Genomic DNA, 56,124 nt, shown 5'->3' on the forward strand with positions numbered 1-56,124 from the left:
TGTACAGCTTGATGTTTTACTTCTCGTGTAAATTTAGTCAACTGAAGTACACCTCCTATTGTTAGGTGTGTGTCCAACAAAAGGGGTGCACTTCTGAAGCCGAGGAGGCTCCACAACCGCCCCGCGGAAAGCGTAGCCTAGTGCGGAAATCAACAGCGGTGTTCAATGGAGGCAAAAAAGTTAAAGACTCCCCAACATATAATGTTGAATGGGGAGTCTTTTATTTTCTGAATCCTCGAAACCGGTCCTTATTATTAATCAAGATCATCAACAGGAATACAGAAAAAAATAATAGAGGAGAAGTAAAATAGATAGGATATATTTTCATCAGTCCTAAAATGTTGATATAAAAGCAAAATGCGATAAACAGCAAAGCAAGAATAAAAGGCAGTTTATTCATGGAAATAGTCACCTTCCCGCAGTTTTGTCCACTCTTATTAATATGTATGTGACAAGTCCGAAATCATTTCCTAAAAAATGAATTGCTGATGTTTGTGACAATGTTGTGAAATAAAAGGCAAAGGACTTGTCAAAAGTCGACAAAATTTGTTATATTAATATCGTGAAACGATTCACAAACAAACATATACCCCTTTGTTTGACCGTGAAAAATTTCTCCCATCCCCTTTGTTGTCTATATGACAAGAAGAAAGCCTTGGTCCCAGACCAAGGCTTTTCTTTATATCAGGAAAATAGTTTAAGCAAGATATCTCCAAAAAGTTCCGTATTTGACAGGAACCTGCTCCACCTTCTGTGCAAGCTGAAGTTTTTTGAGTTCCCGTTCCACTTCGACAATGGGAAGATTATAAACGACCGAAATTTCCTTTGTAGCAACAAATTGGAACTGCTGCAAAAAGTCCTCTAAAGGGGGCAGCATGGTCGGAAAAGGATACTCTCCAAGCATGTCCTGTAAAATATGGACATACACATCATAGGAATGATATCCGGAAACCTTTATTCCTTCCTCTTCAATATTTTCATTGAAGAAAACGAGTGTCGGTATTTCACTGACTTCCATTTCATTTGTAACTTTCAAGTCGCATTGAAGAGCTTTAGCTGCAGATTCCCCATTAATATCACTGATGAATTCTTCTTTATCCAAGCCAACCGATTCTGCACAGTCTATGAGTACTGGAAGCTCGGATATATTCTGTTTTTCAAGGAACAGAACCTCCTGCAATTTCCTCAAAAACTTTATCCCTGCTTTTTTCCCTTGCAATTCCGCCGCTTTGATCGCCATGGAAGCGGCATGTGGGGTTGCGATAGGATTTTCGAGCCAGAGTGAACCGTCACAGGACATACCGGAGCGGGTAGCCGTCCTCTCCCACACTTGGGCCATCGAAGCGGCATAATGCTTTTTTGACAAATTAAGCGAGGTCAGCCTCCCGCTAAGTACGTGCTTGATAGTAAAATACTGACCGTACTGCATCTGCAATTTTTTCAAGATCGGCTCCAATGCCCAGCATTCCGGGCAAAGGGGATCGATGAAAAAGTATACTTCAATCGGCTTGTTGGTTGTATGTCGGATATTATTCAAATAGAAAAGTTGCTTATCGTTACAGGTCACATGAATCTTCCTTTTCTTCAGGTTTGTCTGGGGTATTAACCATATGATGAGCCGTTAAAACTAAACGCTGAAAAAATTCTTTTCGATATGAACCCTCAAGTCCAATTTCATCCATTGCTTCTTCCATACAGGCGAGCCAAGCATTTGCACGTCTCGGAGTTATATCAAAAGGCAGATGTCGTGCACGCAGCATCGGATGTCCATGCTCACTTGTGTAAAGGGAAGGACCACCGAGATACTGGGTTAAAAACTGCTTTTGCTTTCTTGCTGTTTCCGTCAAATCATCAGGGAATATTGGAGCTAAATCAGGATGGCGACTTACACGCGAGTAAAATGCATCTACAAGTTCATGAATAACCTGCTCTCCGCCGATAAGTTCAAAGGGTGATTGTATGTTATTCATATTCTTTAACTCCTTATTCAGTTCATTGTGTGGATTGTATGTATATTTTAGCAATGTGCTTATTATATCTCAAATATTTCGATTCCAATCTTACAAAAAATAGGTGGGAATATCAGAAAAAACGAGCAGGCGCAATATGCACCTGCTCGTTTTAGACTTTTTTTCTGCTACCCGATCAAGCTGCCCGTCACTTTGTGGACATAATTGAGTGTTTCCTTAAAAGGCGGGATTCCATTATACTTATCGACATTTCCCGGGCCGGCATTATAAGCTGCCAGTGCAAGGGATACATTACCATCATAACGGTCGAGCATCTGGCGGATGTACTTAGTCCCACCCATGATGTTCTGCCTTGAATCTGTTGCGTCATGTACACCGAGTCCTTTGGCGGTTTGTGGCATGAGCTGCATCAATCCGACGGCTCCTGCATGACTTTTGGCATTTGGATTGAAATTCGACTCGTGCTTGATGATGGATTTAATCAAGACGGGATCGACTCCGTACTTATCCGATGCCTCCTTGATTAGGTCATCAAAATCGGATCGTACGACAACACTGGATACATTGCTTGTCCGATTATCGGTGAAAGTCAGTTCCGGAACATGGGATGACAGGCTGGAAAGGTGCGCCAGGTTCAATGGATGGGAAGAGGCAAAACGGCCCTCATTCTTGGCTCCTATACCCGGTTGTTTCAACAACCCCTCCAACATATCAGCAAAGGATTGGTAACCAACACTCTGAGAAGCTGTTGTTTTATTGCCTTGCAGATTCTGCAGGGCTTGCAATTGCATCATGGAACGGACTTGATCAATATTCATCGCTAATCACCTATTCATTCAGCCTGCACACTTTAACATCATAAAAGCGGGCAATTTTATTTTTTGTTTCACGGATAGGGATGTGATGTTCCCTTAACAAATCATAAAAAAATTGTTGTCCTTCTTGGTAATTACTGACCTCGTACTCCATTTCGAAATCGCTTGTCTGCAGGTAGTGGCTTTCATCCAATACAAGAAGTCCGCCTTTATACGGAATCTCTACACGATTGGTTTTAAGCGAACCGAAATATCGGATGTTTGATGCTTCGATTCCAAGTTCATCCTTCAAGATATCAGCGATGACCCCGGGAATGAGTCCGAGCCCTTCATCAAACATTCCGGCCTTTTCATCTTCCGTTATGGATTGGTGGGTCTCAAGCAAGCCTTCATTTGCAGGCTGTTTTAGGGTAAGGGTGTAGGTGTTGCCTTTTTTCCGGATGCGGAGCGCACAGCCACATTCCTTCAATTCAAATTTTTCTGTATCAAAATAATGGTTTTCCTGAGAAAAGAAATCTTCCGAATGTACCTGAAAGCTAGAACAAAGTGCCGTAAATTCCTCAAAGGTAAGGATATTTTTAAATTCTATTTCGATTTCCTGATGGCTCATATAATTACCTCTCATAATTGGTATACTTCCATTATCACTTGCTTTTATTTAGATAGCAACGATAAACTGTTATTCCTGTAAGAATGAAAAAATCAAAAAGTAGCGTTTCCATTTAGATGATAACTGGGAATTATGATAAAATGAATGTAGGATTTAGGTTGGAAGGAGATTATTATGCAAAAAAGAATTGAAATCACACAAACATCATGGAATGAAGAACAACTTTTACTTCAAGCGGATCCTGTTTCGTTTTCATTGGAGGAAGTGGCAGCGGGCAACAGAATGCTGGTGGACTCCGATAATTTATCCTTTATTTATATCTTGGAAACACCTTCGGAATTCATCTATGTAAGCGTGAAGGATACATATTGGCAAGATTTGAAAAAAGCGCTGGAAGAAAAGAAGGCGATTGTCCTTGTCGTGGACAAAGTGGCATTGCTTTTGACGAACATAGAAGAAGAGCTTGGTTATTTGATAGAAAACATAAAAGATAACGCCAATTATGGCGAAGAGATGGAGAAGCGAGTAAACGATATTTTCTAAGGGGTTTGGCCAATTATGATACAGCATTGGGATTTGTTTTTAGCACCTTATAAACAGGCAATAGACGAAATGAAAGTGAAATTGAAGGGGATGCGCAGCCAGTTTACCATGCAGTCTGAGCATTCTCCAATCGAGTTTGTGACAGGCAGGGTAAAACCGATAGCAAGCATCCTGGATAAGGCAGCAAGAAAAGGTTTTTCCCTTGAGAAGCTGGAAGAGGAAATGCAGGATATAGCCGGTGTCAGGATGATGTGTCAGTTTGTGGATGACATCTATCGCGTCGTGGAATTGCTGCGTATCCGGAACGATTTCGAGATTGTCGAGGAAAGAGATTATATTTCTACAAAAAAAAGCAGCGGTTATCGTTCCTATCATGTTGTGATCAGATATCCGGTACAGACCATCGACGGGGAAAAGAAAATACTTGTCGAGATACAGATCCGTACGCTTGCGATGAATTTTTGGGCAACCATCGAGCACTCCTTGAATTATAAATATAGTGGGCAATTTCCAAAGGATATCCAAGAGCGTCTGGTTCGTGCCGCAGAAGCGGCCTATCTGCTTGACGCGGAAATGTCCCAGATCCGTGGAGAGATCCAGGAAGCACAGGCCATCTTCTCGAGGAAGAAGGAAAATAAGGATACAGATTAAGTTTCACCGAAAATTATGGAACATTATTTTATTTCAGGGGTGGGAGTATGAAGTTTGCAATTACCTCCAAAGGGGATTCCGTGTCAAATACGCTCATGCATAAAATGCGGACGTACTTGCAGGATTTTGAATTGATCTATGACGAAGACCAGCCAGACATCGTCGTGTCAGTTGGTGGCGATGGAACATTATTATATGCTTTTCATCGATACCGTAGCAGGCTCGATAAAACGGCATTTATCGGGGTGCATACGGGACATCTGGGTTTTTATGCCGATTGGGTACCCGAAGAAATAGAAAAGCTTGTCATAGCGATTGCCAAAACGCCATATCAGATCGTCGAGTATCCTTTACTAGAAGTAATCATCCGGTATATCGATGGTGGTCGGGAGGCAAGATATCTTGCGTTGAATGAGTGTACCGTAAAGAGTGTGGAGGGTACGCTCGTGATGGATGTGGAGATAAAAGGACAGTTGTTCGAGACGTTCAGGGGCGATGGACTTTGCATTTCCACCCCATCAGGCAGTACAGCTTACAATAAAGCGCTTGGAGGAGCCATCCTCCATCCTTCTTTGCCGGCGATCCAATTGGCTGAGATGGCCTCCATCAATAATCGGGTTTTCCGTACGATCGGTTCGCCTCTTGTCTTGCCTGACCACCATACCTGTCTGTTAAAGCCGGTCAATGATGTCGATTATCAGATAACAATCGACCATTTGACTTTGCTTCATAAGGATGTAAAATCCATACAGTGCAGGGTGGCCAAAGAGAAAATCAGGTTTGCGAGATTCCGTCCATTTCCGTTCTGGAAACGGGTCAGCGATTCATTTATCACGGACAAGTAAGAAAGTAAGAAAGAGGGCATAAAGTGACCGTGTTTACTTTAAAATATGTAGTTGATGAAGTTGATTCCGGTAAGCTTCTTCGTGAATTTTTAAAAGAAAAGCAGATTAGCAAAACGGCTCTCACCGAGATTAAATTTTTCGGTGGGGGCTTGTTTGCGAATAACGAGAGAGTGACTGTCAGATATCCGTTAAAAGCGGGAGACGTGATAATGGTGCAGTTCCCCAGGGAAATCCCAAGCGATGATGTGGTGCCAGAGGCGATTCCGCTGAATATTGTCTATGAAGATGATTATTTATTGGTGATCGATAAACCTGCAAATATGGCTTCCATTCCGTCACGGGAGCATAGGCGTGGCACGTTGGCCAATGCGCTGCTGCATTACTACCAGTCTTCCGGGTATGAGGCAACGATTCATATCGTGACAAGGCTTGACCGCGATACAACCGGTTTGATGCTGGTGGCAAAGCACCGTCATGCCCATCATCTCTTTTCCCTTCAACAGAAGAAATATGCCATCAATAGAAGATATGAAGCGATCGCCCATGGGATGTTGGAGATTGGAAAGGGGCGGATAGAGGCTCCTATAGGCAGGAAGGATACGAGTATCATTGAACGGGAAGTCAGGTCGGATGGTCAGCAGGCAATTACAAACTATGAGGTGCTTGGAAGTTATCGTGATTTATCTCATGTTTCGTTAAAACTGGAGACAGGGAGGACACATCAGATCAGGGTACATATGGCGCATCTTGGTCATCCCTTGGCAGGTGATACTCTTTATGGCGGAAAAAAAAATCAAATTGCCAGGCAGGCCCTTCATAGCTGTGAGCTGTCTTTTTATCATCCAGTCAGGGAAATGCAACTGACATTCCATTCAAATCTGCCTGAGGACATGGCAAACCTGGTGAAGAAATAAGAAGGCCAGGCCTTCTTGTTTCTGACTGCTAGTCCCATAATTCCCGGAATTTTTCTTTCACGAATGGCATGCTGGATGGAACCGATTCGACTGTCATTTCCGGATATCTCAATGCTGATAGCTTGCCTCCAAAAACGGCGCCTGTATCAATATTGACCGTCCTATTCACCACCCTTACTTCTCTTACCGGAGTATGACCATATACAATCCATGCTTCCCCATCATAATGAAGAGCCCAATCTTTCCTGACAGGCATGCCATTTTCATGAAACTCCCCTGTTATATCCCCGTACAGAACAAATGACTTCACTTTGTTGCCGCTTTGACCGATGTACTCCTTTTTGATTCCAGCATGTGCAATCACAAGCTTTTTATCATCCAGGACATAATAAAGTGGTGCATTTTCATATAGATCGATGAATCGCTTTTTTATTTTTTTCTGATCGCTTTTAGAAAGAGATTCATATTCGGCAACCGTCGTTTCAAGACCATGTGTCTGCTGCACTTTATTCCCAAGGAAGAAACGGTAGAGCTTATTGCAATGGTTCCCGGGGACATAGTAGGCCAGGTTGTTCGCAACAAGGTCACTTACAATGGTCACCACTTTTAAAGAATCTGGCCCCCTGTCGGTAAGGTCGCCGACGAAGCCAAGCTTTCTGCCGTCTGGATGTATGAAGAGATTGTCACGTTTCTCATAACCCAACACTTCCAATAACCGTATGAATTCCTCATAACAACCATGAATATCACCTATCATATCTATTTTCATTAACAATCACACCTTTTAAAGTTTCTGAATGAGTGAATAAAAAAACCTGGAGAATACTAATTATAAAAACCAATTCGTTAAGAGTTTGTTACATCCTTTAATATTTCTGTTAATTTTTTGTTTATTTATACTCCGGATTGGTAAAGCGTGGTATAATTTCTGCTTATTACATAGAAGAATGATTGGAGATGAGATGGATGTTTGAACTGCCAATCAAAGAGCCTGTTCTTGTATTTACGATAGCCATGATCACATTTTTCATATTTCCCTATTTTATGAAATTATTGCGGATTCCCGGACTGATCGGACCGATACTTGCTGGTGTGATCATCGGGCCAAACGGGCTTGGCCTACTGGAAAGAAGTTCGACCATAGAGCTTTTAGGTACAGTGGGGCTTGTTTTCATCATCTTTATTGCAGGACTGGAAATGGACCTGGACGGCTTTAAGAAATATAAAAACCGGAGTATTGTTTTTGGGATGCTATCCTATTGGATACCTCAAACTGTAGGGATTGTCATAAGCCTACTCCTGGGATACAATTTGGCAGCAGCCATACTGATCGGCTCGATCCTTGGTTCACATACTTTATTGGGCTATCCCATTGCAAGCCGCTTGGGGATAGGAAAAAGCAAAGCAATCACGACGGCCGTGGGCGGAAGTATCCTAACTGATACGTTTGCCTTGTTGGTATTGGCTGTCATAACAGGTGCAGCAGCAGGGCAGCTTGATATTTATTTTGGGGTCAAGTTGACGATTTCACTCATCGTGTTTGTTGCGATCATTTTCCTTGGTACACCTTTCATTTCTCGCTGGTTTTTCCGCAACGTGTCAACAGAAGGACCGACTGAATTCATTTATGTCATGGTTTTGCTTTTCACTGCCGGGTCGCTGGCATTAATTGCAGGATTACAGCCAATCATCGGAGCATTCTTGGTAGGATTGGCATTGAATCGCTTCATCTTTGAACAAGGACCATTGATGAATCGGATCCGGTTTACTGCCAATGCGATTTTCATTCCATTTTTCCTCTTGTCGGTCGGGATGCTCATGGATCTCAGTGTGCTTGTCGCTAACCCGAGAGCCTGGCTTTTGACAGTGGCGATAGTGTTTGGATTATTGTTCAGTAAATATATGGCATCTTTCATCACAAGCAAGTTTTATCGTTATTCAAAAGATGAGCGCATTGTCATCTTTGGATTGACGACTCCACAGGCTGCAGCCACACTTGCAGCAACGTTGGTAGGATTTAATGTCGGGCTGCTCGATCAGGCGACAGTGAATGGTGTCATTATCATGATTTTGATTACTTGTATCTTCGGACCTTATCTTGTAGAGAAATATGGCCGGAAGCTTGCCTTGATCGAGGAGCAGCGCCCCATCAAGAAAGGGGATGCACCGGAAAGGATCCTGATTCCCATTGCCAACCCAAATACGATGGAATCCCTTCTAGACCTGGCGTTTGTCATAAGGCAGTCCTTATCAAAAGAACATCCGCTATATGCACTGAGCGTCGTTCAAAGGGATATTTGGGCTTCTGAAGGGGATGTTGCAAAGGCGGAGAAGATGCTAGGTCAGGCTGTATCATATTCGAGCGGTGCCGATGTCCCGATCCGGGTCACGACAAGGGTGGATCGAAATATTGCCATCGGGATCAACAGGGCGATTGCGGAAGAAAGAATTACCACACTTGTCGCCGGATGGAATGGGGAGAGACGTGCCCCTCAAAAGATTTTCGGCGGCGTTATCGATCAGGTGTTGGATCAATCCAATGTAACGGTCCTCATCTCAAAGCTAGGCCACCCATTGAATACGACAAAGCGCATTATCCTCGTTCTTCCGAATGGAATTGACCATAAGCCTGGCTACTGGGATGCGCTTGCCACAATCAAACAGATTGCAAGTAATCTGGGCGCGACGATTCATTGTTACGCCATCAAAGGATTCCCTGACACCTATAAAGCACATATGAGGGAAATCAAACCTAACCCTCCAACAGAAGTGGAGTGGGTGGAAGGATGGACATCCCTGTATGAGGACCATTTACCACGGCTGATGGAAGATGACCTGGTAGTGGTCATCAGTGCCAGAAAAGGTACGACAGCATGGCATCCCCAGCTTGAAAAGATACCTGGCAAGCTAGCAAAGATCAATCCAGAAAGCTTCATCATCTACTATCCTGCCGAAGCGAAAGAAGATCTCCGCGGAACGCGTGGAACAGAATTGCCGAAGGAAGTACTCCTTGAACGGGATTATGACAAATAAAAACATAGCCGCCGATTCTTCTTGTAGAGGAATCGGCTTTTTAAATAAAAAAGAAAAGTTCGCATTTCGACAGGATTATGCTATAATTATGACTAGGTACTAATAACTTATATAAATAGGAGGATATAAAGATGACTTTATCCTTGAATGGTCGTACATACGTTGTAATGGGTGTGGCGAATAAAAGAAGTATTGCATGGGGAATTGCCCGTTCCTTGCATGATGCAGGAGCGAGACTTGTATTTACTTATGCAGGTGAACGTTTAGAGAAAAGTGTCCGTGACCTGGCAGAAAGCCTCGATAGGAATGACTCTTTGGTGCTTCCATGTGACATAACAAAAGATGAAGAAATCCATACTTGCTTCCAACAGATCAAAGAAGAAGTTGGAACTATACATGGAATTGCACATTGCATCGCTTTTGCCAACAAGGAAGAGCTGCAGGGCGATTACATGAATACGACAAGAGAAGGCTTTCTGCTTGCCCACAATATCAGTTCGTACTCTTTGACTGCAGTGGCAAAGGAAGCAAAGGACCTTATGACTGAAGGAGGCAGCATTGTAACCCTGACTTATCTTGGCGGTGAAAAAGTGGTTGCCAACTACAATGTCATGGGTGTTGCAAAAGCAAGCCTTGATGCAAGCGTGAAATACTTGGCGAACGACCTAGGCAAGGCTGGCATCCGAGTCAACTCCATTTCCGCAGGTCCAATCCGCACTTTATCAGCTAAAGGAGTCAGTGACTTCAATTCCATTTTAAAAGAAATTGAAGAAAAAGCTCCGCTTCGACGAGTAACCACACAAGAAGAAGTGGGAGATGCTGCATTATTCCTCTTCAGCGACCTTGCACGAGGAATTACAGGAGAGAACCTACATGTGGATTCCGGATACCACATACTCTAATATGAACGATAGCACCACCGAGGACTTACCGGTCTTCGGTGGTTTTTATTTGTGTCGGAACTTTCATTATATAGAGGTAAGCTTTATATTTCTGAAGCCATGCTGCAAAAATATATGTTGAATAACGCAATTATTTCATTTTATCAACTGATTCAATGCGCCGGATTTGATTCTTTCATATTCAAAAGCCTCTGCCAATTCCGATTCCAATAGGGGAGTTTTTCGGACATATCGCTCGCGAATCACGTCATAAAGTTCGTATGGGAAAAGCATGTCGATGAACATGATTTCCTTCTGCTTTTCTGTTAATGGAGAAACGGATTCATAGGCATTGATCATGACATGGAATTGTTCCTCATTCCAGACTCCGGTTGTGTCAAGCAGAGGGATGATCATTTTGCGTAGGTCGCGAATGGGAAGGTCAAAGGAAACAGTGTCCAGATCGATAACCCAGATTTGACCGTCATCGCCAAGAAGGGAATTTCCCGTTCCGTAGTCCTGGTGACAGAGAGTCGGGGAAGCTTTCAGTCTTGATACCCACGCAGGGTATTCGGATTCCAGCAGGCGTTTGAGTGTGCTTCTGCCTTCATGGATAAATGGATCGATCTCAGCCAAATAGAGCTGGGAGAATGGATCCTCTGGCATTGATTTGGCCGTTAGTTTCCAGGTTTCCATCTGCTGGCAGCGCTTGATATAATGGTTCGGCCAGCGACCGAGTTTGGTGAATATCGGTATTCCATCTGGTGGCCGATAGCCCATGGAAGCCGTATGGAATTCCGCTAATCCTTTCATGATGAATTCAAGGTCTTCCTGGACGGTCAATTCAAAAGGTCGCCCTTCGATCCATTCATATACAACAAATAGGAAGGGGCCATGCTTTGTATAGAGCACGCCGTGTTTATTTGGAATGATGCCAGGTACTCGTGTCCCTTTCAATGCCAAATAGTTTTGTGCATTGATGGAAAATAACGCCTTCTTTTCAGGACGATGAATTCTTTTGAGACAAATCGGTCCTTCGCTCGTATGTATTTTCCATACAAGCGCCATTTGCCCACCTTGTACTACATCGATTTGATTAACGGTGACCTCCCAGTTCTTCAGTATTGTTTCTGCCAAGGTAATCAGTCGTTGTTCTTCTTCTGGTGATAATACATATTCCTCTTCTACTGATTCATTAGGAACTTGCTTGTTTTCTTCTGACAAACGATCCACCATCCTCTAATTAGCAGCAGTTTTTAGATTGCTGCAAACATTTAAGATTGTTTCCGCACCCGTTTTGGGAATTGCATTTTCTTTAAGGTATGGTTTTTTATGAGAAAGTGTTAAAGAACAAGAAGAATTTGTTACAGTGAATACGCCCTTTTTCGAAAAGACAAGAGGGAAAAGCTTCAAATATGGCGGCTCATCCATACGATACTTGTAAACTACCGTTTTTAGGTGAATGGAGGTAACATATGAAAATTGCATATATTGCAACAGAAAAGCTTCCAGTGCCGGCTATTCGTGGTGGTGCGATCCAGATCTATATTGATTCTGTTGCAAAAATCATTGGTGCAAAGCATGATGTCACAATATTATCCATACAGCATGAAGAGCTGCCGCAGCAAGAAAGAAGAGGGCATGTCCGTTATATCCGTTTCGATGAAAAGAAGTACCTTCCTTCCATTCTTTCTCATATCAGCCAGGAGAACTATGACGTGATCCATTTATGTAATAGACCGACTTGGGTGAAGCAGGTTAAAGAAGTGGCTCCACAAACAAAGATTGTTTTAAGTGTCCATAATGAGATGTTCACCTATGAAAAATTGAGTGATGCAGAAGGAAAGGAATGCCTGAACCTTGTTTCAAAGGTCGTTACAGTGAGTGATTTTATTGGAAAAACAATCACAGACCGATTTCCTTTTGCAAAATCCAAAGTCCGGACCGTTTATTCGGGAGTGGACCTTGATGCATTTCAACCATTGTGGACAACAAAAGGGAAACAGGCTAGAAGTCAGGTTCGGGAAGAGCTGGGTCTGACGAATAAAAAAGTGATTCTGTTTGTCGGAAGGTTAAGTAAGGTAAAGGGACCGCATGTGCTTTTGCAGGCTCTGCCTTCCATTATTCAGGAGCATCCCAATGTCATGATGGTCTTCATCGGATCCAAGTGGTTCGGGGATGACAATATCAATAACTATGTAAAGCATCTATATACCCTGGGGGCCATGTATCCCGAGTACGTAACTTTTATAAAATTTGTCAAACCGGTGGATATTCCGAAATTATTTGCCATGTCCGATGTTTTCGTTTGTTCATCGCAATGGCAGGAACCACTTGCACGTGTTCATTATGAGGCTATGGCTGCAGGATTGCCTATCGTGACAAGTAAAAGGGGAGGAAATCCGGAGGTTATCGATGAAGGGCGAAATGGTCATGTAATAGCTGACTTTGAAAACCCAGAGAGCTATGCAAAAGTAATCAATTCTTTGCTCCATCATGCAAACACTCGTGAAGGTATGGGTAAATATGGGAGAAACAAGGTAGAAAGGGAATTTTCTTGGAAAAATGTAGAGAATAACTTGCTTGAGGTATATGAAGAAGCAGCAAAATATTAAGAAAGAAAGGTGATGTCTTGTGGAAGAGCATCAAGAGGTGGAACAGCATCACTTGCAACAGGTACTGGAATTTTATCCATTCGAGATAAATGAAGTGAAGCTGCTTTCGAGCAGAAGTGGGAGAACGACATGGGAAGTGGATACTAATGAAGGCAAGAAAATTTTAAAACAGGCAAGCATGAAGCCTGAGAGGATGCTGTTTATCGCAGGCGCTCATCAGCATTTGTATAATAATGGATTGGCTATCACGCCAATCCATGAAACAAAAAGTGGGGGAATCTGTATCGGTGCGGGTTCATTGGGGTATGTGCTCTATGACAAAGTGGAAGGTAGTGAAGTGATTTACTACAACAAAGAGCAGATGTTGAAGGCCATGGAATTCGCAGGGAATTTCTATCAAGCGTCCATTGGATACCTACCGGCTGAAGAGAGTAAAACCCGTGGAAGATTGGGTAAATGGCATAAGTTGTTCCGATGGAAGCTTCAAGAGCTTGAAGGAAATAAAACAATAGCGGAGTCTTATCCGACGGATGCTTTCTCACTGCTTTTCCTACAGCATGTGGATGAAATGATTCAGCGGGCAAAGGAGGCATTGGCAGCACTGGATGAACAGGTCTATCAGGAAGCATCAAAAGAAGTAAGCAGCCTAAGAGGGTTCTGCCAGCAGGATTTTACCTTGGCTAGATTCACTGAAGTAGATGGCTCACTATTCATGAAGGAACTGCATTCCATTACGTATGATCTTCCAACAAGAGATCTTCGTATCATTTTAAATAAAATGATGAAAAAGTTTTCGGTTTGGGATGATCAACTTGTGTTTGACCTTCTTCGGGCATACCATAAAACAAATCCTTTATCGGAGAACTATTATAAAATACTCAACGTAGACCTTTTATTTCCGCATCTGTTCTGTGCAATCGGCCATAAATACTTTCTGGCACAAAAAAGATCGTGGTCGGATGAAAAATATATCTGGGCCTTGCAGAACATCATCGCTCTTGAACAGTCCAAAGGTGATTTCCTGAAGAGGTATCCTTTCATTTACAGAGACATCATATCTGGTCACGGGGAGGGAAATTAAATGTCAGAAAATCCGAAAATACCAAAGCTGGAGCTGGATAAATTCACTTTCTCCCCTCCAGGTCCAATGGGATGGAATATGGCGGAGTATGAACAGTTGCTGGAGAATCCCGATCAGCTTGTTCTCAATGAGGACACAGTCAATTCACAGCTACACTCTTTAAAAGGAATTCAATTGGTGGAATTTTCAATGAGTGGTGAATTAAGAGCAAAGCATACCGCAAAAACATTGCGACCTACTGAAGAAATCCCAGAAATCATAATGGAGGAGCCTGGATTGGAAGGGAAAGCTTCAGAGGAAGAGGCTGCAGAAGAAATTATTGAGGTTCCCACACCTTCTAGAAAGAGAGTTACCATTATCATTAAAGAAACTTCCTTGAAAACGCCATGGATCTCCCCGATTTTCTCCAAAACTCAAAAAAACAGGTAATATATCTGAAATTGTTACACATCAAAATCGGGCACTCTAGCATATGTTATTTATGTATTAATAAATATATAGATAAAGTAGGAGTGATAAGGATGACCAATGAAGTGCGTAAAGCAAAGCTGAAGCTGGATTTTGAAAACGGCTTTAGCTTGGCTCCCGATCTAAATTCTGAAGTAGCTTTACAAGCAGTGCTGAAAGCTTTAAAGAACGGCGATGTTTCTGAAGTGAAAATCGCTGTTGAGTACAATGATGGCACCGAAGTGGACTTTGAAGAAGAAGACGAAGTCGATGAAGCAGTAGAAGCAGAAAACAACGACGATGACGACGATGAAGATGAAGACGACGATGACGACGATGAAGATGAAGACGACGATGACGACGATGAAGATGAAGACGACGATGACGACGATGAGGAAGAAGACTAATGCAGTAAAGAAAGTGCCAGGACCTTATCAAGAGGTCCTGGCACTTTCAGTTGTTTCTTTAAGTTTCGACTTGAGGCGGGACTGAAGAAATTATTTGGTCGTAGACCCTTATCAGTCTATCTGAAACATGCTTATAGGTGAAATTAATTTCAACGAATCTACGACCATTATGGCTCATCCAGCGTGTCAGTTCAGGTTCGGTCAGGCAGTAGTGGATGGCTTTTGAAAAAGAACTTGGTTTGTTGTAGTCGTCAATGATCAAACCATTGTACCGATCAAGAATTACTTCTGCATTGCCCCCTCTATTTGTAGTGATAACAGGTATACTTGCAGCCATTGCTTCGTAGTGGACCCTTGCAAGTGGTTCATTCCATTGGGAACTGCAAACAAATACATCTCCTCCAAGAAAGGCTTCATGGATGAAGTCCGCTGGAATATATTTGGTGAAGATAATTTTTTCTTTAAAGGGTAGAGCCTGTTGGTAGAGGGAATATACATATTTATTTATTCCGTTGTCACTGAACCACTTGCCGCCTACCACGAGCAAAACAATGTCCTTGTGTACTTTTAGCAATTGTTCCATTGACTTTATCAGAATATGGGGACCTTTTGTTTTACTTAATCTGCCGACAAAAAGGATGACTTTTTTATCTTCTATATTATATCTTTTACGGAAATTGCTTCGAATCTGTTGCCCTAACTTGGTTTGACGTAAGGGGAAAGATTCGAGGTCTACTCCCGAATAGACAATGCTTATTTTCTTTTCCGCTTCTGGAAAACGCTCTACAACCGTCTTTTTGATGAAATTGCTCACCGTAGTGATGGCGCTTACCGTTTCCACTACATTTGCTCCCTCTTCATCGGAAAGCTTATGGTCTGCAAACATTTCATTATGAAGGCTTAGTACAAATTTACTTTGTGGAGAGGATTGGTGGTATAGAAGCACGTTTTTTGGCCGGTTGCAGACATGTATAAGGTCAAAATGATGAAGGGTAAGTTCATTGGCAACATGCTGCCTGTACTCGCTTCTTGGAAAGCGGATGTAGTGAACCCCATCTACAATTTCCCGGTCTGGAAGTTCATCGTCTGCTACAGAAATGATCGTAAGTTCGTATTTTTCTCTTAAAAATGGGGTGACGCCATCGATCATCATCTGGATGGCGCCACCTTTAATAGCTGGTGAGGGAAGCTTTTCTGTACAGATGATGGCAAGTTTTATGTTGGATTGGTCCTGTACAGCTCCTGAATATAATTCCATTCTTTTTCTAGCCCTCCTTTTAAGGGTATAGCAGGAGAATATTCTAGAAGTCTCTCTGCTTTTGAAATATCTGCCCATGTATGATGCGGCTCTCCTTTCAATCTTCCAGAAAATGAAAGCAATGCCTTCCTTCCGGTAACTTTTTCTAGGGTGGAGATGATACCCAGGATGGAAGAGCGTTCTTTTCCACCTATATTGATTGTCTCCCCAATCACTCCATCGGCTGTAAGCGCCTTTTTCGTACCGGTTATGCAATCATCGATATACGTGAAGTCCCGTGTCTGCAAACCGTCCCCGAATATGGTTATCGGCTGGTTGGTATAGATCTGCCTCATGAAGCGATGAAAAGCCATATCAGGTCGCTGTCTCGGTCCATAAACAGTAAAATAACGGAGCACTACAAGCGGAAGACCAAAACTGTTTTCGTAAACTCTGCACAATTGTTCTCCGGTAAGCTTGGTGATTCCATAAGGGGAAAGGGGATTAAGAGCTGCATCTTCACATACTTTGCCCACCTTTTCTCCATAAACGGAGGACGTGGAGATGTAGATAAAGCGTTTGATATTAATGCTTTTCACCGATTCCAACAGCTTTTGTGTGGCAAGGATATTATTGTCCATATATGGTGCAAACTCATCCCCCCAACTGGACCGGACACCTGGAATGGCTGAGAGATGATATATGGCATCCACTCCGTTAAGAAGCTGTTCGAGGTTCGTATTCAATAAATTTGTTTGCATAAAACAGAATCGGGGATGATCTAACAGATTTTGCAAATTCATCCTTTTAAATGAAGGTGGAGTTGGCCCGATGAATGTATCGACTCCGGTAACATGATAAGTAGGTTCCTCAAGTAGACTTTCACAAAGATGAGAACCGACAAACCCTGCGGCACCAGTTACTAGAATGTTCATCGTCGCCCCACCCCTTTATAGACAAGTCCATGCTGTTCGACTACATTTTTATCAACACAGTTTCTGCCGTCAAGAATCAGAATGCCCTTAAGTGACGCTTTGACATGCTTCCAGTCCATTCGGCGGAACTCCGGCCAATCGGTAGCGATAACAATGGCTTCCGAATCCAAATAGGAGGATTTCAATGTTTTGTGCTGAGTAGCAAAATGGCGCTTATCAAGAGGAAGATGTGCCTTAGGGTCAAACACATGAACATCCACGCCAAGCGTGTGAAGGCGGGTAATCAGGTCGATGGCGGGTGAGTGTCTAATATCATCTGTAAGGGGCTTAAAGGCAACACCAAGGACAGTTATCTTTTTACCTTTTAGTAGAGATAGATGTTCTCCAAGTTTTTTAATATAGGAATCTATTTGTGTTCGGTTAATCAACTGGACCGCCTCAAGGATGGGGGTATGCACGGACTTGACGGAAGCGGAATAGTTGAGCGACTGCAGATCTTTCGGAAAGCAGGATCCCCCGTAGCCGATTCCTGCCTGCAGAAATAATGCACCAATCCGCGGGTCAGTCCCCAAGCCATTTGCAACTTCCATTACATCTGCATCATACTCTTCACACACCCGTGCTATTTCATTGATGAAGGAAATCTTCGTTGCTAGAAACGCGTTGGATGCATATTTGATCATTTCCGCTCCATTCCAGTTTGTTACGATAAAGGGGGCATCCAGTCTATGGTAAATTTTTCTTAATATTGCTTCTGAAACCTTGTCATCATTCCCCAATCCAATGACTGTCTTGTCAGGATGAAACATATCATATATGGCAGAACCCTCCTTAAGGAATTCAGGATTAGAAACAATATTAAATAGAGATACGGAGATGCCTTTTTCCGCCAGGTATTCGCTCATGCTTTTATTGGTACCAGGAGGAACGGTGCTTTTGATGATAATAGTTTTAAACTCTGTTAACCATAGGGAAATTTCATCAAATGCCGAGTACAGATAGGTCAGATCTGTACTGCCATCCTCTCTGCTTGGGGTTCCCACTGTAACAAATATAACGCTGCATTTATTGATTGATTCACCTATATCTGTGGTGAATGAAATTTTTTCCTTATTCTTTTGAAGTAGCTCTTCAAGTTGCGGTTCGTAGATGGGCACTTTTCCCCGCTTAAGGTCATTGATTTTTTTTTCATTCACTTCTATACAATAAACGGTATGACCGAACTCTGCTAAAACCGCCGTGGTGGTTAGGCCTACGTAGCCTGCTCCGATAATGCAAATTTCCAAGAATGACACTCCCCTCATCGCTACTAACACTGTGAAATATCCTTATTATCTTATTAATGGACAATGTTGACTTGTGACGAAAACCCAGCCCAAATGTAAAAAGGGATGAAGAATGGGAAGGAAAAGTGATGAAGACAACTTTCTTGAACTCAGTATTTGAATAGGATAAAAAAAACGCAGGATTTGAGGGGTTAATTGTGGTTAAAAAAGCGATAATTCCAGCGGCAGGGTACGGCACTCGCAGCTTACCCATCACAAAATTGCTGCCAAAAGAAATGTTTCCAATCGGTGTTAAACCTGCGATTCACTATGTTGTCGAAGAGGCAATCGATTCAGGAATAGAAGAGATCCTGATGATTGTTTCGAGGAAGAAAAACATGATTGTAGATTACTTTGACCATTCATTAGAGCTAGAAGCCTTTCTGGAAAGGGAAAATAAACAGCATCTCATAGATCTGATCCCCATCCCATCCGTACCGCTCCATTATGTTCGGCAGCCTTACGCGAAGGGGTTGGGTGATGCGATAAGGTTAGGCAGAACATTTATAGGAAATGAACCTTTTGCAGTATTGCTTCCAGACGATATTATGGTTTCAGAGCAGGAGCCCGCATTAAAGCAACTCATCGATTCTTATAATGAGACAAAAAGATCCGTGGTAGGCGTGAAAGAGGTGGAAGAGTCTCTCTTGAAAAATTATGGTGTCATCAGTGGAGCTGAAACAAAGCCGGGTCTATTCCATTTAGATGAGATCGTTGAGAAGCCAAAAAGCAATGCACCGTCCAAGCATGCCGTTATAGGGAGGTATGTGTTTACTCCCGCAATCTTTACCATGCTTGAAAAAGCCATACCAAAGGAAGGAGAAGAGATTCAGCTGACAGCTGCCATCAAGGAGCTTTTAGCAGTGGAAGATTGCTATGGAAAGGTTGTTAAAAGTCAGCGATATGATATCGGAAGGACCGAAGAATATGTTGCGTTGATCAATCGTATTCATCAGCTGGAAAAAAGGTCTGACTAATTGCTGCCAGGTTTGTGCCTGGCCCTTGTTTTCCGGGAAAAAGAGACAGGCTTCATGCATACATATAAAAGATGAGTGGATAATTTGGAGGTGCCGATAGTGAAGAAACAGACAGATAAAATAAAGCATGAGCCGCTCCTTTATATTCATACCAAAACCAATTCGAATGTAGAAGTTGCGATGCAGAGTTCCTTGCTGCTAGAGGTGAAGAAAAGGAAAGCAGAGAACGCAAAACGGGGGGGGGAAGAAGGAAAGGCTATGTCCTCCAAAAAAAGCGGGAAAAAAGGAGGGGAAGAGAACAAAAAACTGAAAAAACCGTTTCATAACTTATCGCTCGAGGAAAAGATTCATTATTTGTTAGTGCCCCCTATCGATTCACAAAAGAAAATGTGCAAAATCATCACAACCGAGCAGGAATATATAGGGAAAGTGGTGGGCTATCATAACGAAATTTTGGCGGTAAATACACCTAATATCCCTGAATCAATCTTTCTGACGCTACAGGAAATCAAGGAAATTCATGTGATCGGTATATAGGCAATAAAAAAGGATTTTTCATTAAATTTCAGAAAAAAACCTTAGTAAATGTTAGTTTACTAAGGTTTTTTTGATACTAGCAGGCTTCCCGTCTAATCCTGACGATATGTTTGCAGCAGATATAATCTACAGCTAAATCATCACACTGTCTTTGTTTTGGAACGAGAATGACAATGCCTGATTCTTTATCAAACCAAGCAATTAAACCACTGACGTATTTACCATCTTTTGTGAAGATTTTTACTTCTTGACCGATGAACTTTGTGATGAATTTATCACAAAAACAATCCTGATCATGATCCTTCTTGTGGTCATCCTTACAATCATCCTTCTTATTGCAACATGACTTATTCTTATAGGATGAACTCATAGTTATTTCCTCCCTCAAATTTAGATTTAGGAATTTTATTCCTATAATAATGTATTCTCTGGAGTGTGTTTGGAAAGGGCGAATCTTTTAGTACAAGCGCCTTTTTTCTTGTATTTTAGTAGTTTTACTATCTTAATTTTAGTGTTATTTTTGTTTTTACTAGGCAAGGGAATTTTTATTTTTATCCATATGCAGGGAAGCCGGTGCTCGTTTTTTCGGTTGCTGCTGTTATGGCAGCAATCATCGAAAGTAGCGTAAATCAAATAATCACATGACCTAAAGCGGCCCTATATGAAGGCTGCTTTTGTTTTATTACATAATTTTCATCAAGATAAGAATATTAATGGATAGAGTATTTTTTAGGAAGGTGAAAAGATGAACTACTGGAAAGCATTTTTTGTATTAACTTTATTACTTCAGGTACTCAGTGCATGTGGTGGGGGAGATGTTGAAGAAAGAGTGGAGGATACTGTCACCCAGACCTCCACAAAGAAAAAAGAGAAATCTGATAAGGAAAAAAAAGCTGAAGAGATTGCGATTGGTTTCAAAGAAGTAAAGGGTGCAGTTGCATTTGATTCAGAGGATGAGCTGCTTGTCGCTTTTCATGTCACCCAATATCAAAAGTTCTTCACGGAACAGATAGAAATCAAGGTGAAAAAGGCTTTGGAAAAAGAGTTTCCGGATGAGAATGTGATCGTTTCCCATGACTTGAAAATACGTCTGGAAATAGAACGATTGCGTAAGGACATCAAGGAAAAAAATCTAACCGAGAAAGAAATTGATGAGCGAATCAAAAAAATAGAGGACCTTCGTAAAGAGAAGGCATAGAAAGGGTGGAACCAATTGAGTAAAAAAAATAATCAGCCAACACCCGAGCAGAAAGAATACCAGCAATTTGAACAGCAAAGGGAACTAAAAAGACCGGTCTGGAAGAATTGCCTCATCGCCTTTTTGGTTGGGGGAATCTTTTGTATTGTAGGGCAGGCCATACAGCTTTGTTATATCCATTTCTTTAATTTTACTGAAGTTACAGCGGGTAACCCTACAGTTGCGACGATGATTTTTATTTCCATGCTTTTGACCGGATTTGGAATATATGACCGAATTGCCCAATTTGCAGGTGCAGGAAGTGCGGTTCCGGTAACAGGCTTTGGTAATGCGGTTATTTCTGCCTGTATTGAACATAAAACAGAGGGCCTTGTTCTTGGAGTGGGTTCCAACATGTTCAAGCTTGCAGGTTCTGTCATTTTGTTCGGCGTCTTTTCCGCATTTGTAGTGGCACTGATCAAAACAATTATTATGGGGATAGGAGGCTTATAATGTTACAAGGAAAGCAGTCTTGGGTATTTGCGAATAAGCCTGTCATTCTAGCCGGTGCCGCAGTAGGCGGTCCATTCGAAGCAAATGGCTCATTGGCAGATGATTTTGATCTTTTACATAAGGATTTATGGCTTGAAGAGGAAAGCTATGAGAAGGCACATAAGATCCTGCTCGAGGAAGCATGTAACAAAGCAGTGAAAAAAGCGAATATGGAGCTTTCCAATGTGCAATTCCTATTTGCAGGAGATCTACTCAATCAAATGACTCCGACAAATTTTGCCGCCGAAGCCTTGGAATTGCCATATTTAGGTGTGTTTGGGGCCTGTTCGACTTCCATGGAAGGTCTTGCACTTGCAAGCTTTATCGTCAATTATGGCGGGGCACAGTATTGTCTTACAGGCGCCTCCAGTCATAACGCTGCGGTTGAAAAGCAATTCCGATATCCAACTGAATACGGAGGGCAGAAACCTCCTACTGCACAATGGACGGTAACTGGAGCTGGAGTGGGACTAGTAAGTAATGTTGGAATTGGTCCGCATGTGACCTCTGCTACCATAGGGAAAGTGATCAATATGGGCCTGAAAGATCCATTTAATATGGGAGGAGCAATGGCTCCGGCCGCAGTTGATACTATCAAGGCGCATTTCAAAGATCTTGGAAGGGATCCGTCCTACTATGATCTCATTGTAACTGGGGACCTAGGGAAAATCGGCAGACAGGTTTCCATGGATATGCTGAAGGAACAAGGAATCAATTTGAGTGAAGAGCAGTATCAGGACTGTGGTTTACTTATCTATAAGGAGAATCAGCCCGTTTTAGCAGGGGGAAGCGGGGCAGGATGTTCGGCTGTCGTATTGTATGGTCATCTTTTAAATGAAATGGCAAAGGGTAAGCTTAAGAGGATATTGGTAGTTGCAACAGGAGCCCTATTATCCCCATTATCTTTTCAACAGAAGGAATCCATTCCATGTATTGCGCATGCTGTTTCAATCGAGATGGGAGGTAATTGATATGCTACTATCCTTTTTTTGGGCATTTGTCGTCGGGGGACTCATTTGTGTGATAGGACAAATCATGTTTGATGTTTTCAAGTTGACCCCAGCCCATACCCTAAGTATTCTTGTGGTGGCAGGAGCGGTTTTGGACGGCTTGGGGCTATACGAACCTTTTATTGCTTTTGCTGGTGCCGGTGCAACAGTCCCGATAACAAGCTTCGGGAACTCTTTGGTACATGGAGCATTAGAGGAGGCTTCCAAGCACGGATTGGTCGGAGTCCTTACGGGGATGTTCGAAGTGACAAGCTCAGGGATCTCTGCTGCTATCGTCTTTGGATTCATTGGGGCGCTATTATTCAAGCCGAAAGGATGAACCGGCTATGAACGAAAATCTGATCCTGACATACAATTTGGCCTCCTTAAAAATGATCAGGGGCAGTCTGCATGTCTTCGCTATGGAAGCTGAGGATGAACTGGCACAGAGGAAATATCATGAGTCCATGATGAAGATTGATGAAATCATTCATACTATCGATATGGGATTAAAAAGTCGAGATAGCTAACGTGATGGAGAAGGAGTGATATTGAATGCCGGAATGGATAGAGATAGGTATACGATCGTTTTCCATCATTATCGGCCTTTTTATCATCACAAAGCTTCTTGGGAAAAAGCAGCTTTCGAAGCTTTCCTTTTTTGAATATATAGTAGGAATCACAGTAGGGGACATCGCGGGAACATTATCGATGGATTCGGAATTGGACGTTACAAACGGGATAACGAGTATCTTGATTTGGTCACTATTTCCTCTGGTCATTTCGCAAATCTCTTTAAGGTATAAGGGATTTCGCGATTTAATAGACGGACATGCTACAGTTTTCGTGGAAAACGGGAAGATCCTGGAGCGTAATTTAAGGAAAGAAAAATACTCCATAGATGAGTTTATGGAGCAACTGAGGAAAAAAGATATTTTTAACATTGATAATATTGAATTTGCAACACTTGAGTCAAACGGAGATTTCAGTGTCCTTTTGAAAAAGGAATGCCAACCAGTGACTTATGGTGATTTATTTTCTGAAATTCCACATGTGAAAGAACCTCAAACTGTGATAATGGATGGCATTATCTTAGATGAACCACTCGCCAAGCTTGGGTTGAATCGAGGTTGGTTAAAATCTCAATTGGAAAAGCAGGGAGTAATCGTTGAATCCATTTTCCTTGCACAGGTGAACTCGAAGGGAAACGTTTCGTTCGATTTATATGACGACAAAATGAAGCCCCAAAAAATGAAAGAAAAAACCCTGGTGCTGTTAACATTGGAAAAGGGCATTACTGACTTTCAATATCTGGAAAAAATAACTTCATCGCCTGAGAGAAAAGCTGTTTATACAAATATTGCTGAGAGCTTGAAAGATATCCAAATGAACTTGGCTGAATTATTAAAATCATAGCCACACAATAGCCGCCAGGGATACATATAATATTCTTGAGGTGAATCATATGGGTGACTTTGATTTTGGAGAAGAGCATTTGAAATTTATGTTTGAACGGTGGAAAGTGTTTGAAAATCTAAAAGAAACACAAAAATCAGGTGAAGCCGGTATTGCTGATGCAGAAGAGTTCATTCAGCAGGCACGATGGTTTGAATCCAGGCTGAACCGTTATATTGGAGACCTGGAGAACTGGATGGAAGGTACAAGCAGTAAAATAAACGATCTGGATTATAAAGAAGTGGAAGAAACACAAAGTGATAAACTTTAGTTCTTTCACTTCTTTTTATTTGGCTCCATTCTAATGGGGGTTTTCCTTCACCCATAACCTATTTGCATAGCCCTCCAAATTATTCTGTACATTCCCTGTAAAATAGCCCATACCGATTTACTATTAATACATATAGTAATAGGGAATCTTCATTAAGGAGGTGCGAGATTATGGGTTACTATGGAGGCTATCCTTATGGCGTAGGTGGAGCTTACGGATACGGTTGTGGCAACCAAGGCAGCACATTCGTGTTAATCGTTGTTCTATTCATTCTTTTAATCATCGTTGGTTGTGCGTGCAAAGGTTATTAATATCTAATAGGAATTAGAAAAGTACGGTTGATCCGTGCTTTTCTGTTTCTTTTTTTGTGTTATTTAAGCCTGTACAAAAGTGAAGTGTTTCGTGTCACCATCATAGGCTCTCACACATACAATGAGATATATCCGAGAGGAGGATGTAAAGTGGAAAATAATTTATTCAAGGGCATAGAGAAGAAAACGGGTGTAAATATGAAGGATGTGTTTGAACTCGCAAATTCGATGCAAAATGCAAATTTCAAGGATGAAACCACAGTACGAAACCTTGTAAGCAAGGTGGCTGCCTTGGCGAATCGCAAAGTACCTAAAGAACTCGAAGATAAGATTGTAAATACATTGATTAACGGAAATAAGCCTGTTGATATGGGAACCATTTCGAAAATGTTAAATGAAAAGAAAAAATAAGAGAAAAAAATCTGGCTCTCAGAAGAGTGCCAGATTTTTATAGTTCTATATAGTTTCCAAATCATTCAAAACCAAATTTTTGTCGCCTTCTTTTTCAATATGTGCAGCTGCTTCATGTGCCAATTGCAGATAGTTTTCCTTCAATTTCTGTTCCCCGCAGATACTATAGGCACGGGCCAAGGCCTCGTATGCAAATGCCAAATCAAAGTCCCCTATCCCATGCTCCAGGCAGATGGCAAGATTGCGCTTTGCATGATAAAGTGATGGCTCTGGTCGGTTCAGAACGGCATAGACCCTTGAAATCTGCCATTCTCCGCGGGAAAAATGGACAGGCTCGCCTATCTCATTCCAGTGATAGCGGGATGCATGTGCCTTATGTACCATTAAATAATCTTCCTCTTCCGTACGGGCTTCCTTTTCCATCAGGTCCCATACTTGGTTGAAGAGGGAAACGGCAGTCTGTCGATGGAATGGTGTCCACTGTTCTACATCTTGAATTGTCTTAGTCATCATAAACCCCTTTGTTAAACTAGTCTGTATATTTTATATAGTACCATTTCTGAGCCATTTTGTACTATCAATTAGGAATTTTTGTAGATTGAAGCAATGTGTCAATTTGTCTTTTGACGATTTCTTCCTCCAGAAGCTGAATGAAGTGCAGGTCCAGATTTTTTTTTCTTGCATTTTCATATGCAAATACCAACGATTCATCTGTAAGTTCTGTAATAGCGCAATTTGATTTTATCGATTGCATCAATATATCATTCCCCTTTCCTACCCAAAAGGACTGTCTGAATATTCAGCACTATTTTACTCATACGTGGTACATACCCTAAACTAAATAATTTAAACGTTATTAAGCACAAAAGAAATAATAAAAAAGCAATCCCACTTTAAAGGGATTGCATGATGATTTATAGAATATCTTTTATGAATCGTGACATATAGGCTTTCTTTCCTCTCCTGTTTTCAGGGATTGAAACGAGCAATGCCTCCTGTGCACGTGTCATGGCTACATAAAGCAATCTGCGCTCTTCTTCAAGGGCCAGGTGTTCTCCATTGCGAAAGGCTTCCAAGGAAAAATCATGTGGAAGACTCCCATCTACTGCACTAAGGATATACACATTCTTATACTCCAAGCCCTTTGAGCGATGGATGGTCGAGAGGTGAACGGCATTATTGTACTTTTTACTGAGCTTTTTCATCTCATCCGTTTTGGCGATCATATCGTCCACATGCTCAAGAAAAGCAGAAATAGAATTGAACTTCTTTGCTACAACCTTTAGGTCCCGAATATCATCTGAGCCCTTCTCAAGTGCATTGCCTTCATTACCGCGTTTTTTAATATAGTCATCAAAGCCCATATCTTTTTCGATCATTTCAAGTGCAACAAGGGGAGTCACTGTTTTCAGTATGGAAAACAGCGGCACGATCCTTTTTATTTTTTTTAACTGGAAAGGTTGTAGATTAGACAGTTTACTCAATGTTTTTACTAGGCTGCAATCTTCAAGGATGCTCAACGCTTTCGCATCCTGCAGGCTCGATTGTTTCAAGAATAGGGAGGGTAGTATGTCTGAAAATGCCTGTACATCATTCTGGTCCTCGCTTAACCTTAGAAAACCCAGTATTCCTTTAACAATACGACGTTTATAAAAACTCTCATAGTCCTGATCTAGTGTAAAAGGCAGTCCTGATTGGGAGAGTCGTTCAAATATCGCTCTTGCTGCACTGTGAGTGCGATATAGAATGGCGAAGTCAGTTGGTTGTTTTCCCATTTCAATCTGCTCTTTCATATCCTGAACAATCATGGTTGCTTCTTCCTCTTCATCAAAAGGAAAGAACAATACGGGCGAGGTTTGATTATCATATTGCGCTACCATTTTCTTTTGCTTGCGGCTTTTGTTTTTTTGGATAACCTGATTGGCCGCCGAAACAATGCTGTGAGCCGAGCGGTAATTTTGGGAAAGGGTGACAACCTTGGTGTCAGGGAAATCAAGGTGATAATTCAGTATGAAGTCAGGATTACTGCCCCTGAATGCATAAATGCTTTGGTCATCATCTCCGACAGCACAGATGTTTCCTTCAGGAGCCAGGAGCTTGATCGTTTCATATTGGACTTTGTTGATGTCCTGGAATTCATCAATCAGGAAATAGCGGAACCGTTCCTGATATCTGCTTAAAAGAGAGGGGGTTTCCAACAGTAGCTCATAACAGCCAATGAGCATATCATCAAAGTCAAAAAGCTGTTTCTCTTTTTTCCAGTCCTCATAATCGTTGTACAAGCTGGCTATCTGTTCTTCAAGTTTATTGGCAGGGGTAATCATTTTAGGTGTAAGCATATTGTTTTTCCAAAATCCGATCTGCCCAATAGCCTGATCAAATGGGAAATCCTTCTCATCCAGACCGATCTTCCTGCCGGCCGATTTAAGGAATTGCTCTTTTTGCCAATCCCACTTGATGAGGTTATCCCCATTCCAGCGAGAGTGGTGGTGATGTGCCAATATTTTGTAGAAGATACTATGGAAGGTACCAGCAACTAGGTTTGAGAATCCCCTTGTGTTGTGATCTTCATACATCTGCAGTCTTTCTTTCATTTCATTGGCAGCCTTGGCGGTGAAAGTAATCAGCATAATGGAGCGGGGATCTATTTCTCTTTCCTGCACCATATAAGCCACCCTGGTTGTAAGGACCCTTGTTTTGCCGCTACCCGCCCCGGCCAGAACTAAGAGCGGTCCATCGATGGAGACTACAGCTTGCTGTTGAGCTGAATCTAGGAATATATTTTTCTCTTTCATTTTTTGAAAAAACCCGCCTAAAGTTGAAATGGGAACCGAATTCTCTTTAATAAAGATAGGCAGCTTGGAAAGCAGCTTTGGATTTTTCCATTTTAATTGTTTGTCAGTTTGAGCGGAGGAATCGACCGCGATTGATCTGGATTTCGGAATGCGGAATCCATTTCGCTCTATGTAGGCTTCTTCTGAAGAACCGGTGGTCGGAACGGTCTCCAATTCATCTATAGGCATTTCATGTGTAATGGATGTATGTGAATGATAAAAATGAGGTTCTTTGCGAAGACCGAGATAAAGTTTGATGGGTTCACCACAAACTGTACACTGGAGCTCGCCTTTAAGACCTGCTTCATAAATTTCTTGATAGCGTTCCCTCGACATTTTTTCTAAATGTATGGATCGTTCGTTCCAAATGGCAGACTTCATTTGTAAAACTCCTTTAACAGTCAATCCTTCTCATAGTAACACATAATATATCAATAGGACATGTGACATTCTTAGTTTGTAATTTTCTAATAAGGGAAAAAATGAAGAAAGGAGTGATGGATGATGGGCTATGTCTTGCCTGTTCAAATGGATGCATATACACAGTATGCGAACCGCATTAATTCAACAAATAAACCTATCAAATTGGATCCGGTAGTAAGGCCTGCATTTTATCGGGTTGATCCGCAGTATTCCTGGGAGGACATCCAGAAAAACACTAGATCCAGCATGTACAGAGGGAAAAAAGAAGAAAGAGCTTCTTCCCATATTTCTGATCATTTATTGGCGGAATTAACAGGAAAGGGAAGGTATGTAAACGAATCTATATAGTAGGACGAACATAAAGGAAGTGCTCGTAGTGGATTTTCAATGGATAACAGATAGGGTAGGTTATTTTCAAGGTGCAGTGAATATAGGTTATGTCAAAGTTTCCCCACAAGAGGGGCTGCTGGTTGATGCAGGACTTGACGATCAGGCGATCAAAAAAGTGTTAAAGAGCCTGAAGATGCAGAACTTGCCACTCACACATCTTTTCATCACGCATGCTCATGCCGACCATTATGGAGGGGCGGCTTATCTTCAGAAGATGAGCGAGGTTAATACACTTGCACCTGAACTTGAAGCAGCGATCTTGCAAAATCCAATGATAGAGCCACTATATTTATATAATGGTGCATACCCTATGGACGAATGGCGCAACAAATTCTTAGAGGGAAAACCCGTCAGGATTGATACTGTTTTAAAAGCAGAGGGGGAATTTAGGATAGGGGAGGCTATTTTCCGTACAATTTCCTTATCTGGCCACAGCTATAATCAATCGGGTCTGTTTTTTGATAATATTCTGTTTGCCTCAGACGGCTACTTTGGTGTGGATGCACTTGAAAAACATGGTATCCCATTCATAGTTGATGCAGAAAGAACAATGGATAGCCTGGAAAAAATAAAAAAACTTCCATGCAGGGGGGCAGTTCCCGGACACGGAAGATTTGAAGAGGATCATTGCTACACGATAGATAAAAACATAGCACTACATAAAGAGATAGAACGGGAATTATATGAAGCGGTAAAAGCGAAAATTGGTGGGATATCGTTGGAAGAACTTGTTTCAACCATTTGTACAGATAAAGGGATCATCATAAAAAACCCACCATCCTATATGCTATTTCGTACGGCTATAACTGCATACTTAACGAAATTGATAAAAGAAAACCAGGTTAGATTCGTGATGAAGGATAATCAGTTATTGATCGAACCATTATCAAGATAAGGGATGACATATAATGGTTTACCTTCGTCCCACTCCGCAAAAATCAGGTCCTTTGGTGAATGATATCCTAGTTTTTTCAGCTCGGATAAGAGCCATTGCTCGCTTAGATTGATTTCTTTCAGGTTATCAGATAGTATCCTCCCGTCGGTAATGAGAGGGGTTGAAAGTGTTATCTTTCTTGGGGCAATATTAAGATCTTGGTTGATTGGAATTTCATAGGAATGTTTTTTTAGTACGCTGACTGTCCCATCTGTTTCTAAAATTGCATATTCCACTTCCTGTAAAGAGAAAGCACCTTTAGAGCGAAGCAAATGGCGAAGTTGATCAATATCAAGTTTCGCTTTTTTTAATTCCTTCCGATTGATGTTACCCTTATGAATGACAATGGAGGGACGACCTTCCATCCATGCCCGTGTTCGTCCCCATTTCTGAGTGATGATTTCCAAAAGATAAATGAGGGAACCCCATATCAGTACGGCAAAAAGGAGCTTAGGGACACCAATTTCATTGTCATATAATCCATTCCCGACCAATTCTCCAAGAACGAGTGCAGAAATGAAATCAAAAGGTGTGATCTGGGTGATTTGGGTTTTTCCTAAGAGTTGAGTCAAGGTAAAAAGCGCGATAAATCCTACTAATAATTCAACAGCAATCCTGATATAATCCGTCATAAATTTGTCGTCATCCTTTAATTGGTTTCCTTGTAGTAGTCTGTCCAAATTTGGATGAATTATAAAAAAAGCGGAGGACCCTTTACTTTGAGTAAGTAAAGAGTCTTCCGCTTATATTTTTTTTATCATGGTTACATGTGGTATTCCTGCATCCAGGAAAATATCAGACACTGTTTGATAGCCGAGTTTGGAATAAAAGCCTTCCGCATGAGTCTGAGCATTCAATTTCAGCGAAGTGATGCCTTTTGAAAGTGCATATCCTTCAATGAAATTCATGATTTTGCGGCCGGAACCTTTTGCGATGCGATGGGTAGGAAGCACGCAGATTCGTTCAACCTTGCCAAAGCCGTCTATTACCCGAAAGCGTCCAGCACCTATTGCCTGATCATTTTCATACAGGACAAAATGGGCTGCCTCCGCTTCAAATTCATCTATTTCTTCTTCGATTGGTACTAGCTGCTCTTCTACAAAGACCGTTTTCCTAACGGAATAAGCATCCTCGAGCTGCTGTTCATTTTCCACTAATTGTACGTGCAAGGGTTAGCAGTCCTTTCCAAAACGAAAAGTTTCATATACTGTCCACATGCCATCTTCAAGCTGGTATAGCAAATGGAAGCGATCCACGATTTCTTCGTGCGTGATGTCTGTCATTTTTAAGGAGCCAAGTACATCAGAATGCTCATCATCGGATAATTTTTGGCCGATTGTAATATGCGGTACATAGGAAAACTCACGGTTATCATTGAAATACCCGGTTCCATTGTGCAGTTTTTCGTGAAGGGACATGAGCTCTTCATTAGGATCCACTTTTAGATAGATCACATTATTGACTGGGGCAAAAGAGCTGACCTTGTAAATGTTCAAAGGGATAGGAGCTGTATCTTTTGCAATGGAAGAAAGCTCATCAGTGACAGTTTTCATGTCGTTTTCGTCAATTTCAAACGCCGTCTTCAAGGTGACATGTGGCGGAATTAACGCATAATGCGCATCATAACGTTTTCGATAAGAATTTGCAAAGTCCTGTAATTTTTTTGTTGGAAAAATAGCGATTCCATATTTCATCCAATATCCCTCCTACTTATGTTGATATTATATAAGAAAAATGACTATTTCTTTTCCTTATTTTATCGTAATTTTAAGGAAATAGATAGAAAAGAATTCTGATAGTTATGAAAGCATTTTTGGCAGTGCTTGTCTAAGATCTGGCTGCCAATAGGTCCAGGTATGAGTGCCTTCGAATTCTTCGTAGAATACGGAGAAGTCCTTTTCTTTCATGAGTTCATGCAGCGTACGGTTTGGACCGATAAAATCCTTCTTCTTGCCATCGGTGGTAGGAACTTCGGTTTCCTTCGTGCCAACCACATGATATAAGCTTAAAAGGGAAGCCTGATGGAAATCCTCGACCTTGTTCAGCAAAGTTTCATCCACATATGGTGACTGCATGATGACTTTTCCGAATGTATGCGGGTAGGAAAGAGCAGTCATGAGTGAGACAGTTGCCCCTAAAGAATCTCCGATTAGCGCCCGTCCCATCCCCATTTGATATGTCGGATATTCCCGGTCGATGAACGGTGTCAGTTCGTGGGCAAGGAAACGGATATATGCGGCCTGCTTGCTGCCTTCTGGGTGATACTTATCTCTGCGATCCGCCACACTCCTATACGGTATCCCGATGATAATGGTGTTTTGGATTTCCTTGCTTTCTAAAAGTTGATCAGCAATCGTTCCTATCCTGCCTAGTGTAAAGTAGTCCTTTCCATCCTGGGCGATAAGGACGTTGTATTTATAGAGCGGCGAATAGTTTGGCGGTGTATAGACCATCAAGGTCATTTCTTCTTGCAGTTCCTTGCTATATAGTTTCAGTTCTTCGATTTTTCCAGATATTTTCTTCATTATTTTGAGCCTCCTAGGATGTCTTATTCCACTCTCGTAAGCGCTTTAGTCATTATCATATCATAACTTCCCGAAAAAGTAGGAATCTTGCGCACAGGACTTTACTTGAAAAAAGATAAAAATAATTTGATTTTTTGCTGTCAATATATTGACGAAAAAAACATAGGTTATATAATAGTTCTTATTCCAATTATTCCGATTAAACTTATAAGAATTAAAAAGCGGGTGATATTTTTGTTTTTGCAAATTTCCGATATAACAAAGCAATATGTTCAAAATGATGTAGCAAATACAGTTCTTTCCTCCATAAATGTGGATATAGAAGAGGGGGAGTTCGTTTCCATCTTAGGGCCTTCAGGTTGTGGCAAGTCCACATTGCTCTCGATGGTGGCAGGTTTGCTGAAGCCCACTTCCGGTGAAATCCGATTACAGGACTCGGTAATTACAAAGCCGGGGAAGGATAGGGGGATGGTGTTCCAGCAAGCAGCCTTATTCCCATGGATGACGGTCGAGGAAAATGTCCTCTTTGCCATCAGGGACATGAAGAATAAAGAAGAAAGAGTGAAGCGGGCACATCATTATTTGAAAATGGTCCAGCTTGGAAGCAACCTCAAGCAATATCCTCACGAACTTTCTGGCGGAATGCAGCAAAGAGTATCCATTGCACGTGCGCTCGCCATGGATCCCACAGTGCTTTTGATGGATGAACCTTTTGGCGCATTAGATGAACAAACAAGATTGAGGCTACAGCAGGAGCTTGAAACAATCTGGCTTCAAACGAGAAAGACGGTCCTATTTGTGACGCACAGTATTCATGAGTCAATCAAGCTATCTGACAGGATCCTTGTCATGGGAACCAGACCCGGAACGATTATTGCAGATATAAAAGTGAATCTGCCTCGTCCTAGACTGAGAACCAGTGAAGAGGTTGCCGAATTGGAGCTGAATATCAGCAGAATGCTTGAAAAAGAGATAGATAAAGTCGTGAAAGAGGAGTTAAAGCAATGAAACCTGGAATGAAGCGCTTAATATTTTTTGCGACCCTATTCATTGTATGGGAATTTGCAGTGAGGATCATCGGTTGGTCACCCGACCTCATGCCTAAACCCACCAATGTAGCGGATGCACTTATTGCTGGATTTGCAGATAAAACGCTGATCTATGATCTATTGGCAAGCTTTAAGCGTTTGGCTGTAGGGCTCGCCATCGCCTTGATCATCGGGACACTGCTTGGCATTTGGCTTGCGAAATCCAAGACTGCAGATGAAACGCTCGGGACGTTGGTGCTTGCCCTGCAAAGTGTACCAAGCATTGTATGGCTTCCCTTGGCAATCATCTGGTTCGGATTCAATGAAACAGCCATCATTTTTATTGTCACACTTGGTGGTACCCTGGTTATGACAATTAACATGAGGATGGGAATAAAAAGTGTCCCGCCTCTATATATAAAAGCCGCTTCCACCATGGGGGCTACAGGCATTGAAATGTTCTGGAAAATCATCCTCCCAGCATCCGTCCCTTATGCGGTGACAGGAGCCAGACTGGCATGGGCATTTGCATGGAGGGCTTTGATGGCCGCAGAGCTTCTGAGTATGGGACCAGGACTTGGCTACACATTGAAGTATGCAGCAGACTTCGGTCAGATGAGTCTTGTGTTTGGTGTCATCATCATTATCTGTGTCATCGGTTCAGTTGTTGATTTAGTCATCTTCCAGCGCTTTGAGAAAAATGTCATTCGCCGCTGGGGCTTGGATTCATAAATAGAGAAAATATTGGGAGGAATGAAGATGAAAAAAAGTTGGTTGGCAGTCAGTGCACTATTTTTGCTTTTGATGGGGGTTCTAAGCGGCTGTGGTTCATCAAGCAGTGGTTCTGGAGATGGAAAGGAAAAAGTGGTAATAGGATATTTCCCTAATATCGATCATGTTCCGGCAATGGTTGCAAGAGAAAAAGCATTATATGAAAAAGCCCTCGGCGAGGAATATACAGTGGAATATAAAACTTTCCCTGACGGTGGGGCATTCATGACAGCATTAAAGACTGGGGATATCGATGGTGGACTTGTGGGTCCTGCACCTGTCATGAATAACTATTCAAGCGGAGCGGATGTGAAGATTGTTGCTGGCGCATCTTCTGGGGGTACCGTCATCATTGCGAGCAAAGAAAGTGGGATCTCTTCTGTTGAAGAGCTAGACGGGGCCACTTTCATTACACCTGGAATAGGATGCACGCATGATGTACAAATGGAAACATTCCTGAAGGACTTTGGACTAACATCTGCACGCATCGGTGGCACGTTAAAGCATGTAACAGGTAATCCTGCTCAATATGCAGGCATGTTCGAATCGAAGAAGGTCGACGCTGCAGCTGTTCCTGAACCGTGGGCATCTGTACTGTCCATTGAGTATGGAGCAAAGATCCTGGTGGACAGCAATGAGATTTCCTATGGTACTACTCTTCCGAATACGGTATTTGTAACAACAGGCAAACTGATCGACGAAAAGAAGGACCTAGTGGAGAAACTGGTTGCGGCACATCAGGAATCTGTTGCTTTCATTGAGGGGAATCCGGAAGAGTCCAAGGAGATAGCAATCAAATCCATCAAGGAATCGACCAATCAGGAGCTTTCCAAAGAGGTTGTCGATTCAGCTTGGGAAAGAATCCGCTTTACAAATGAAGTGGATGCAAAAGTTATCCAGGAATTCGCAAACTCATCCTTTGACCTGAAATTCCTCAAGGAAAAACCAGATTTCAAAGATTTGATAGATACACAATTCATAAACTAGCAAATAGAGGGGTGTCGGGCTATAATAGTCACGACACTTTTTCTTTAGTTAAATAGGGGGTTCATTTTTATGAAAAAATTTTTGGCTATTTGTGCAATGATCATTCTTTCCGCATGTGGTGCAGATAAGGAAATCAATTTAGATGAAGAGTTTTCCATGAAGCTTGAGGTAAGCGAGCTATCAGGTACCAATCAGGACGAAGAGGCGTTCTCCACATCAGATAAAAAAGGGGAATTTTGGCTGGCCAATTTCATCTTCACTAATTGTGATACAGTATGCCCTCCAATGACTGCCAATATGGCAAAGGTGCAGCGCGAAATGAAAGAAGAAGGGCTTGATATATCCATCGTTTCCTTTAGTATCGATCCAGATGAAGATACCCCGGGTGCTTTAAAGGATTATGGAGATCAGGTGGAAGCAGATTACAGCAGCTGGGACTTTGTGACAGGATACTCGCAGGAGGATATCGAGAGATTTGCAAATGTCTCTTTTATGGTGCCGGCAGCAAAGGACGAGTCCTCGGACCAGTATAATCACAGTACAGGAATTTTCCTTGTAGACAAAGAAGGGTACGTCCGGGAACAATACAGCGGAATGGATGTACCGTTAGAGGAAATCATGGAGGACCTAAAAAAAGTCAGTGAATAAGGTTGAACCGTCGAGAGGGACTGTATGAAGGAGCCGGATTCTTAAAAATAAGCGGCTTCGACTATCTTTTATACAACTCTAAAGTAAGGGTTTTCATAAAGGTTTATTGAGGTGGCAGCATTGCTACCTCTTTTATTATCAGATTGTTTTTTCATGGGTATTTAAGTGTAGTTGCTGTTTAGGAAGGTATTGGTCAACAAGTTGATCGAGCTTTTGGATCTTTTTTAGGGCGGTTAACTTATCGATTTCTTTGTAGTGGTGATTTCCACCTTGTTCTTCGTCCATCTCATCGGCAAGCTTGACAACCTTTTGAAGTGGGCTGCGCTTGATATCGGATTCAGGAAGATAGGAGTCGGTATGAAGCAGGATGGCAACGGAAATTTGTTTAGCGATTCGTGGGTTCTCTCCTAGTCTGATTAACAGCTTATGGGCACGCTCAGCACCTTTAATTGCATGGATGTCATTTTCACGATACAACTCATAGTCCCATTTGCCCTGGCGATACCATTCGTAATGCCCAATATCATGTAAAAGGGCAGCCTTTGTGGCCATATCGACACTGACATTATATTTGAAAGCCAGATGAAAAGCATGGTTGGTCACTTCGAGTGCATGCGCAACCCCGGACCGTTGCATGAATTTCTGTGTGATCGGGTGTAAAAATAGATCGGTTAGTGTAACTTCTCTCATTAATATCTCCTCCCCTGTTAGGTTTTGTGAAAAATATATTACTGTATAGAATACCACATTGGACAAAACTAAAACAAGAGGACAAAAGTGGAAACTATGATGAGAGGGTGTTTCTATTGTCTTTTAATGGAACAAAAGATAATATGTTTTCCAAAATGAATGTACGCTTCCTATTTCGTAAGTGACAATAAGCGAAGACCGATTGTCCATTTAGTTGCAACAAGGATACTTTCCTTTGGGTAATCTGGCCGCTTTTTGCCAGGTAGATCATTTCAATCGATGTCTGTTGTTTAGCATATAGTGATAATAATCTTTGCATCTCATTCTGACCTCCTTTCAATAATTATTATATGCGAACATACGTTTTGTATGCAAGGAAATATGCGAACGTATATTCTTTTTTATTAAGGGTTAAGAAGAAAGGAGAAAATCATTATTTAATGGTGTCAGCCGCACTCGATTGAAGGGCGGCTATTATTTTTTAAAGAAAAATTAAAAAATCCTTTACAAAGAAACCCGTCCTAACTATAATTAATATTACACCTTATAAATTGCGATCTGATAGTTCAGCGGGAGAATACTACCTTGACAGGGTAGGGGTCGGGGGTTCGAATCCCTCTCAGATCATCCTATAAAATGCCCGGATTCATTTCTAATGGAATCCGGGCATTTTTCAATATTTATTTTCCTCTTAAAAGTGGTCGGTCCTGCAAATATAACTCTATATCAGGGCTACCGCCTTCAAGGATTTCTGTAGCGATTATTTTGGAGAGAAGTTGGCTATATACTGTTCCATTGTCCCCAAATCCAAATACAAAATAGCTGTCAGGATATTCATCGTATTTTCCTATGATGGGAAGGCCATCTATTGTACCGCCATAGAACCCCGCTAAGTAATATTCTGGTTTTACATCTAAGTGAGGGAACATATTTTTTAACTCTTCGATCAGTTTGTCTTTTTTATGCATAAGCTTACTGTCACGCTCTTCGGCAGAAGAAGTATTTTCATCGAGTCCTCCGATGATGATCCTATTGTCGGCTGTGGTGCGCATGTATAGGTACGGTCTGGCCGTCTCCCAAATCAATGTTTGATTATACCAATCCGAGAAGTCTTTCACTATATTTGTAGTGACGGTATAGGTACTTACAAAGGATACTTTCTTTTCTTTTTTTTGCTCTGTTCCCTCGTACCCTGTTGCAAAGATCACTTTGGATGCTTTAATGGTATTTCCGTTTTTTGTCGTGATGATCATGCGTTTTTCCCGATTATCATAATGGTGCCCATTCATTTCCGTCTTTTCATATATACGCACCTTTTTCTTAGCAGCATAGTCAAAAAGTGCATGAGTAAATTTGAAAGGGTTGAGCTCACCATCTCCATATGAATAAATCGCTACCTCCCTGCTGAAGGGATACTTTTTTTCTACTTCCGCTTCCGTGAGCAAATCCAGCTGAAACCCACGCTGTTTAAGGAATTCAAACTCTTTTTCCAGCCGTTCTACATCCTCTTTGCAGCTAGCAAGGTACAGTGTATCCCTTCTTGTAAATTCAGTATCCATTTCGACTTTTCGGGAAGCCTCTTCTATTTCATCTATCGCATCTTTCAATAATTGCAGATGCCTTGTAATATACTCCTCACCAAAGGTATGTATGAGATCGGTGAACATCTTTTCCCCGGAATATTGAATGAGTGCTGTGTTTGCGCTTGTACTGCCGGACCCGATCCTTCCTTTTTCAATGACGGCAACTTCCACCCCTTTATCAGCCAGGTAATAGGCACATTGAGCAGCAGATCCTCCTCCGCCAATAATCAGTACATCGCACTCAAGATCCTCCTTAAGCGCGGGATATGCCGGAGCTTCCGGTAAGGTGGTGGGCCAATAATAGGTTCCTGATTGTAGATTCATGTTACTCCTCCCTTTTAATGAATGCATACTGTTAATATTTCCTCCTCAACAGCTTGCATGCACCGTTTTTAAAAAGTAATCAAATGGGTAAAGTATACGAGGACAAGACTTTTCAATTAGGAGGAGCTTAATTTGGAAACAAAAAAGTTTAACAACATAACTGTAAAAGATTTAGTAAGGAAAATTTTTGAACATAAGCACTTATTCATTGTGGATGCCAGAAAAACGGATGATTTTGATGATTGGAAAGTAGAAGGAAAGAATGTGGAGATCCTAAATGTCCCATATGCAGAGGTGAAAGAGAGTGGAATAGGGGGATACCTCGAAAAGTTGCCTGATAATGAAGACATCTATGTAATCTGTGCAAAAGGTGGTTCTTCCCAAAAGGTAGCTCAAATGATTGTAGATGCAGGGTATTCCAAGGTATTTTCAGTGGAAGGTGGGATGAATGCATGGAGTGAACATCTGGAACCGATTAAAATTGGTGAGCTGACAAGCGGGGGGAGTATGTTTCAGTTTGTCCGGATAGGAAAAGGTTGCTTATCCTACCTTATTGAATCTAACGGAGAAGCTGCAATTATTGATACTAATCGAATGTTAGCTCCTTATGAAGCGTTTATAAGTGATAGAAAACTTGCCGTCACACATGTTCTGGACACCCACTTACATGCTGACCATATATCTGGAGGCAGGAAAATAGCCCAAAAATACGGTGCTACATATTTTTTACCACCTAAAGATGCAGAAGAAGTCACATTTGAATTTGAACAGATAAATGATGGAGACGAGTATGAAATTGGAGGCATTAAAATCCGTGCGTTTTATTCCCCTGGTCATACTATTGGAAGTACTTCATTTATTGTAGATGACAAGTATTTACTTACTGGGGATATCTTATTTATCGATTCAGTCGGGCGACCAGACCTGGCGGGGAAGGCAGAAGACTGGGTAGGTGATTTAAGGGATACCCTTTACAAACGGTACAAGGAACTGACTGATGAATTGCTTGTCTTACCGGCCCATTATATGAGTATTAAAGAAATGAACGATGACGGAAGTATTTCAGCAAAGCTTGGTGTTTTATATGATAAGAATCAGGGACTCAATATCAAGGATGAAGGAGAGTTCAGGAAGAAAGTGACGGAAAACCTGCCACCGCAACCTAATTCCTATGAGCAGATCCGGGAAACAAACATGGGCAAATTGTCGCCGGAAGAGGAAAAGCAACGAGAGATGGAAACCGGTCCTAATCGGTGTGCTGTTAGTTGAGGATTATCTTAAACAAAAAAAGACGTGGAAACACGTCTTTTTTGTTTAATGAATATTCTCCGTTAGATCCTTCATCATTTCTTCATCCATGGGACCTACAACTTTTTTCTGGATAATACCATTTGAGTCGATGACATAGCTGGTTGGAATGGTAAAGGCTTGATACTGCATGCCAATCATACCTTCCTCATCCAGCGGGATCTCAAATGTGAGCCCATACTCCTCCACAAAGCCCTTGATGGCATCTTGTCCTTTATCCACGTTTGTCAGGTTTACAGCTAAAATCTCGATCTCATCGCTGTTTTTTTCATAGAATTCTTGCATATGAGGCATTTCCGCTTTACATGGTGGACACCATGTTGCCCAAAAGTTCAGGATGATTTTTTTACCTTTATAATCGGAAAGCTTCATTTTTTCTCCTTCGAGGGTAGTCAATTCAAAGTCCGGTGCAGGATTTCCTTCTTGTACTTCTGATAGGTCAGCTCCTGGAATATCCTCCATGTTTGTAATTTCCTCGTCAGAATTGTTTTTCTTCGCTTCTTCAGTAGCAGAAGGCTTCCATAGGTTCACGAAGACAATGGAGACCGCCAATATGATAATGGCAATTGAGAGTAGATTTTTATTCAAATCCTTTATTCCTCCTTGTTAGTTGTTGAAGTATGAACACTGTTAAACCTATCCATAGAAAGGTCATGGTTTCCATAGAAAATATTGATTGGAATATGCTTCTTAGCAATAATTCCAAAAAAATAAAGAATATCAAGATTTGAGTTTCTGGCACTATCTTTTTCCTCATGATAGCTACTATAGATAAAAATACGGATAACATGATGATATAAGTATTCATCTCTGATAATTCGCTTTCCATATAGCTGATCAATAGATGGTAAGTGAAGAAAAATAGAAGAAACAGACGAACAGAGTCGGTCCCAATTGAGGTTGTATCCTTCTTAAATACTTTCATTAGATATAAAGTTACGGAAGCCAACGCAAGCACATGGCCTTTTACTCCACCATTAAAATAGAGGATGGAAAAAGGCGTATGATAGAACATATTATATTGAAAGATGATATAGCTGAGTTTCCAAACTGACAGATAGATCAAAAATGCATTCCAATACCAGTCATCGGTGGATCGCCTTGAAAATATCCTGTTTAATAGTGCTGTGCCAATCATTGCAAGCACGGTAGCGAGCCATATAGCAGGAAATGTTACATTCCCTATGGTGTAATAAGTCAATCAGACCCACCTGAAGGCAAGGAGTATTTAATTGATAATTTAACGTCAATGGCAGGAATTACAGATTGAATCATTCCGCAATTTTGAATGACCAGGTTCACAATCTTTTCAGTTTGGATCTCTGTCAACCCTTTATCTGCACTTATGTAAGCGGTAATGGATATGCTTTCTATACGATTAGCGTGAGCAGCATTTCTCGTTGCAGCTGCCTCCATTCCAATCCTTTCATAAGCAAATCTTTTCTTCGTCAAAATGTTTCTTAGCAAAGTGCCGCTGCACCCAATAAGTGAAGATATAAAAAGCTCATATGGCCGATAGCCATTTTCCTCATTGGGTGAAATTGATAGTGTACGGAAACCCGAATCACTGAGGATCCGATCCTGTTCAATGATGAATTTCATATACCTCACTCCTTTCACTATGAGTATGAACACATAATGTTAAGGAATGATTAAAAAACTCATCCTTTATTCTGAATGGGAAGTCTGATCCAAAAAGTATGGTGTATTCCATCCGTATCTATACCGACCATCCCTTTATGGGCAAGAATGATACTCTTGGTGATCGCCAGGCCAAGGCCCGCACCATGGGATTTTGTTGTCCGTGAACTCTCCATCCGATAGAATCTTTCGAAGATCTGATCCTTCTTATCAGGTTCAATATATTGCCCTTTATGGATGAAGTAGATCAAATAACAATCTTGATTTATAGTTCCCTCGATTTTAAGGGCTTCTCCTGTGTTATAGTCAATTATATTTTGAAGAATGTTCGTGAACGCCTGCATGAGGCCGTCCTTATACACTAAAACAGAGGTATCTTCTAAATTGATCTGAAGATCTGTAAATCTTTTCTGCAATTTTAGCTGAAAAGGATTTATTGCTTCAGTGAGGAGCTTTTTCACATCCAGTTTTTCCAAACATTTTTCCTGAAAAAATATGCCATTATGCCAGGAGTTCAATTCCGATATCAACTCTACAATCCTGGTGATTCGCTTTGATTCCTCCAATAGAGAAGTGAATATCTCCGTATTTCCTTCAATGACACCATTTTCCAATGCTTCTAAATAGCCGTTTATATTTGTGAGGGGGGTTCGCAGCTCGTGGGCGATATCACGAAGCATTTCTTCCCGTTGATTTTGCATGACAACGAGCGACTCGGACATGCTGTTGAAATTTCCAATCAGTTCAGCCAGTTCACCTGATGTGGAAGCAATGACTTTTTCAGGAGCTTTCCCTTGTTGTATATTTTTTGCTGCGTGTGAAAGAAGCTTAATGGGATTGATCATTTTTTTTACAGTGAAGTAGTGGAATAAACCGATAAACAGGAAAGTGAGGATACCGACTTTCCAAAGAAAGGAGTTTAAAGTCTCAACAAGCTCCTGACCTACAATTTGTTCGGAATTCACCAAAAAACAGGCATAATCTTTAACAGATGAGCCTGCGATGATAATGACTAGTAATAAGATCATGCTGTTTAGGAATATCAGTTTAGTCAATAAATTCGTCATCCCTTTAAAGCCCAACAAATTTATACCCCATTCCTCTTACGGTCTGAATATATTCTTTAGATGAATGTGCTTTGATTTTTTCTCTTAGGTGCTTTATATGAACATCTATCGTTCTATCCGATACTGCTTTTTCATGATTATCATATATGAGATTCAGGATTTGCTCCCTTGATAGTACCTGGTCTGGGTGTTGCATGAAGGTATGGATCAGTTTGAATTCGAAATGAGTAAGTTCCAATTTTGTACCGTCTATCCATGCCTCTCCTTTAGCGGGTTTCAGCGTAAAACCTGAAAAACTTATCTTTCCGCAACGACTGGCTGTCCTTCTTAATACCGCTTCAATTCTTCCCATTAATTCACCTGGACTGAATGGTTTGACAACATAATCATCTGCCCCTAATTTAAAGCCTTGTATGCGATTATTTTCGGTAGCTTTAGCTGTCAACATAATGATAGGCATCATACTGTTTAGATCCTCCCTAACCCATTTGCATATTTCTTCCCCGCTTATTTTGGGCAGCATGAGATCTAGAATCAGGATACAAGGATCAAAGTCCTCGATTTTATTTTTTGCATCGAGCCCATCTACCGCTTCCATTACCTCATATCCCTCATTAAGCAGATAAATTTTCAACAGATTGCGGATTTTCGGATCATCTTCTACTATTAAGACTGTCTTACCGATAAGTTTTTTTGTATTCAAGATTGTTCATCCTTTACTAAAGAGAAAATAAACTATAGAAAGAAAGCCATGCGCTTATTTTTTGCATTTGGCCGGTTAATACAAGAAAGCCAAGCAATATCATGACCATTCCATTAATGAAAGCTAACTTTGAAAGATATTTGTTTATCTTTCTCATCGTCTTCAATGATTGAGAAATAAGGATGGAAATGATAAAAAAAGGGACCGCCATACCCAATGAATAGGCGCTTAACAAGAAAATACCCTCCATTAAAGTTTCTGAGGAACTTGCCAATAATAGGATGGAAGAGAGTGCCAGTCCGACACAAGGAGACCATCCGCTCGCAAAAGCCATCCCTAATAGAACTGAACCTGCAATGTTTTTAGATTCGTGGACCGATTGAAACTTTTTTTCCTTCATAAGGAATTTCAGCTTTAGCAGCCCCGCCATCTGTAATCCAAAGATGACAATTAGCACCCCGGCAACCTGCATGAGGGCGATTCTGTAATTCATCAACCAACTGCCAATGAAACTTGCCGATGCTCCAAGTGCAATAAAAATAGCACTGAATCCGAAAATGAAACCGATGGAACGCATATATAGTTTCGTTCGGTCGACATGTAGCTTCGCATCTTCTATTTTCCCGCCTGTTAAGTGTGTTATGTAAGCGGGCAATAGAGGAAAAACACACGGGGAGAAAAATGAAAGTACACCTGCGGATAATGCAAAAAATAAACCAATATCATTCATGAGTACCACTCCTTTTCTCCACAATTATGATAACTATTTGTTAATGTTTTATTAAAATCAGAAAAAAATTGTTGATTGCATAACAATTGATTATATACCCCTCAGGGTATATAATCAATTAGTGTAGTAAATGAATTACCTTTATATGGAGGGTGAAAATGGATGATATGGTTCTTAATGATTATTATTAGTATTATAGCTTTTTTCATATATTTAAGATACGTCCCTGTTCAAGGGGTTCCTTGTATAGCAAGTGTATTTCAGGATAAAGATGTGAAAATCCTGGATGTCAGAGACTATAACCAGTCCTATAAAAGTCCTGTGAAAAATTCCATCAACATTCCTGTTGCATATTTAAAAAGGAATTATCATGAGTTGGCCGATTCAAAAATTATAGTAGTAGCTTCCGATTCTTTGGAGAAGAATATCAGTATTCGTTTCCTAAAAACTAAAGGGATAAATGTCTTGGGATATACCTTTACTAACTGTCCATGTAAAAAACAAATAAGACAAACAATGGCTTGATATTGTGGAGAGAACTTCATCATAAGGATACCTTGAAAATTAATTACTTATGAAAGAATGTGGTTAACATGAAGCAAGAAAAAACGGAAGGAACAGAACAAAATAAACAGACGATAGATTCCCGATATATACAACAGCATCTGGCAAACGAACGGACATTTTTAGCTTGGCTGCGAACAGCGATTGCCATTATAGGAGTGGGTTTTCTGGTCACCAATTTGCACTTTACGATGAAAACGAGCCTTTCCCCATTCAGTGATCTTTTGGCGAGTATCATCGGGCTTTCCTCTGTTGGTTTAGGGATTGTAACCATCATCATGGCGACAGTTACCTACTTCAAGAAGACGAAAACCATAAATGATCAAAGCTTCCGCACCACTAAAACAACTGTTGTTACGCTTGCAATTTTTGTTATTACCATTGCAATTGTTTTTGGAGTTTACTTTATTTATATATAAAATTTTATTTGGTTAAACCGACTAAAAAACCCTCATCTCTATGGATAAGGGTTTTTTAGATGTCATTTAATTTTAACCTCCAAATGCATCCAGAATATCATCTACTTCTTTCATGTTAATCGTTCCATTATTTGAGGACTCTTGATCAATGTTTGGAACTGATTTCAACGATGCAGGGGAATAACTGGATATTATCATCCTTTTTATCGCTGATAGCTCTTGAAGTATCTCTTGGTTTGCCCCTTTTTTCAAGGTCGTGGATCTGGGGTTAAAATACTCGTAAAGTGCAGAAAGGAGTAAGTCAGCTAGTGTACTGTTATTTGCATGATAGTCCAGCTGCTCATGGATTTTGCCTGAGACTTCCAATGGGTTACCAGTTTTTACGTCAATGAATTGATCGGGAATCGATAGTGCTATTCTGTTGACATAATCGGTGTATGTTTTTGTCACAACACTCACCCTCTAATCGAAACTTTACTTGCCTTAGTGTGGGCTTTTTTTAATTGGTTCATCTTTGCAAGAACTAATAATCCTTGCACATTCAGCTTCTCCAAATTCTCTGGGAACACTAATTCAATTGGGCGGCCTTTCTGTTTCCATCTGATTGCAGCCTCCTGGATTTGACGTTGCGCAAGCTTGGCGGCCCCACCTACAGCGATATACTTTACAGCACCTTTCACTTCATTCGAGCTGCTACGAACTTGATCAAAAAGCTCCAAATATTTGATGGCCATTGCCTTCAGTTGAGGTGTAACATATTTACTGATATCCTTTTGGACACCAGCAAAAGGTTCAACGTACCACTCAGATACTCCTGCCAGTAACTTTTCCTCCAGTTCTGAACGCGAATCAAATTTGTAAAGTTCATGTTTACTTATTTTCCTTATGATGTTATCAAGAAACTGGTTTATCCCAAACGGTTCTCCCTCAACTGATGCAACAGGCTTATTATTTTTTATTCCGACAAAGTCTACAGAGTCCCCTCCAAGGTCACCAATCAGTATCCCTTTTTGAGAATCTTTCACAAGAGATTCATCTTTTATTGAAAGGGTCTCCACATCTCTGGTCAATCCCAGATACGCACATGCCCCCTCAGAACCGACAATAACATCCATTACTTCGATTTTAACGAATATTTCTTTTGGTTCTTGAAGACCGGGAACTTTGTGAAAAATAATTGTATGTGACCCTAAAAGCTTTTGTTTCATCAACTCTTTCATCTCTTTATATTGAGTTGTCGGCAACGAGACAGCAAGCTGATCGATCGTGTAGTGAATTTCTGTTTCTTCCGGGTTACATAAGATTGCATGATATGCTGCAAACCCGAAAAGTAAAATGAAAGTACGATCTTCCTCAGCTTTTTGATTATTGTAAGATGTTAAACTGACATTTTTCTGTCTTGTGGCTGATTTACCAATATAAAAGGTATCTCTTTTGTTGGAAATCGCCTGGCTTTTCACCTCTACAATAAGGTTTTCTTCAAGAGGAACATCCTCTTCATCATAATGCTTCTCATAAAAGCCTTCATCAAACTCAGCGATGGCATTCGGCATTTGGTACTCTTTTATTTCTTCGTTTTCAGATGTCATAACCTTATACCAGCTGTTTCCTAAGTCAACGGCAAGAAAATTATGTGTATTCATCATATCCTCCTCCTTCTGAATTCTATGCTCTGTGGTTATTGTAAGGTGCAAGTACATGATAAATTTCTGGGCACTTCAATCAATTTATAGGAAGAAGAATGAAATTCCGGAACCATAATAGGGACATGAGTCCAAATTAATTTTAAGGAATCTGGGCTATTGCCCAGTCATGGTCATTTGCCCGGCATAGGATGAATTATCTTAACTCTAAGGAGGAGTATGAATTGACAGATTCATATAAACATAATAAAGTCCTACCGCATTGCAAATCTTCACAACATCAGTGTGAAAGCAAGGAGTGTCACCCTAAAGTTAATATTGGAAAAATCTTCACGAAGGTACCAGTGGTTCTTGCCGAACTCACCCTTCAAATAAATATGGATGCCTTCATTGATTTTCCAGAACCGGTCCTTGAAATCAAGGACATAAAAAAGAGGGTCAAATTGACACAATGCAGACTATTACTACCAACAAACAAATTGTTTATCAAAGGATTTGTGCGCAAAAACATTCAATATGCCAGCCCTTGCAAGGAAATTGAACAAAGCACTTCCGCTTCTATTGCATCTGACTTGCATTCCTATACAACAGATATCCCGTTTGAATGTGTGACAGAAATTAAGAAGTACTTAACAAAGCCTGTAATGCCTGTAATAAATACACGTCAGGAATTTGATTTCTTTGTTTCCAAACCATTGTCCCAGGGCTACCCCGAAAAGGATGAATACCAATCGAGTGATCTTTCCCAGTTTCACCAGGAAAGCACTCAGCATTACAATGAACTACCTTTCTGTGAATTGATTTCTAGTAAGATTATTGAATGGGATGAAGCAGTGAACAGATTACCACTTCCAACTGCCTCTCCCGTAGAGGAAGGTTACTTTACCAGAATAGAAGAAAAAATGGTTCTAGATATTACGGTTAAGGTTCTTCAAAACCAGCAGATCCGTGTAACTTCTACAACTAACGATGAATGCTATGATGATTGCGATTGGACTTGTGATTGTGATTACGAATAAGTAATCTATACAAAATCAATAGAAGGAATTCGCATTCCTTTGTGAATTCCTTCATATCAATCTGAACTGAAGATATATCAAAGGAGGGGGGAAAGGAAAGGCTGCTTTAAGAAGCAGTTACTTTCACTAATTATGATTAATTTTTCGAGAAATAATGTTGAAGCTTCTCAGTACCTACATCCATTTACTTCTTTAAGTAAAAATGCCTTGAATGGAGTCCGAGAGGAGCAAACCAAGATGGATTCAAAAGCTGAAGAATCCAGAAAAAATATTAGTACTGGTTCGAAGAGGAAATCTACCACAAAAGTTGCTGCAGGGCCATTAATTCTTCCCCCTCCAATTATAGTTAGTAAGCAAATAAAGAAAAAAACAAGCTCCAAAAAGCCACAAATTATTGTAGATGGTGGATTGTGTATTGGGGGAGAAATTCCTCCATATTTACAAGATGAAGATACTGTATCTCAAACATCGTTATCTTCTGATGAGTCAATCATTGAAAACGATATTATGGAAGATCAAAAAGCATTCCCTGAAGAACAGATATTAGAAGGTGAAAAAGAGGAAGCTAATCATCTTGTTTCAGAAATGTCCAGCAAGGGTAGGGAAGAAGTTCAACTGGAGGAAACAGAGGGATTTGAGCAGGGGACAGAGGTTCAACTAGAACATCTGGAGTCAAAAAAGCAGCCTGAGGATAACCCATTTTCGGAAGAAGAGAATATATTTCTTGAAAATTCAGGGGAATGCAGTTCTTCTGAGCCTCAAACAGAAATTGGCAAAAAAGTGAGAAAATTAAGGGATTACCAATTATGGATTGAGGAATTTCTCCTTGAACAGGAGCTGGAAGTAGCTTTCTGTAAAGAACTTGGTGAAGGTGACGTAGGAAAACAGGTTGGCAATGAGCCCAAGGAATCATTGAAACCTGTCAACCCAGTCAAACCTAAAGATTATTCACTAATCAGGCTTCCAGTCATTCTTTCAGAAACAGATTTGGAATATGAAATTTTCGACTCCTATCCATTGCCTGCACCCATATCAACTATCATTAAAAGTGAATGGTCCGTGCATTCTATCGAAGCGCGTGTTCCGCTTCCGTCCAACATCGCATTTATTAAAGGTACCCTTGTACTTATATTGGATTATACATGTGAAAAACAAACATTGCATTCTGTAAAAGTACAAGTGCCTTGGTCTCATACGTTGGAGGTGGATTGGCTGGTGAAACCTGAAATTTCAAAATCTGAAAAGAAAGAATACATGTTCAGAGCTTCAGACTGCGATGAGCCATCCTTACATTATGAGTACTGTGCGGAATATGCAAAACCTGTTCACTTTGACCTAAGCGAAGTAAATTTTGTATGGCATGAGGAATTGGATAAGCCTGTTAACAAGAGCAAGATCGCCATTCATGGAATAGCAAGATTTTCACTGAATCTACTTCAAGAGCAATATGTGAAAATTTCTCTGGAATAGTTCTTAGAACGTCACATTTGTGTGGCGTTTTTGTTTTGAAGAAATCTAAAATTGGAAAGCTATAACTTTTAATTTAATTAATCAGTTAATTGACTATACGTAATTTTAATCCCTACATATTATATTAGTGTTCATTTCAATTAGTTTATTATTTATAAATAATGATTTAAATATTTTTGAAGGAGTTGAAGTAAATGAAAGGCGTAATTCTTGCGGGGGGGACGGGTTCACGTTTAAAACCCTTCACATTGTTTCTAAACAAACATCTTTTGCCAGTGGGACATTATCCCATGATATATTGGCCGATCATTACCTTAAGAGATGCAGGAATTAGAGATATTTTAATTGTGACAAATAAAAGCCATCTTGCTTCTTTTATAGAATTATTGGGTGATGGAGAAGAACTGCAGGTATCCCTTCAGTATAAAGTGCAAAGGAATGAGGGGGGAGGTATTGCGGATGCTCTTAAAAGTGCAAGTAATTTTATCGGTAAGGAAAAATTTGTTCTGATATTGGGGGACAATATCTATTTCGATTCCATTGCTCCTTATGTTAATGCGTTTATGGAACAACAGCAAGGAGCAAGAGTACTACTTAAAGAAGTGAAGGATCCTACGCGCTATGGGGTTCCGGAATTGGACGAGAATAACAAAAAAATATTATCCATTATTGAAAAGCCTGTTCATCCACCGTCAACATATTGTGTGACAGGCATGTATTTGTATGATTCAAATGTGTTTTCTCTAATAGATGCGATTCACCCTTCCAAACGAAATGAACTCGAGATTACAGATGTCAACAATTTATATATTAAAAAAAATTTATTGGAATACGATATAATTTCTGGTTGGTGGATAGATGCAGGCACACATGAGTCATTAAATCAGGCATCTAATTATTTTTTTGAAAAGTCAGGTGAAGATGAATGAATAACAAAAAACACCTTCTGATTACAGGTGGTGCAGGATTTATCGGATCAAATTTTATTGAATATCTCCTTCATAACACTAGCTATTTAATAACGAATGTAGACTCCCTCACTTATGCTGGAAAACTTGAGAATATGGTGCAATTTAAGCAACACAAAAACTATCGTTTTATTCAAGGAGATATTAGTAGTAAGTTGGAATTATCAAAAGTGTTTGATCAGGAATATGAAGCCATTATCAACTTTGCGGCCGAATCTCACGTGGATAGGAGCATTGGTGATGCTGAACCTTTTATCCATACAAATATTTACGGTACTTTTAATCTTTTACAGGCTTTACTCTCAGGAAAAGCCAAAAAAATGATACAAATTTCTACAGATGAAGTTTATGGGTCACTAGAACCAAACGCCCCATCCTTTACAGAACGCACCCCACTAGCACCAAATAATCCCTACTCTGCAAGTAAAGCCAGTGCAGATCTTCTTGTACGGGCATATTTTCAGACACACCAGCTTCCTTTGATGATAACGAGATGCAGTAATAATTACGGACCCGCACAAGATAAAGAAAAATTCATCCCAAAAATAATTTCCAATGCCCTTAATGACAATGAAATACCATTATATGGAGATGGTTTGAATGTCCGTGATTGGATCTACGTAGAAGATCATTGTAGAGCTGTTCACAAAGTCTTGGAAGAAGGAGTGCCCGGCGAGGTTTACAACATAGGAGGACTTGAAGAAAAAACAAATTTGGATGTAATAAAGACCATCCTTCATCTTCTTGGAAAAGGGGAGCATCTTATTAAATATGTAGACGACAGGATCGGTCACGACCGAAGATATTCTATGAATTCTGCTAAAATTTCAAAGAACCTTGGGTGGAGCCCAAATATTTCTTTTGAAGAAGGAATTAAGAGAACCATTGACTGGTACAGAGAGCAGTCGATAAGATGATTATTTTAATTACCGGGGCAGGTGGACAGTTAGGGAAAGATTTAATACGGAAATTAAGCCAAATGCATTCTGTCTACAGTTTTAATAAAAATGAATTAGATATTACTAATAAAGCATTGGTCGAACAAACAATTAACAATATATCACCTGATATTATCATTCATTCAGCTGCGTACACTTCAGTTGATGATAGCGAAATAAATAAAAATCTGGCATTTGAAATTAATAGCATTGGAACTGGAAATGTCCTCAATACAGCAAGAAAATCAGGTGCCAGATTTATATATATTAGTTCTGATTATGTATTTGATGGCAAGAAAACAACACCTTACTCAGAAGAAGATAATACTAATCCCCAGTCTGTTTATGGATGGAGTAAGCTTTTGGGTGAAATGATAACTCTTCAATATGATAATTCAACCGTTATCCGTACATCTTGGTTATACGGACATGACGGGAGAAACTTTGTGAAAACAATGTTGGAACTTGGAAAGCAAAAAAGAGAAATCAGGGTAGTCCATGATCAAATAGGTTCTCCAACCTATACCAATGATTTGGCAGAATTTATTTCTGTACTATCCAAAAGTGATAAAAGAGGAATCTTTCATTATAGTAACTCAGGCGCTTGTTCGTGGTATGAATTTGCTAAAGCCATCTATAAAGAAGCGGGTTATGATGCTGACTTGGTCCTTCCAACAACCTCGCAGGCTTACAACGCCTTGGCACCGAGACCTTCATATTCCGTACTGGGACATAATAGGCTTTTAAAAGAAAAATACCCACTTCCAAGACATTGGCATGAAGCCCTTAAAGAATTTATACAGAAGGAGAAATCTATATGATTAACGGAGTGCAGATTAAAAAACTTACAAAACATTGTGATGATCGTGGTTTTTTTGCAGAACTAGTGCGTGATGATGAACCGGAATTGTTATCCAGGTTCGGGCAAGCATCATGGTCCATGAGTTATCCGGGAGTTATTAAAGCATTTCACTACCATGAAAAACAGGATGACCTTTGGTTTTTTCCATCAGGAAATGCTCAAGTAGTACTTCATGACTTAAGGCTGGACTCCACTACTGCAGGAGAAACAGACGTCTACTATATGGGAGATAACAATCCCATCATGCTGCTGATCCCAAAAGGAGTAGCACATGGATATAGAGTGCTTGGTGATAAGCCGGCTACAATCATTTACTTTACGACAGAATCTTATGACAGGAGTAATCCAGATGAAAAAAGGATAGAGTGGAATGATAAACGAATAGGATTTTCCTGGGAAACTGAATTTAGATAAAAAAAGCTGAAATCTTTTTTGTATTTTAGAGATTCAATAATTATCGGTTTATATTTATCTACTAACATTTAGCTTACCATGTTTAAATCTAAAGTTTGATAATATTCAAAGGGATGAGTGATATGAAAAAAGCATTTATTACAGGTATTACCGGTCAGGATGGATCATACCTCGCGGAACTTTTACTTAGTGAAGGCTATGAAATATACGCATTAAGAAGAAGAAGTTCTGTGCAAAAAAATGAAAATATTGAACATATAATGAGTCGTATAAAATTTATTTCTGGCGATCTTATGGATTTGCCTTCTTTAATAGAAGCAATAAAAATTGCGAAACCTGACGAAGTGTATAATTTAGCTGCGCAATCCTTTGTTGGTGAATCATGGGTCCAGCCCATCTACACAAGTCAAGTAACAGCATTAGGTGTAACAAATCTACTAGAAGCAATCCGATTGGTTAAACCGGACGCACGTTTCTATCAGGCATCAAGTAGTGAAATGTTTGGTAAAGTGGTAGAAATACCACAAACTGAAAAAACTCCATTTTATCCAAGGAGCCCATATGGAGTTTCAAAGTTATATGGCCATTGGATTACGATAAATTATCGAGAAAGTTTTAATATGTATACTTGTTCTGGAATTCTATTTAATCATGAATCACCCAGAAGAGGTCATGAATTTGTTACAAGAAAAATAGCCAATGCTGTAGCAAAAATAAAGTTGGGCATTCAAAAAGATCTGCCTTTAGGGAATCTAGACGCAAAACGTGACTGGGGGTTTGCTGGTGATTATGTAAAAGCAATGTGGCTTATGTTACAACAAGACAAACCAGAAGACTATGTTATTGCAACAGGAGAAACCCATTCAGTTAAAGAATTTTTATCGGTTGCTTTCAGACACGTTGGGTTAAATTGGGAAGACTATGTGGTGATAGATCCTACTCTATATAGACCTGCAGAAGTGAATTTGCTTTTAGGTGATTGCAAAAAAGCAAAACAGGAATTAGGATGGCAAACTACTGTTTCATTCGAACAACTGGTTGAAATGATGGTTGAAAGTGAATTAAGAAAAATAGAGGGAGGTTCATGATTGTTTTAATTACAGGAATTTGTGGATTTGTAGGTCCATACCTTGAAAGGTGCCTACTTGAAAAGGGACATATTGTATTCGGAACATCCCGCATTAAAAGAAGCAATCCGAATTATTTCTCCCTCGATCTAACATGTGAACAAGATATCATTAGTTTATTAAATAGATTAAAACCAACATGCATTTTTCATTTAGCAGGAATAAGTAATGTTAAACAATCTTGGAACTTAAAGAAAGAAACTTTCGAAGCAAATACCATTTCGACAATAAATCTATTGGAAGCTGTAAAAAAAGTCGATCAGAATATTAGGGTAATAACTATTGGTTCATCAGAGGAATACGGATATTTAAATCATACATCCATACAGGAGAATGCACCGCTGAAACCAGTTAATCCTTACGGTGCTAGTAAAGCAGCAGTAAGTATGCTAGCCCAACAGTATTATAACGCAGATAATCTAGATATAGTTCATACTAGACCCTTTAATCACATTGGACCGGGTCAGAAGCAAGGTTTTGTAACAACTGATTTTGCATATCAGATAGCATTGATTAACAGTATTTACAAGCATAATAAAAAAACAATGAAAATTGGGAAATTAGATGCAATAAGAGACTTTACAGATGTCAGGGATGTTGTTGATGCCTATTACAAGGTTGCACTTCAAGGGAGTGCCGGTCAAACATACAATATCTGTTCCGGGCAGGGAGTAGAAATTAAAAAAATTCTTGAAATACTTCTCTCTTTTTCTAAAAAGAGGATAACTATCAAGGAAAATGAATCACTCATGAAGGGAATCGAGGTTCCTATCATGATTGGAAACAATGATAAAATCGTTACGGAATTGAACTGGTCTCCGCAAATTACACTGGAGCAATCATTATACAATATCTATCAGTATTGGGTGAATAAAATAAACTCCAATCCTTAAGAAAATAGATATTTAGCTAGATCAATATAGATTGCCTTAACATATTAATAGATAAATAGATTGAATAGGAGGAATAGAATAAAGTGAAAGTAATTATAATGGCAGGAGGTCAAGGAACGCGCTTCTGGCCATGGAGTGTTAAAAAAAAACCAAAACAATTTATGTCTTTGAATTCATCTAGAACCATGATTCAAGAGACTTATGAACGGTTCAGTACTTGGCTTCCCCCAGAAAAAATCTATGTAATAACTACAAAAGAGTATCTTGGTTTAGTAGCTCAGCAATTGCCCCAATTATCACCCGATCAGATAATTATAGAACCAGCAAGAAAGGACACTGCGCCTTGTGTAGCTCTTGCATCATTATATTTCATAGAGAAGGGTGAAAACGAAGTTTTAGTATTTACTCCATCTGATCATTATATTTCGGATACTGAGGTACTTTTCAATACGTTAAAATCGGCAGAAAAAGTAGCGGAAATAGGGAATTCTATAGTTACCTTAGGTATAAAACCTGAAAAACCCGATACAGGTTATGGTTATATTTCAGCATCAAAAGAAAACACGATAGATTCCAATGTATTAAAAATTAGTGAATTTATTGAAAAACCGGAAATAGAAACGGCAAAGAAACTCTTGGAAAATAAAAATGTGTATTGGAATAGTGGTCTATTTATAGGCAAGCCTTCCACAATAGAGTATTTTATGAAGAAATATCAAAAAAATATTTGGGATACATTAAAAGATAGTACCGATTTAGTAAAAGCATATTCTACATTACCTAAACTATCAATAGATTACGCAATTTTAGAGAAAGCTGATGAAATCTATACAATCCCTACAGAGTTATCCTGGGATGATTTGGGCACATGGAGATCATTGGAGCATTTCTATAATAAAGACAGTGACCAAAATATTAAGATTGGTAACGTGAAAACCATTTGTACAAATAATTGTCTGATAGTTTCAGAGATTTGTCCGACGCTGGTGCTTGGTGTCAAGGACATAATAATTGTTTTAACAGATGATGGATTGTTGGTATGTCATAAGTCTTTAGAACAAGAAATCAAGAAACTGATAAATATGGAGGGAGAGAAATGACCCCAAAAGTATCCATTATTTTAACAAGCTATAACAAGCCAGAGTATATTAAGAATTCTATAGAAAGTGTATTAAACCAGACGTATAGAAACTGGGAGCTTTTTATTATGGATGATAATTCTGACAGAAAGACAGTTGAAATCATCAAACTTTATTTAAGTGACAAGAGAATCAAGTATCACAATAGTCTTATCAAAAATGAAGATAGATATAAAACTACAAGATATGCCACACTTATTAATGATGCTTTATCAAAAACAAGTGGAAAGTATATTACCTATTTGACTGATGACAATATATACCTCCCATCACGCTTAGAGATAATGATAAATCTATTAGAGTCAAATGATGATATAGATATTGTTTACTCTAATCAAAAAGTCATTTATGTAGATGAGCAGAGGAAGATCCAAAAAGAATATATCAGAGAGACTCAAGGAGTTTTAACAAAGGCCGAAGGTTTAGTGGATCACTGCTCCATCATGCATAGTAAAAAAATAGCTGAGAAAGTATATAATAGATTTGGTAAGTACTGGGATGATGATTTTGTTCATTGGAATCATGGAGACGCTGCATTTTGGAAACGTCTTACATTATTCAACTCATTTCATCCCATAAATATAATACTGGATATTGCGTATAAAGATTATTATTCATTTCAAAATCTATATGAGCACTTACCTAAGCATATACCTGATGGAGTACTTGTTAAAGGCCCTTCAACTTCCATTTATTTAATTCAAAATCAACGGAGGAGAAGGGTTTGTGAAGAAGTTTTTAGTAGATTGAAATATAAAGAAAAAGATATCGTCAATATCCCAGATCCTTTTATATACAAATATTTAGAAGATTCCCCACTAAACATCCGAATTTTCGACTCTCTCCCTTTTCCGTCTCATAGACTTATAAAATCTAAGCAAAATCCAACCATATTTCTTATACAAAACAATAAAAAACATCCAATATTGAATCCGGATGCATTTGGTGATTATAAATTTGATTGGCAAGACATAGTGGAAGTTGATGATAAAGTAATTTCCCGATTTCCTGAAGGGAATCCGATAACTGAATTAAACTCAAATATTTCATTCTTGCCTGAAGGGGTATTATACAGTTTTGATTCTAATTTTTA

The 56,124-nt window shown here is 40.2% G+C and carries 68 protein-coding genes and 1 tRNA gene (1 of these 69 only partly in view); 41 read left to right on the forward strand and 28 right to left on the reverse strand.

Annotated features, from left to right (window positions below; genetic code table 11):
* Positions 1–697 precede the first annotated feature (697 nt).
* From JOC95_RS18985 to JOC95_RS19000, 4 genes are all read right to left on the reverse strand, one after another.
* Complete coding sequence (locus tag JOC95_RS18985; RefSeq protein WP_204419182.1) at positions 698–1,567, reverse strand: ClpXP adapter SpxH family protein; 870 nt, start codon at positions 1,565–1,567, stop codon at positions 698–700.
* Positions 1,557–1,970, reverse strand: a complete 414-nt coding sequence (locus JOC95_RS18990) for a globin domain-containing protein (protein ID WP_204419184.1) — start codon at positions 1,968–1,970, stop codon at positions 1,557–1,559. The genes JOC95_RS18985 and JOC95_RS18990 overlap by 11 nt, the downstream gene beginning before the upstream one ends.
* Before the next feature lie 167 nt (positions 1,971–2,137).
* Positions 2,138–2,788: a lytic transglycosylase domain-containing protein gene (locus tag JOC95_RS18995; RefSeq protein ID WP_204419186.1), complete on the reverse strand. Its 651-nt coding sequence runs from the start codon at positions 2,786–2,788 to the stop codon at positions 2,138–2,140.
* 10 nt (positions 2,789–2,798) lie between these two features.
* On the reverse strand, positions 2,799–3,395 hold the full coding sequence (locus tag JOC95_RS19000) for a CYTH domain-containing protein (protein ID WP_204419188.1): 597 nt from the start codon (positions 3,393–3,395) through the stop codon (positions 2,799–2,801).
* A 174-nt stretch (positions 3,396–3,569) separates the two neighbouring features.
* Here JOC95_RS19000 and JOC95_RS19005 point away from each other — a divergent pair, with 174 nt between their 5' ends.
* Genes JOC95_RS19005 through JOC95_RS19020 form a run of 4 tightly spaced genes read left to right on the forward strand, consistent with a single transcriptional unit; the run spans position 3,570 to position 6,348 of the window.
* Entirely contained in the window at positions 3,570–3,938 is a 369-nt protein-coding gene (locus tag JOC95_RS19005) for a UPF0738 family protein (RefSeq protein WP_204419190.1), read from the forward strand.
* A gap of 15 nt (positions 3,939–3,953) precedes the next feature.
* Positions 3,954–4,589 (forward strand): GTP diphosphokinase, encoded by a 636-nt coding sequence (gene yjbM, locus JOC95_RS19010; RefSeq protein WP_239583019.1) that lies wholly within the window; start codon positions 3,954–3,956, stop codon positions 4,587–4,589.
* Positions 4,590–4,636: 47 nt separating this feature from the next.
* Positions 4,637–5,434, forward strand: a complete 798-nt coding sequence (locus tag JOC95_RS19015) for an NAD kinase (protein WP_204419192.1) — start codon at positions 4,637–4,639, stop codon at positions 5,432–5,434.
* Positions 5,435–5,463: 29 nt separating this feature from the next.
* Positions 5,464–6,348, forward strand: a complete 885-nt coding sequence (locus JOC95_RS19020) for an RluA family pseudouridine synthase (protein WP_204419390.1) — start codon at positions 5,464–5,466, stop codon at positions 6,346–6,348.
* A gap of 28 nt (positions 6,349–6,376) precedes the next feature.
* Here JOC95_RS19020 and prpE read toward each other — a convergent pair whose 3' ends face one another.
* Positions 6,377–7,117 carry a bis(5'-nucleosyl)-tetraphosphatase PrpE gene (prpE, locus tag JOC95_RS19025; protein WP_204419195.1) on the reverse strand — a complete coding sequence of 247 codons (741 nt, stop codon included), beginning with the start codon at positions 7,115–7,117 and terminating at the stop codon, positions 6,377–6,379.
* Between the two features lie 197 nt (positions 7,118–7,314).
* On the opposite strand from prpE, the gene JOC95_RS19030 reads away from it, so the two are divergent.
* Positions 7,315–9,381, forward strand: coding sequence for a cation:proton antiporter domain-containing protein (locus JOC95_RS19030; RefSeq protein WP_204419197.1), 2,067 nt, complete (start codon positions 7,315–7,317; stop codon positions 9,379–9,381).
* Between the two features lie 131 nt (positions 9,382–9,512).
* Complete coding sequence (gene fabI, locus JOC95_RS19035; protein WP_204419199.1) at positions 9,513–10,283, forward strand: enoyl-ACP reductase FabI; 771 nt, start codon at positions 9,513–9,515, stop codon at positions 10,281–10,283.
* Between the two features lie 135 nt (positions 10,284–10,418).
* Here the strand turns inward: fabI and JOC95_RS19040 are convergent, their stop codons facing one another.
* Positions 10,419–11,498 (reverse strand): CotS family spore coat protein, encoded by a 1,080-nt coding sequence (locus tag JOC95_RS19040; RefSeq protein WP_204419201.1) that lies wholly within the window; start codon positions 11,496–11,498, stop codon positions 10,419–10,421.
* A gap of 239 nt (positions 11,499–11,737) precedes the next feature.
* Between JOC95_RS19040 and JOC95_RS19045 the strand changes: the two genes are divergently transcribed.
* The 4 genes from JOC95_RS19045 to JOC95_RS19060 all read left to right on the forward strand — a co-directional run bounded on the left by JOC95_RS19045 (position 11,738) and on the right by JOC95_RS19060 (position 14,812).
* Positions 11,738–12,877, forward strand: a complete 1,140-nt coding sequence (locus JOC95_RS19045) for a glycosyltransferase family 4 protein (protein WP_204419203.1) — start codon at positions 11,738–11,740, stop codon at positions 12,875–12,877.
* A 19-nt stretch (positions 12,878–12,896) separates the two neighbouring features.
* The gene (locus tag JOC95_RS19050; RefSeq protein ID WP_204419205.1) at positions 12,897–13,958 is read left to right on the forward strand and encodes a CotS family spore coat protein; all 1,062 of its coding nucleotides are present in this window, start codon (positions 12,897–12,899) and stop codon (positions 13,956–13,958) included.
* Entirely contained in the window at positions 13,959–14,387 is a 429-nt protein-coding gene (locus JOC95_RS19055; RefSeq protein ID WP_204419207.1) for a hypothetical protein, read from the forward strand.
* Positions 14,388–14,479: 92 nt separating this feature from the next.
* Positions 14,480–14,812: a hypothetical protein gene (locus JOC95_RS19060; protein WP_204419209.1), complete on the forward strand. Its 333-nt coding sequence runs from the start codon at positions 14,480–14,482 to the stop codon at positions 14,810–14,812.
* 58 nt (positions 14,813–14,870) lie between these two features.
* On the opposite strand, the gene JOC95_RS19065 is transcribed toward JOC95_RS19060, so the two are convergent.
* Genes JOC95_RS19065 through JOC95_RS19075 form a run of 3 tightly spaced genes read right to left on the reverse strand, consistent with a single transcriptional unit; the run spans position 14,871 to position 18,270 of the window.
* A complete protein-coding gene (locus tag JOC95_RS19065) occupies positions 14,871–16,031 on the reverse strand; it encodes a glycosyltransferase (RefSeq protein ID WP_204419392.1) in 1,161 nt (386 codons plus the stop codon).
* Complete coding sequence (locus JOC95_RS19070; protein WP_204419211.1) at positions 16,028–16,984, reverse strand: NAD-dependent epimerase/dehydratase family protein; 957 nt, start codon at positions 16,982–16,984, stop codon at positions 16,028–16,030. The genes JOC95_RS19065 and JOC95_RS19070 overlap by 4 nt, the downstream gene beginning before the upstream one ends.
* Entirely contained in the window at positions 16,981–18,270 is a 1,290-nt protein-coding gene (locus tag JOC95_RS19075; RefSeq protein WP_204419213.1) for a UDP-glucose dehydrogenase family protein, read from the reverse strand. The genes JOC95_RS19070 and JOC95_RS19075 overlap by 4 nt, the downstream gene beginning before the upstream one ends.
* Before the next feature lie 197 nt (positions 18,271–18,467).
* Here JOC95_RS19075 and JOC95_RS19080 point away from each other — a divergent pair, with 197 nt between their 5' ends.
* Together JOC95_RS19080 and JOC95_RS21635 are read left to right on the forward strand one after the other, a co-directional pair.
* On the forward strand, positions 18,468–19,286 hold the full coding sequence (locus tag JOC95_RS19080) for a sugar phosphate nucleotidyltransferase (protein ID WP_204419215.1): 819 nt from the start codon (positions 18,468–18,470) through the stop codon (positions 19,284–19,286).
* Positions 19,287–19,385: 99 nt separating this feature from the next.
* Positions 19,386–19,823: a CotO family spore coat protein gene (locus tag JOC95_RS21635; protein ID WP_204419217.1), complete on the forward strand. Its 438-nt coding sequence runs from the start codon at positions 19,386–19,388 to the stop codon at positions 19,821–19,823.
* Positions 19,824–19,899: 76 nt separating this feature from the next.
* Here JOC95_RS21635 and JOC95_RS19090 read toward each other — a convergent pair whose 3' ends face one another.
* Positions 19,900–20,193: a hypothetical protein gene (locus JOC95_RS19090; protein WP_204419219.1), complete on the reverse strand. Its 294-nt coding sequence runs from the start codon at positions 20,191–20,193 to the stop codon at positions 19,900–19,902.
* Positions 20,194–20,568: 375 nt separating this feature from the next.
* Between JOC95_RS19090 and JOC95_RS19095 the strand changes: the two genes are divergently transcribed.
* The 9 genes from JOC95_RS19095 (at position 20,569) to spoVIF (ending at position 24,989) form a co-directional block, all read left to right on the forward strand.
* On the forward strand, positions 20,569–21,021 hold the full coding sequence (locus JOC95_RS19095; protein WP_204419221.1) for a YhcN/YlaJ family sporulation lipoprotein: 453 nt from the start codon (positions 20,569–20,571) through the stop codon (positions 21,019–21,021).
* A 15-nt stretch (positions 21,022–21,036) separates the two neighbouring features.
* Positions 21,037–21,513 (forward strand): stage V sporulation protein AC, encoded by a 477-nt coding sequence (gene spoVAC, locus JOC95_RS19100; protein ID WP_204419223.1) that lies wholly within the window; start codon positions 21,037–21,039, stop codon positions 21,511–21,513.
* Positions 21,513–22,523 (forward strand): stage V sporulation protein AD, encoded by a 1,011-nt coding sequence (spoVAD, locus tag JOC95_RS19105; RefSeq protein ID WP_204419225.1) that lies wholly within the window; start codon positions 21,513–21,515, stop codon positions 22,521–22,523. Before spoVAC ends, spoVAD begins: the two co-directional genes overlap by 1 nt.
* Position 22,524: 1 nt before the next feature.
* Positions 22,525–22,881 (forward strand): stage V sporulation protein AE, encoded by a 357-nt coding sequence (gene spoVAE / locus JOC95_RS19110; protein ID WP_204419227.1) that lies wholly within the window; start codon positions 22,525–22,527, stop codon positions 22,879–22,881.
* 7 nt (positions 22,882–22,888) lie between these two features.
* Positions 22,889–23,071 (forward strand): DUF1657 domain-containing protein, encoded by a 183-nt coding sequence (locus tag JOC95_RS19115; protein ID WP_204419229.1) that lies wholly within the window; start codon positions 22,889–22,891, stop codon positions 23,069–23,071.
* 25 nt (positions 23,072–23,096) lie between these two features.
* Positions 23,097–23,957 carry a DUF421 domain-containing protein gene (locus tag JOC95_RS19120; protein WP_204419231.1) on the forward strand — a complete coding sequence of 287 codons (861 nt, stop codon included), beginning with the start codon at positions 23,097–23,099 and terminating at the stop codon, positions 23,955–23,957.
* A gap of 79 nt (positions 23,958–24,036) precedes the next feature.
* On the forward strand, positions 24,037–24,267 hold the full coding sequence (locus tag JOC95_RS19125; protein WP_204419233.1) for a hypothetical protein: 231 nt from the start codon (positions 24,037–24,039) through the stop codon (positions 24,265–24,267).
* Between the two features lie 170 nt (positions 24,268–24,437).
* The gene (locus JOC95_RS19130; protein ID WP_204419243.1) at positions 24,438–24,578 is read left to right on the forward strand and encodes a YjcZ family sporulation protein; all 141 of its coding nucleotides are present in this window, start codon (positions 24,438–24,440) and stop codon (positions 24,576–24,578) included.
* A gap of 150 nt (positions 24,579–24,728) precedes the next feature.
* Positions 24,729–24,989, forward strand: a complete 261-nt coding sequence (spoVIF, locus tag JOC95_RS21590) for a sporulation-specific transcription regulator SpoVIF (protein WP_204419249.1) — start codon at positions 24,729–24,731, stop codon at positions 24,987–24,989.
* A gap of 45 nt (positions 24,990–25,034) precedes the next feature.
* Here spoVIF and JOC95_RS21435 read toward each other — a convergent pair whose 3' ends face one another.
* From JOC95_RS21435 to JOC95_RS19150, 3 genes are all read right to left on the reverse strand, one after another.
* On the reverse strand, positions 25,035–25,502 hold the full coding sequence (locus JOC95_RS21435; RefSeq protein ID WP_239583021.1) for a hypothetical protein: 468 nt from the start codon (positions 25,500–25,502) through the stop codon (positions 25,035–25,037).
* A gap of 64 nt (positions 25,503–25,566) precedes the next feature.
* Positions 25,567–25,743 carry a sporulation histidine kinase inhibitor Sda gene (sda, locus tag JOC95_RS19145; RefSeq protein ID WP_275580593.1) on the reverse strand — a complete coding sequence of 59 codons (177 nt, stop codon included), beginning with the start codon at positions 25,741–25,743 and terminating at the stop codon, positions 25,567–25,569.
* Between the two features lie 160 nt (positions 25,744–25,903).
* Entirely contained in the window at positions 25,904–28,204 is a 2,301-nt protein-coding gene (locus JOC95_RS19150; RefSeq protein WP_204419256.1) for a UvrD-helicase domain-containing protein, read from the reverse strand.
* 120 nt (positions 28,205–28,324) lie between these two features.
* Between JOC95_RS19150 and JOC95_RS19155 the strand changes: the two genes are divergently transcribed.
* Both JOC95_RS19155 and JOC95_RS19160 read left to right on the forward strand, forming a co-directional pair.
* Positions 28,325–28,594: a hypothetical protein gene (locus tag JOC95_RS19155; protein ID WP_204419259.1), complete on the forward strand. Its 270-nt coding sequence runs from the start codon at positions 28,325–28,327 to the stop codon at positions 28,592–28,594.
* Between the two features lie 28 nt (positions 28,595–28,622).
* Positions 28,623–29,531 (forward strand): MBL fold metallo-hydrolase, encoded by a 909-nt coding sequence (locus tag JOC95_RS19160; protein ID WP_204419262.1) that lies wholly within the window; start codon positions 28,623–28,625, stop codon positions 29,529–29,531.
* On the opposite strand, the gene JOC95_RS19165 is transcribed toward JOC95_RS19160, so the two are convergent.
* The 4 genes from JOC95_RS19165 to JOC95_RS19180 all read right to left on the reverse strand — a co-directional run bounded on the left by JOC95_RS19165 (position 29,501) and on the right by JOC95_RS19180 (position 32,095).
* Entirely contained in the window at positions 29,501–30,202 is a 702-nt protein-coding gene (locus JOC95_RS19165; RefSeq protein WP_204419264.1) for a DUF421 domain-containing protein, read from the reverse strand. The genes JOC95_RS19160 and JOC95_RS19165 overlap by 31 nt on opposite strands.
* A gap of 111 nt (positions 30,203–30,313) precedes the next feature.
* A complete protein-coding gene (locus JOC95_RS19170) occupies positions 30,314–30,739 on the reverse strand; it encodes a GNAT family N-acetyltransferase (protein ID WP_204419267.1) in 426 nt (141 codons plus the stop codon).
* A gap of 3 nt (positions 30,740–30,742) precedes the next feature.
* On the reverse strand, positions 30,743–31,264 hold the full coding sequence (locus JOC95_RS19175; RefSeq protein ID WP_204419270.1) for a YjcG family protein: 522 nt from the start codon (positions 31,262–31,264) through the stop codon (positions 30,743–30,745).
* Between the two features lie 105 nt (positions 31,265–31,369).
* Entirely contained in the window at positions 31,370–32,095 is a 726-nt protein-coding gene (locus JOC95_RS19180; protein WP_204419272.1) for an alpha/beta hydrolase, read from the reverse strand.
* Positions 32,096–32,329: 234 nt separating this feature from the next.
* Between JOC95_RS19180 and JOC95_RS19185 the strand changes: the two genes are divergently transcribed.
* The 4 genes from JOC95_RS19185 to JOC95_RS19200 all read left to right on the forward strand — a co-directional run bounded on the left by JOC95_RS19185 (position 32,330) and on the right by JOC95_RS19200 (position 35,529).
* Positions 32,330–33,103 (forward strand): ABC transporter ATP-binding protein, encoded by a 774-nt coding sequence (locus JOC95_RS19185; protein WP_204419274.1) that lies wholly within the window; start codon positions 32,330–32,332, stop codon positions 33,101–33,103.
* Complete coding sequence (locus tag JOC95_RS19190; RefSeq protein WP_204419276.1) at positions 33,100–33,855, forward strand: ABC transporter permease; 756 nt, start codon at positions 33,100–33,102, stop codon at positions 33,853–33,855. Before JOC95_RS19185 ends, JOC95_RS19190 begins: the two co-directional genes overlap by 4 nt.
* Before the next feature lie 27 nt (positions 33,856–33,882).
* The gene (locus JOC95_RS19195) at positions 33,883–34,881 is read left to right on the forward strand and encodes an aliphatic sulfonate ABC transporter substrate-binding protein (protein WP_204419278.1); all 999 of its coding nucleotides are present in this window, start codon (positions 33,883–33,885) and stop codon (positions 34,879–34,881) included.
* Positions 34,882–34,950: 69 nt separating this feature from the next.
* Positions 34,951–35,529, forward strand: a complete 579-nt coding sequence (locus tag JOC95_RS19200; RefSeq protein ID WP_204419280.1) for an SCO family protein — start codon at positions 34,951–34,953, stop codon at positions 35,527–35,529.
* A gap of 138 nt (positions 35,530–35,667) precedes the next feature.
* Here the strand turns inward: JOC95_RS19200 and JOC95_RS19205 are convergent, their stop codons facing one another.
* Together JOC95_RS19205 and JOC95_RS19210 are read right to left on the reverse strand one after the other, a co-directional pair.
* Positions 35,668–36,219 carry an HD domain-containing protein gene (locus JOC95_RS19205; RefSeq protein ID WP_204419282.1) on the reverse strand — a complete coding sequence of 184 codons (552 nt, stop codon included), beginning with the start codon at positions 36,217–36,219 and terminating at the stop codon, positions 35,668–35,670.
* 94 nt (positions 36,220–36,313) lie between these two features.
* Positions 36,314–36,538: a hypothetical protein gene (locus JOC95_RS19210; RefSeq protein ID WP_204419284.1), complete on the reverse strand. Its 225-nt coding sequence runs from the start codon at positions 36,536–36,538 to the stop codon at positions 36,314–36,316.
* Positions 36,539–36,774: 236 nt separating this feature from the next.
* Between JOC95_RS19210 and JOC95_RS19215 the strand changes: the two genes are divergently transcribed.
* A tRNA-Val gene (locus JOC95_RS19215) sits at positions 36,775–36,846 on the forward strand.
* Positions 36,847–36,899: 53 nt separating this feature from the next.
* Here JOC95_RS19215 and JOC95_RS19220 read toward each other — a convergent pair.
* Positions 36,900–38,126 carry an NAD(P)/FAD-dependent oxidoreductase gene (locus JOC95_RS19220; protein WP_204419286.1) on the reverse strand — a complete coding sequence of 409 codons (1,227 nt, stop codon included), beginning with the start codon at positions 38,124–38,126 and terminating at the stop codon, positions 36,900–36,902.
* 132 nt (positions 38,127–38,258) lie between these two features.
* Here JOC95_RS19220 and JOC95_RS19225 point away from each other — a divergent pair, with 132 nt between their 5' ends.
* Entirely contained in the window at positions 38,259–39,395 is a 1,137-nt protein-coding gene (locus JOC95_RS19225; protein WP_204419288.1) for an MBL fold metallo-hydrolase, read from the forward strand.
* 45 nt (positions 39,396–39,440) lie between these two features.
* On the opposite strand, the gene JOC95_RS19230 is transcribed toward JOC95_RS19225, so the two are convergent.
* The 6 genes from JOC95_RS19230 to JOC95_RS19255 are packed head-to-tail and all read right to left on the reverse strand — an operon-like array spanning position 39,441 to position 43,575.
* Positions 39,441–40,022: a redoxin domain-containing protein gene (locus tag JOC95_RS19230; RefSeq protein WP_239583022.1), complete on the reverse strand. Its 582-nt coding sequence runs from the start codon at positions 40,020–40,022 to the stop codon at positions 39,441–39,443.
* Complete coding sequence (locus JOC95_RS19235; protein ID WP_204419290.1) at positions 40,015–40,635, reverse strand: hypothetical protein; 621 nt, start codon at positions 40,633–40,635, stop codon at positions 40,015–40,017. The genes JOC95_RS19230 and JOC95_RS19235 overlap by 8 nt, the downstream gene beginning before the upstream one ends.
* Positions 40,632–41,036: an OsmC family protein gene (locus JOC95_RS19240; protein WP_204419292.1), complete on the reverse strand. Its 405-nt coding sequence runs from the start codon at positions 41,034–41,036 to the stop codon at positions 40,632–40,634. The genes JOC95_RS19235 and JOC95_RS19240 overlap by 4 nt, the downstream gene beginning before the upstream one ends.
* 59 nt (positions 41,037–41,095) lie before the next feature.
* The gene (locus JOC95_RS19245) at positions 41,096–42,160 is read right to left on the reverse strand and encodes a sensor histidine kinase (RefSeq protein ID WP_239583023.1); all 1,065 of its coding nucleotides are present in this window, start codon (positions 42,158–42,160) and stop codon (positions 41,096–41,098) included.
* Positions 42,147–42,845 carry a response regulator transcription factor gene (locus JOC95_RS19250; RefSeq protein ID WP_204419294.1) on the reverse strand — a complete coding sequence of 233 codons (699 nt, stop codon included), beginning with the start codon at positions 42,843–42,845 and terminating at the stop codon, positions 42,147–42,149. Before JOC95_RS19250 ends, JOC95_RS19245 begins: the two co-directional genes overlap by 14 nt.
* A 16-nt stretch (positions 42,846–42,861) precedes the next feature.
* Positions 42,862–43,575, reverse strand: coding sequence for a cytochrome c biogenesis CcdA family protein (locus tag JOC95_RS19255; RefSeq protein ID WP_204419296.1), 714 nt, complete (start codon positions 43,573–43,575; stop codon positions 42,862–42,864).
* A 162-nt stretch (positions 43,576–43,737) separates the two neighbouring features.
* On the opposite strand from JOC95_RS19255, the gene JOC95_RS19260 reads away from it, so the two are divergent.
* Positions 43,738–44,100: a rhodanese-like domain-containing protein gene (locus JOC95_RS19260; RefSeq protein ID WP_204419298.1), complete on the forward strand. Its 363-nt coding sequence runs from the start codon at positions 43,738–43,740 to the stop codon at positions 44,098–44,100.
* A 68-nt stretch (positions 44,101–44,168) separates the two neighbouring features.
* Complete coding sequence (locus JOC95_RS19265) at positions 44,169–44,558, forward strand: YidH family protein (protein WP_204419300.1); 390 nt, start codon at positions 44,169–44,171, stop codon at positions 44,556–44,558.
* Positions 44,559–44,630: 72 nt separating this feature from the next.
* Here JOC95_RS19265 and JOC95_RS19270 read toward each other — a convergent pair whose 3' ends face one another.
* The gene (locus JOC95_RS19270; RefSeq protein ID WP_204419302.1) at positions 44,631–45,008 is read right to left on the reverse strand and encodes a hypothetical protein; all 378 of its coding nucleotides are present in this window, start codon (positions 45,006–45,008) and stop codon (positions 44,631–44,633) included.
* A 5-nt stretch (positions 45,009–45,013) separates the two neighbouring features.
* Positions 45,014–46,201, reverse strand: coding sequence for a ParM/StbA family protein (locus JOC95_RS19275; protein ID WP_204419400.1), 1,188 nt, complete (start codon positions 46,199–46,201; stop codon positions 45,014–45,016).
* A 224-nt stretch (positions 46,202–46,425) separates the two neighbouring features.
* Between JOC95_RS19275 and JOC95_RS19280 the strand changes: the two genes are divergently transcribed.
* The 10 genes from JOC95_RS19280 to JOC95_RS19325 all read left to right on the forward strand — a co-directional run.
* Positions 46,426–47,220 carry a CsxC family protein gene (locus JOC95_RS19280; RefSeq protein ID WP_239583024.1) on the forward strand — a complete coding sequence of 265 codons (795 nt, stop codon included), beginning with the start codon at positions 46,426–46,428 and terminating at the stop codon, positions 47,218–47,220.
* A gap of 237 nt (positions 47,221–47,457) precedes the next feature.
* Positions 47,458–48,690, forward strand: coding sequence for a hypothetical protein (locus JOC95_RS19285; protein ID WP_204419307.1), 1,233 nt, complete (start codon positions 47,458–47,460; stop codon positions 48,688–48,690).
* A 194-nt stretch (positions 48,691–48,884) separates the two neighbouring features.
* Complete coding sequence (locus JOC95_RS19290) at positions 48,885–49,619, forward strand: sugar phosphate nucleotidyltransferase (protein WP_204419309.1); 735 nt, start codon at positions 48,885–48,887, stop codon at positions 49,617–49,619.
* Positions 49,616–50,575, forward strand: a complete 960-nt coding sequence (gene rfbB / locus JOC95_RS19295; RefSeq protein ID WP_204419311.1) for a dTDP-glucose 4,6-dehydratase — start codon at positions 49,616–49,618, stop codon at positions 50,573–50,575. Before JOC95_RS19290 ends, rfbB begins: the two co-directional genes overlap by 4 nt.
* Positions 50,572–51,417 (forward strand): dTDP-4-dehydrorhamnose reductase, encoded by an 846-nt coding sequence (rfbD, locus tag JOC95_RS19300; RefSeq protein ID WP_204419313.1) that lies wholly within the window; start codon positions 50,572–50,574, stop codon positions 51,415–51,417. The genes rfbB and rfbD overlap by 4 nt, the downstream gene beginning before the upstream one ends.
* Positions 51,414–51,872 (forward strand): dTDP-4-dehydrorhamnose 3,5-epimerase family protein, encoded by a 459-nt coding sequence (locus JOC95_RS19305; RefSeq protein ID WP_204419315.1) that lies wholly within the window; start codon positions 51,414–51,416, stop codon positions 51,870–51,872. Before rfbD ends, JOC95_RS19305 begins: the two co-directional genes overlap by 4 nt.
* Positions 51,873–51,994: 122 nt before the next feature.
* Positions 51,995–52,960, forward strand: a complete 966-nt coding sequence (gene gmd / locus JOC95_RS19310) for a GDP-mannose 4,6-dehydratase (RefSeq protein ID WP_204419317.1) — start codon at positions 51,995–51,997, stop codon at positions 52,958–52,960.
* Entirely contained in the window at positions 52,957–53,892 is a 936-nt protein-coding gene (locus JOC95_RS19315; protein ID WP_204419319.1) for a GDP-mannose 4,6-dehydratase, read from the forward strand. The genes gmd and JOC95_RS19315 overlap by 4 nt, the downstream gene beginning before the upstream one ends.
* Positions 53,893–53,975: 83 nt before the next feature.
* Entirely contained in the window at positions 53,976–54,992 is a 1,017-nt protein-coding gene (locus JOC95_RS19320) for a sugar phosphate nucleotidyltransferase (protein WP_204419321.1), read from the forward strand.
* Positions 54,989–56,124, forward strand: partial view of a glycosyltransferase family A protein gene (locus tag JOC95_RS19325; RefSeq protein ID WP_204419323.1) — the 5' portion only. The gene runs 133 nt beyond the window's last position; only the first 1,136 of its 1,269 coding nucleotides appear in the window; the start codon lies at positions 54,989–54,991; the stop codon falls past the right edge of the window. Before JOC95_RS19320 ends, JOC95_RS19325 begins: the two co-directional genes overlap by 4 nt.

It is taken from the genome of Sutcliffiella tianshenii, from assembly GCF_016908565.1.
Classification (GTDB): Bacteria; Bacillota; Bacilli; order Bacillales; family Bacillaceae_I; genus Sutcliffiella_A; species Sutcliffiella_A tianshenii.

Bases quoted from the DNA above. Each gene is read 5' to 3' on its own strand.
- JOC95_RS18990 (WP_204419184.1), bottom strand. From the start codon at position 1,970: ATGAATAACATACAATCACCCTTTGAACTTATCGGCGGAGAGCAGGTT.
- JOC95_RS18995 (WP_204419186.1), bottom strand. From the start codon at position 2,788: ATGAATATTGATCAAGTCCGTTCCATGATGCAATTGCAAGCCCTGCAG.
- JOC95_RS19000 (WP_204419188.1), bottom strand. From the start codon at position 3,395: ATGAGCCATCAGGAAATCGAAATAGAATTTAAAAATATCCTTACCTTT.
- JOC95_RS19005 (WP_204419190.1), top strand. From the start codon at position 3,570: ATGCAAAAAAGAATTGAAATCACACAAACATCATGGAATGAAGAACAA.
- yjbM (WP_239583019.1), top strand. From the start codon at position 3,954: ATGATACAGCATTGGGATTTGTTTTTAGCACCTTATAAACAGGCAATA.
- JOC95_RS19015 (WP_204419192.1), top strand. From the start codon at position 4,637: ATGAAGTTTGCAATTACCTCCAAAGGGGATTCCGTGTCAAATACGCTC.
- prpE (WP_204419195.1), bottom strand. From the start codon at position 7,117: ATGAAAATAGATATGATAGGTGATATTCATGGTTGTTATGAGGAATTC.
- JOC95_RS19030 (WP_204419197.1), top strand. From the start codon at position 7,315: ATGTTTGAACTGCCAATCAAAGAGCCTGTTCTTGTATTTACGATAGCC.
- fabI (WP_204419199.1), top strand. From the start codon at position 9,513: ATGACTTTATCCTTGAATGGTCGTACATACGTTGTAATGGGTGTGGCG.
- JOC95_RS19040 (WP_204419201.1), bottom strand. From the start codon at position 11,498: ATGGTGGATCGTTTGTCAGAAGAAAACAAGCAAGTTCCTAATGAATCA.
- JOC95_RS19045 (WP_204419203.1), top strand. From the start codon at position 11,738: ATGAAAATTGCATATATTGCAACAGAAAAGCTTCCAGTGCCGGCTATT.
- JOC95_RS19055 (WP_204419207.1), top strand. From the start codon at position 13,959: ATGTCAGAAAATCCGAAAATACCAAAGCTGGAGCTGGATAAATTCACT.
- JOC95_RS19060 (WP_204419209.1), top strand. From the start codon at position 14,480: ATGACCAATGAAGTGCGTAAAGCAAAGCTGAAGCTGGATTTTGAAAAC.
- JOC95_RS19070 (WP_204419211.1), bottom strand. From the start codon at position 16,984: ATGAACATTCTAGTAACTGGTGCCGCAGGGTTTGTCGGTTCTCATCTT.
- JOC95_RS19090 (WP_204419219.1), bottom strand. From the start codon at position 20,193: ATGAGTTCATCCTATAAGAATAAGTCATGTTGCAATAAGAAGGATGAT.
- JOC95_RS19095 (WP_204419221.1), top strand. From the start codon at position 20,569: ATGAACTACTGGAAAGCATTTTTTGTATTAACTTTATTACTTCAGGTA.
- spoVAD (WP_204419225.1), top strand. From the start codon at position 21,513: ATGTTACAAGGAAAGCAGTCTTGGGTATTTGCGAATAAGCCTGTCATT.
- spoVAE (WP_204419227.1), top strand. From the start codon at position 22,525: ATGCTACTATCCTTTTTTTGGGCATTTGTCGTCGGGGGACTCATTTGT.
- JOC95_RS19115 (WP_204419229.1), top strand. From the start codon at position 22,889: ATGAACGAAAATCTGATCCTGACATACAATTTGGCCTCCTTAAAAATG.
- JOC95_RS19120 (WP_204419231.1), top strand. From the start codon at position 23,097: ATGCCGGAATGGATAGAGATAGGTATACGATCGTTTTCCATCATTATC.
- JOC95_RS19130 (WP_204419243.1), top strand. From the start codon at position 24,438: ATGGGTTACTATGGAGGCTATCCTTATGGCGTAGGTGGAGCTTACGGA.
- JOC95_RS21435 (WP_239583021.1), bottom strand. From the start codon at position 25,502: ATGATGACTAAGACAATTCAAGATGTAGAACAGTGGACACCATTCCAT.
- sda (WP_275580593.1), bottom strand. From the start codon at position 25,743: ATGCAATCGATAAAATCAAATTGCGCTATTACAGAACTTACAGATGAA.
- JOC95_RS19150 (WP_204419256.1), bottom strand. From the start codon at position 28,204: ATGAAGTCTGCCATTTGGAACGAACGATCCATACATTTAGAAAAAATG.
- JOC95_RS19155 (WP_204419259.1), top strand. From the start codon at position 28,325: ATGATGGGCTATGTCTTGCCTGTTCAAATGGATGCATATACACAGTAT.
- JOC95_RS19165 (WP_204419264.1), bottom strand. From the start codon at position 30,202: ATGACGGATTATATCAGGATTGCTGTTGAATTATTAGTAGGATTTATC.
- JOC95_RS19175 (WP_204419270.1), bottom strand. From the start codon at position 31,264: ATGAAATATGGAATCGCTATTTTTCCAACAAAAAAATTACAGGACTTT.
- JOC95_RS19180 (WP_204419272.1), bottom strand. From the start codon at position 32,095: ATGAAGAAAATATCTGGAAAAATCGAAGAACTGAAACTATATAGCAAG.
- JOC95_RS19190 (WP_204419276.1), top strand. From the start codon at position 33,100: ATGAAACCTGGAATGAAGCGCTTAATATTTTTTGCGACCCTATTCATT.
- JOC95_RS19195 (WP_204419278.1), top strand. From the start codon at position 33,883: ATGAAAAAAAGTTGGTTGGCAGTCAGTGCACTATTTTTGCTTTTGATG.
- JOC95_RS19200 (WP_204419280.1), top strand. From the start codon at position 34,951: ATGAAAAAATTTTTGGCTATTTGTGCAATGATCATTCTTTCCGCATGT.
- JOC95_RS19205 (WP_204419282.1), bottom strand. From the start codon at position 36,219: ATGAGAGAAGTTACACTAACCGATCTATTTTTACACCCGATCACACAG.
- JOC95_RS19210 (WP_204419284.1), bottom strand. From the start codon at position 36,538: ATGCAAAGATTATTATCACTATATGCTAAACAACAGACATCGATTGAA.
- JOC95_RS19220 (WP_204419286.1), bottom strand. From the start codon at position 38,126: ATGAATCTACAATCAGGAACCTATTATTGGCCCACCACCTTACCGGAA.
- JOC95_RS19240 (WP_204419292.1), bottom strand. From the start codon at position 41,036: ATGAAATTCATCATTGAACAGGATCGGATCCTCAGTGATTCGGGTTTC.
- JOC95_RS19255 (WP_204419296.1), bottom strand. From the start codon at position 43,575: ATGAATGATATTGGTTTATTTTTTGCATTATCCGCAGGTGTACTTTCA.
- JOC95_RS19260 (WP_204419298.1), top strand. From the start codon at position 43,738: ATGATATGGTTCTTAATGATTATTATTAGTATTATAGCTTTTTTCATA.
- JOC95_RS19265 (WP_204419300.1), top strand. From the start codon at position 44,169: ATGAAGCAAGAAAAAACGGAAGGAACAGAACAAAATAAACAGACGATA.
- JOC95_RS19275 (WP_204419400.1), bottom strand. From the start codon at position 46,201: ATGAATACACATAATTTTCTTGCCGTTGACTTAGGAAACAGCTGGTAT.
- JOC95_RS19285 (WP_204419307.1), top strand. From the start codon at position 47,458: ATGGATTCAAAAGCTGAAGAATCCAGAAAAAATATTAGTACTGGTTCG.
- JOC95_RS19290 (WP_204419309.1), top strand. From the start codon at position 48,885: ATGAAAGGCGTAATTCTTGCGGGGGGGACGGGTTCACGTTTAAAACCC.
- rfbB (WP_204419311.1), top strand. From the start codon at position 49,616: ATGAATAACAAAAAACACCTTCTGATTACAGGTGGTGCAGGATTTATC.
- rfbD (WP_204419313.1), top strand. From the start codon at position 50,572: ATGATTATTTTAATTACCGGGGCAGGTGGACAGTTAGGGAAAGATTTA.
- JOC95_RS19305 (WP_204419315.1), top strand. From the start codon at position 51,414: ATGATTAACGGAGTGCAGATTAAAAAACTTACAAAACATTGTGATGAT.
- gmd (WP_204419317.1), top strand. From the start codon at position 51,995: ATGAAAAAAGCATTTATTACAGGTATTACCGGTCAGGATGGATCATAC.
- JOC95_RS19315 (WP_204419319.1), top strand. From the start codon at position 52,957: ATGATTGTTTTAATTACAGGAATTTGTGGATTTGTAGGTCCATACCTT.